This window comes from Massilia sp. FBCC-B171, assembly GCF_059134155.1.
Window position 1 is genome coordinate 1,367,699 of the sequence record NZ_CP101443.1, and the last position, 56,174, is coordinate 1,423,872.

The 56,174-nt window shown below is 65.7% G+C and carries 52 protein-coding genes and 1 pseudogene (2 of these 53 running past the window's edge); 29 read left to right on the forward strand and 24 right to left on the reverse strand.

Features of this window, described 5'->3' with window-relative positions; genetic code table 11:
• On the forward strand, positions 1-1,148 hold the 3' portion of the coding sequence (locus NMB41_RS06200) for a methyl-accepting chemotaxis protein (protein WP_494381601.1). 475 nt of this gene lie to the left of the window's left edge; only the last 1,148 of its 1,623 coding nucleotides appear in the window; the start codon falls outside the window, past its left edge; the stop codon is at positions 1,146-1,148.
• Positions 1,149-1,181: 33 nt separating this feature from the next.
• Here the strand turns inward: NMB41_RS06200 and NMB41_RS06205 are convergent, their stop codons facing one another.
• The 4 genes from NMB41_RS06205 to NMB41_RS06220 form a co-directional block, all read right to left on the reverse strand.
• Entirely contained in the window at positions 1,182-1,922 is a 741-nt protein-coding gene (locus tag NMB41_RS06205; RefSeq protein ID WP_494381602.1) for an oxygen-binding di-iron domain-containing protein, read from the reverse strand.
• Between the two features lie 88 nt (positions 1,923-2,010).
• On the reverse strand, positions 2,011-2,145 hold the full coding sequence (locus tag NMB41_RS06210; RefSeq protein WP_494381603.1) for a hypothetical protein: 135 nt from the start codon (positions 2,143-2,145) through the stop codon (positions 2,011-2,013).
• Entirely contained in the window at positions 2,145-2,531 is a 387-nt protein-coding gene (locus tag NMB41_RS06215) for an ASCH domain-containing protein (RefSeq protein WP_494381604.1), read from the reverse strand. Before NMB41_RS06215 ends, NMB41_RS06210 begins: the two co-directional genes overlap by 1 nt.
• Positions 2,528-4,663 (reverse strand): hybrid sensor histidine kinase/response regulator, encoded by a 2,136-nt coding sequence (locus NMB41_RS06220; RefSeq protein WP_494381605.1) that lies wholly within the window; start codon positions 4,661-4,663, stop codon positions 2,528-2,530. Before NMB41_RS06220 ends, NMB41_RS06215 begins: the two co-directional genes overlap by 4 nt.
• Before the next feature lie 145 nt (positions 4,664-4,808).
• Here NMB41_RS06220 and NMB41_RS06225 point away from each other — a divergent pair, with 145 nt between their 5' ends.
• Positions 4,809-5,555: an SDR family oxidoreductase gene (locus tag NMB41_RS06225; RefSeq protein WP_494381606.1), complete on the forward strand. Its 747-nt coding sequence runs from the start codon at positions 4,809-4,811 to the stop codon at positions 5,553-5,555.
• Positions 5,556-5,665: 110 nt separating this feature from the next.
• Here the strand turns inward: NMB41_RS06225 and NMB41_RS06230 are convergent, their stop codons facing one another.
• The 4 genes from NMB41_RS06230 to pgi form a co-directional block, all read right to left on the reverse strand.
• A complete protein-coding gene (locus NMB41_RS06230) occupies positions 5,666-6,520 on the reverse strand; it encodes an SIS domain-containing protein (protein ID WP_494381607.1) in 855 nt (284 codons plus the stop codon).
• Between the two features lie 4 nt (positions 6,521-6,524).
• Complete coding sequence (gene zwf, locus NMB41_RS06235; RefSeq protein WP_494381608.1) at positions 6,525-8,000, reverse strand: glucose-6-phosphate dehydrogenase; 1,476 nt, start codon at positions 7,998-8,000, stop codon at positions 6,525-6,527.
• Positions 8,001-8,347: 347 nt separating this feature from the next.
• Positions 8,348-9,244, reverse strand: a complete 897-nt coding sequence (locus tag NMB41_RS06240; protein ID WP_494381609.1) for an SMP-30/gluconolactonase/LRE family protein — start codon at positions 9,242-9,244, stop codon at positions 8,348-8,350.
• Positions 9,245-9,264: 20 nt separating this feature from the next.
• Positions 9,265-10,905 (reverse strand): glucose-6-phosphate isomerase, encoded by a 1,641-nt coding sequence (gene pgi, locus NMB41_RS06245; protein WP_494381610.1) that lies wholly within the window; start codon positions 10,903-10,905, stop codon positions 9,265-9,267.
• Between the two features lie 326 nt (positions 10,906-11,231).
• Here pgi and edd point away from each other — a divergent pair, with 326 nt between their 5' ends.
• The 4 genes from edd to NMB41_RS06265 all read left to right on the forward strand — a co-directional run bounded on the left by edd (position 11,232) and on the right by NMB41_RS06265 (position 15,162).
• Complete coding sequence (gene edd, locus NMB41_RS06250) at positions 11,232-13,151, forward strand: phosphogluconate dehydratase (protein ID WP_494381611.1); 1,920 nt, start codon at positions 11,232-11,234, stop codon at positions 13,149-13,151.
• 8 nt (positions 13,152-13,159) lie between these two features.
• Complete coding sequence (gene eda, locus NMB41_RS06255; RefSeq protein ID WP_494381612.1) at positions 13,160-13,786, forward strand: bifunctional 4-hydroxy-2-oxoglutarate aldolase/2-dehydro-3-deoxy-phosphogluconate aldolase; 627 nt, start codon at positions 13,160-13,162, stop codon at positions 13,784-13,786.
• A 38-nt stretch (positions 13,787-13,824) separates the two neighbouring features.
• Positions 13,825-14,499 carry a YceI family protein gene (locus tag NMB41_RS06260; protein WP_494381613.1) on the forward strand — a complete coding sequence of 225 codons (675 nt, stop codon included), beginning with the start codon at positions 13,825-13,827 and terminating at the stop codon, positions 14,497-14,499.
• Positions 14,500-14,580: 81 nt separating this feature from the next.
• Complete coding sequence (locus NMB41_RS06265; protein WP_494381614.1) at positions 14,581-15,162, forward strand: SRPBCC family protein; 582 nt, start codon at positions 14,581-14,583, stop codon at positions 15,160-15,162.
• 14 nt (positions 15,163-15,176) lie between these two features.
• On the opposite strand, the gene NMB41_RS06270 is transcribed toward NMB41_RS06265, so the two are convergent.
• Positions 15,177-15,413, reverse strand: coding sequence for a hypothetical protein (locus NMB41_RS06270; protein ID WP_494381615.1), 237 nt, complete (start codon positions 15,411-15,413; stop codon positions 15,177-15,179).
• Between the two features lie 126 nt (positions 15,414-15,539).
• On the opposite strand from NMB41_RS06270, the gene NMB41_RS06275 reads away from it, so the two are divergent.
• From NMB41_RS06275 to NMB41_RS06315, 9 genes are all read left to right on the forward strand, one after another.
• Positions 15,540-16,988, forward strand: coding sequence for an aminotransferase-like domain-containing protein (locus NMB41_RS06275; RefSeq protein WP_494381616.1), 1,449 nt, complete (start codon positions 15,540-15,542; stop codon positions 16,986-16,988).
• Between the two features lie 365 nt (positions 16,989-17,353).
• Positions 17,354-17,731, forward strand: a complete 378-nt coding sequence (locus tag NMB41_RS06280) for a response regulator (RefSeq protein WP_494381617.1) — start codon at positions 17,354-17,356, stop codon at positions 17,729-17,731.
• A gap of 158 nt (positions 17,732-17,889) precedes the next feature.
• Positions 17,890-18,123: a hypothetical protein gene (locus NMB41_RS06285; protein ID WP_494381618.1), complete on the forward strand. Its 234-nt coding sequence runs from the start codon at positions 17,890-17,892 to the stop codon at positions 18,121-18,123.
• 339 nt (positions 18,124-18,462) lie between these two features.
• The gene (locus NMB41_RS06290; RefSeq protein ID WP_494381619.1) at positions 18,463-19,944 is read left to right on the forward strand and encodes a SulP family inorganic anion transporter; all 1,482 of its coding nucleotides are present in this window, start codon (positions 18,463-18,465) and stop codon (positions 19,942-19,944) included.
• Between the two features lie 234 nt (positions 19,945-20,178).
• Positions 20,179-20,697 carry a Rhs element Vgr protein gene (locus NMB41_RS06295; protein WP_494381620.1) on the forward strand — a complete coding sequence of 173 codons (519 nt, stop codon included), beginning with the start codon at positions 20,179-20,181 and terminating at the stop codon, positions 20,695-20,697.
• Positions 20,698-20,845: 148 nt separating this feature from the next.
• Entirely contained in the window at positions 20,846-21,334 is a 489-nt protein-coding gene (locus NMB41_RS06300) for a hypothetical protein (RefSeq protein ID WP_494381621.1), read from the forward strand.
• A gap of 67 nt (positions 21,335-21,401) precedes the next feature.
• Positions 21,402-21,776 carry a BlaI/MecI/CopY family transcriptional regulator gene (locus tag NMB41_RS06305; protein WP_494381622.1) on the forward strand — a complete coding sequence of 125 codons (375 nt, stop codon included), beginning with the start codon at positions 21,402-21,404 and terminating at the stop codon, positions 21,774-21,776.
• A gap of 2 nt (positions 21,777-21,778) precedes the next feature.
• Positions 21,779-23,266 (forward strand): peptidoglycan DD-metalloendopeptidase family protein, encoded by a 1,488-nt coding sequence (locus NMB41_RS06310; RefSeq protein ID WP_494381623.1) that lies wholly within the window; start codon positions 21,779-21,781, stop codon positions 23,264-23,266.
• 42 nt (positions 23,267-23,308) lie between these two features.
• On the forward strand, positions 23,309-25,447 hold the full coding sequence (locus tag NMB41_RS06315) for a TonB-dependent receptor plug domain-containing protein (protein ID WP_494381624.1): 2,139 nt from the start codon (positions 23,309-23,311) through the stop codon (positions 25,445-25,447).
• 16 nt (positions 25,448-25,463) lie between these two features.
• Here NMB41_RS06315 and NMB41_RS06320 read toward each other — a convergent pair whose 3' ends face one another.
• The 5 genes from NMB41_RS06320 to NMB41_RS06340 are packed head-to-tail and all read right to left on the reverse strand — an operon-like array spanning position 25,464 to position 29,694.
• Entirely contained in the window at positions 25,464-26,366 is a 903-nt protein-coding gene (locus NMB41_RS06320) for an alpha/beta fold hydrolase (protein WP_494381625.1), read from the reverse strand.
• A 20-nt stretch (positions 26,367-26,386) separates the two neighbouring features.
• Positions 26,387-26,509 carry a hypothetical protein gene (locus NMB41_RS06325; protein WP_494381626.1) on the reverse strand — a complete coding sequence of 41 codons (123 nt, stop codon included), beginning with the start codon at positions 26,507-26,509 and terminating at the stop codon, positions 26,387-26,389.
• Positions 26,502-27,725: an ABC transporter permease gene (locus NMB41_RS06330; RefSeq protein WP_494381627.1), complete on the reverse strand. Its 1,224-nt coding sequence runs from the start codon at positions 27,723-27,725 to the stop codon at positions 26,502-26,504. The genes NMB41_RS06325 and NMB41_RS06330 overlap by 8 nt, the downstream gene beginning before the upstream one ends.
• On the reverse strand, positions 27,722-28,483 hold the full coding sequence (locus NMB41_RS06335) for an ABC transporter ATP-binding protein (protein ID WP_494381628.1): 762 nt from the start codon (positions 28,481-28,483) through the stop codon (positions 27,722-27,724). Before NMB41_RS06335 ends, NMB41_RS06330 begins: the two co-directional genes overlap by 4 nt.
• A complete protein-coding gene (locus tag NMB41_RS06340; RefSeq protein WP_494381629.1) occupies positions 28,483-29,694 on the reverse strand; it encodes an efflux RND transporter periplasmic adaptor subunit in 1,212 nt (403 codons plus the stop codon). Before NMB41_RS06340 ends, NMB41_RS06335 begins: the two co-directional genes overlap by 1 nt.
• A 197-nt stretch (positions 29,695-29,891) precedes the next feature.
• Between NMB41_RS06340 and rpiA the strand changes: the two genes are divergently transcribed.
• Together rpiA and NMB41_RS06350 are read left to right on the forward strand one after the other, a co-directional pair.
• Entirely contained in the window at positions 29,892-30,569 is a 678-nt protein-coding gene (gene rpiA / locus NMB41_RS06345) for a ribose-5-phosphate isomerase RpiA (protein WP_494381630.1), read from the forward strand.
• Between the two features lie 13 nt (positions 30,570-30,582).
• The gene (locus NMB41_RS06350) at positions 30,583-30,915 is read left to right on the forward strand and encodes a hypothetical protein (protein WP_494381631.1); all 333 of its coding nucleotides are present in this window, start codon (positions 30,583-30,585) and stop codon (positions 30,913-30,915) included.
• A 34-nt stretch (positions 30,916-30,949) separates the two neighbouring features.
• On the opposite strand, the gene NMB41_RS06355 is transcribed toward NMB41_RS06350, so the two are convergent.
• Entirely contained in the window at positions 30,950-31,465 is a 516-nt protein-coding gene (locus tag NMB41_RS06355; protein WP_494381632.1) for a DUF2325 domain-containing protein, read from the reverse strand.
• On the opposite strand from NMB41_RS06355, the gene NMB41_RS06360 reads away from it, so the two are divergent.
• Positions 31,413-32,192 carry a hypothetical protein gene (locus NMB41_RS06360; protein WP_494381633.1) on the forward strand — a complete coding sequence of 260 codons (780 nt, stop codon included), beginning with the start codon at positions 31,413-31,415 and terminating at the stop codon, positions 32,190-32,192. The genes NMB41_RS06355 and NMB41_RS06360 overlap by 53 nt on opposite strands.
• A 184-nt stretch (positions 32,193-32,376) precedes the next feature.
• Positions 32,377-32,898 (forward strand): hypothetical protein, encoded by a 522-nt coding sequence (locus tag NMB41_RS06365; protein WP_494381634.1) that lies wholly within the window; start codon positions 32,377-32,379, stop codon positions 32,896-32,898.
• Here NMB41_RS06365 and arfB read toward each other — a convergent pair.
• On the reverse strand, positions 32,888-33,286 hold the full coding sequence (gene arfB, locus NMB41_RS06370) for an alternative ribosome rescue aminoacyl-tRNA hydrolase ArfB (RefSeq protein ID WP_494381635.1): 399 nt from the start codon (positions 33,284-33,286) through the stop codon (positions 32,888-32,890). The two genes, NMB41_RS06365 and arfB, sit on opposite strands and share 11 nt — an antisense overlap.
• Before the next feature lie 130 nt (positions 33,287-33,416).
• Between arfB and NMB41_RS06375 the strand changes: the two genes are divergently transcribed.
• Positions 33,417-33,824, forward strand: a complete 408-nt coding sequence (locus tag NMB41_RS06375) for a hypothetical protein (RefSeq protein ID WP_494381636.1) — start codon at positions 33,417-33,419, stop codon at positions 33,822-33,824.
• Positions 33,825-34,019: 195 nt separating this feature from the next.
• Here the strand turns inward: NMB41_RS06375 and NMB41_RS06380 are convergent, their stop codons facing one another.
• On the reverse strand, positions 34,020-34,835 hold the full coding sequence (locus NMB41_RS06380; protein WP_494382798.1) for a DUF817 domain-containing protein: 816 nt from the start codon (positions 34,833-34,835) through the stop codon (positions 34,020-34,022).
• Between the two features lie 242 nt (positions 34,836-35,077).
• Between NMB41_RS06380 and NMB41_RS06385 the strand changes: the two genes are divergently transcribed.
• Together NMB41_RS06385 and NMB41_RS06390 are read left to right on the forward strand one after the other, a co-directional pair.
• Positions 35,078-36,379, forward strand: coding sequence for an RNA-guided endonuclease InsQ/TnpB family protein (locus NMB41_RS06385; RefSeq protein ID WP_494381637.1), 1,302 nt, complete (start codon positions 35,078-35,080; stop codon positions 36,377-36,379).
• 144 nt (positions 36,380-36,523) lie between these two features.
• Positions 36,524-37,569 (forward strand): annotated as a pseudogene (locus NMB41_RS06390) (IS110 family RNA-guided transposase).
• A 356-nt stretch (positions 37,570-37,925) separates the two neighbouring features.
• On the opposite strand, the gene NMB41_RS06395 reads toward NMB41_RS06390, so the two are convergent.
• Together NMB41_RS06395 and argA are read right to left on the reverse strand one after the other, a co-directional pair.
• Positions 37,926-38,198 carry an oxidative damage protection protein gene (locus tag NMB41_RS06395; RefSeq protein ID WP_494381638.1) on the reverse strand — a complete coding sequence of 91 codons (273 nt, stop codon included), beginning with the start codon at positions 38,196-38,198 and terminating at the stop codon, positions 37,926-37,928.
• 35 nt (positions 38,199-38,233) lie between these two features.
• A complete protein-coding gene (argA, locus tag NMB41_RS06400) occupies positions 38,234-39,547 on the reverse strand; it encodes an amino-acid N-acetyltransferase (RefSeq protein ID WP_494381639.1) in 1,314 nt (437 codons plus the stop codon).
• Between the two features lie 55 nt (positions 39,548-39,602).
• Between argA and hrpA the strand changes: the two genes are divergently transcribed.
• A complete protein-coding gene (gene hrpA, locus NMB41_RS06405; protein ID WP_494381640.1) occupies positions 39,603-43,712 on the forward strand; it encodes an ATP-dependent RNA helicase HrpA in 4,110 nt (1,369 codons plus the stop codon).
• 16 nt (positions 43,713-43,728) lie between these two features.
• Here hrpA and NMB41_RS06410 read toward each other — a convergent pair whose 3' ends face one another.
• Positions 43,729-44,280, reverse strand: coding sequence for a TetR/AcrR family transcriptional regulator (locus NMB41_RS06410; RefSeq protein WP_494381641.1), 552 nt, complete (start codon positions 44,278-44,280; stop codon positions 43,729-43,731).
• Positions 44,281-44,385: 105 nt separating this feature from the next.
• Here NMB41_RS06410 and NMB41_RS06415 point away from each other — a divergent pair, with 105 nt between their 5' ends.
• Both NMB41_RS06415 and NMB41_RS06420 read left to right on the forward strand, forming a co-directional pair.
• Positions 44,386-45,387 (forward strand): NADP-dependent oxidoreductase, encoded by a 1,002-nt coding sequence (locus tag NMB41_RS06415; protein ID WP_494381642.1) that lies wholly within the window; start codon positions 44,386-44,388, stop codon positions 45,385-45,387.
• A gap of 43 nt (positions 45,388-45,430) precedes the next feature.
• Positions 45,431-45,952, forward strand: coding sequence for a PaaI family thioesterase (locus tag NMB41_RS06420; protein ID WP_494381643.1), 522 nt, complete (start codon positions 45,431-45,433; stop codon positions 45,950-45,952).
• A 66-nt stretch (positions 45,953-46,018) separates the two neighbouring features.
• Here NMB41_RS06420 and NMB41_RS06425 read toward each other — a convergent pair whose 3' ends face one another.
• Complete coding sequence (locus tag NMB41_RS06425) at positions 46,019-46,510, reverse strand: PRC-barrel domain-containing protein (RefSeq protein ID WP_494381644.1); 492 nt, start codon at positions 46,508-46,510, stop codon at positions 46,019-46,021.
• 480 nt (positions 46,511-46,990) lie between these two features.
• On the opposite strand from NMB41_RS06425, the gene NMB41_RS06430 reads away from it, so the two are divergent.
• The gene (locus NMB41_RS06430) at positions 46,991-49,129 is read left to right on the forward strand and encodes a gluconolaconase (protein WP_494381645.1); all 2,139 of its coding nucleotides are present in this window, start codon (positions 46,991-46,993) and stop codon (positions 49,127-49,129) included.
• Between the two features lie 211 nt (positions 49,130-49,340).
• On the opposite strand, the gene NMB41_RS06435 is transcribed toward NMB41_RS06430, so the two are convergent.
• Positions 49,341-50,090 carry a hypothetical protein gene (locus NMB41_RS06435; RefSeq protein ID WP_494381646.1) on the reverse strand — a complete coding sequence of 250 codons (750 nt, stop codon included), beginning with the start codon at positions 50,088-50,090 and terminating at the stop codon, positions 49,341-49,343.
• Positions 50,091-50,234: 144 nt separating this feature from the next.
• On the opposite strand from NMB41_RS06435, the gene NMB41_RS06440 reads away from it, so the two are divergent.
• The 3 genes from NMB41_RS06440 to NMB41_RS06450 are packed head-to-tail and all read left to right on the forward strand — an operon-like array spanning position 50,235 to position 52,845.
• A complete protein-coding gene (locus NMB41_RS06440; RefSeq protein ID WP_494381647.1) occupies positions 50,235-51,503 on the forward strand; it encodes a sensor histidine kinase in 1,269 nt (422 codons plus the stop codon).
• Positions 51,500-52,132: a response regulator gene (locus NMB41_RS06445; RefSeq protein ID WP_494381648.1), complete on the forward strand. Its 633-nt coding sequence runs from the start codon at positions 51,500-51,502 to the stop codon at positions 52,130-52,132. Before NMB41_RS06440 ends, NMB41_RS06445 begins: the two co-directional genes overlap by 4 nt.
• Positions 52,132-52,845, forward strand: a complete 714-nt coding sequence (locus NMB41_RS06450) for a MipA/OmpV family protein (protein WP_494381649.1) — start codon at positions 52,132-52,134, stop codon at positions 52,843-52,845. The genes NMB41_RS06445 and NMB41_RS06450 overlap by 1 nt, the downstream gene beginning before the upstream one ends.
• Here NMB41_RS06450 and NMB41_RS06455 read toward each other — a convergent pair whose 3' ends face one another.
• Together NMB41_RS06455 and NMB41_RS06460 are read right to left on the reverse strand one after the other, a co-directional pair.
• Entirely contained in the window at positions 52,846-53,409 is a 564-nt protein-coding gene (locus NMB41_RS06455) for an outer membrane beta-barrel protein (RefSeq protein WP_494381650.1), read from the reverse strand. It abuts the gene before it with no gap.
• A 93-nt stretch (positions 53,410-53,502) separates the two neighbouring features.
• Positions 53,503-56,174, reverse strand: the 3' portion of a protein-coding gene (locus NMB41_RS06460) for an Hsp70 family protein (RefSeq protein WP_494381651.1). 175 nt of this gene lie beyond the right edge of the window; the window shows 2,672 of its 2,847 coding nt (coding positions 176-2,847); the start codon falls outside the window, past its right edge — the gene reads right to left on this strand; it ends in the stop codon at positions 53,503-53,505.

Here is a 56,174-nt window from a genome sequence, read left to right on the forward strand (position 1 = left end):
ATCTTGCGACCATCGACAGTGTCGTCGCATTCCAGGACGAATTGTTCAAGGCCGCCAATACCCGCATCGACGAGGTGTACGCCGATTCGCGCACCTTCCTGGTCGCCCTGGGCGTGTTTGCGCTGGCCTGCGGCGTCGGCCTGGGCGTGGTCCTCACCAGGAGCATCACGCGCCCGCTGGCGCATGCGGTAACGCTGGCACAGCAGGTCGCGTCCGGCGACCTGACCGCCGACATCCAGGTGTCGTCGAAGGATGAAGTCGGCGTGCTGCTCTCGGCACTGAAGGACATGAACGAAAGCTTGCTGAACACCGTCTCCCAAGTGCGCTCCGGCACTGAGACCATCGTCACGGCCTCCCAGCAAATCGCCGCCGGCAACCTTGACCTCTCGTCGCGCACGGAACAGCAGGCAAGTTCGCTCGAGGAAACCGCTTCGTCGATGGAAGAGCTGACCAGTACCGTACGCCAGAATGCGGACAACGCACGCCAGGCCAACACGCTGGCGCTGGACGCCTCGGGCATTGCATCGCGCGGCGGCGAAGTTGTCTCGCGGGTCGTCGAGACGATGGCCTCGATTAACGAATCGTCGAAGAAGATTGCCGACATCATTGCCGTCATCGACGGGATCGCCTTCCAGACCAATATCCTCGCGCTGAACGCCGCGGTGGAGGCAGCACGCGCCGGCGAGCAGGGCCGCGGTTTCGCCGTCGTCGCCTCGGAAGTACGCAACCTGGCGCAACGATCGGCAGCGGCCGCCAAGGAAATCCGCGGCCTGATTACCGATTCGGTCGGCAAGGTCGAAACCGGCGGGCAGCTCGTCGAGCAGGCCGGCGCCACCATGCAGGAGATCGTGCAGGGCATTTCCCGCGTGACCGACATCATGGCCGGGATCGCCAGCGCAAGTGCCGAACAGACGCTGGGCATCGAGCAGGTCAATGCGGCGATCACGCAGATGGACGACGTCACCCAGCAGAACGCGGCCCTGGTCGAAGAGGCGGCCGCCGCCGCGACTTCGCTCGAGGATCAGGCGGCCTCGCTGGCACGCCTGGTCAGCACCTTCAAGCTGGAAGGCAGCGCCGTCCGCCATGACGCGGCACCGCGCGCGCTCGGCCGCAGTGGTGCGGCGTCAGGCCAGCTGGCGCTGCGCTGACCGTTCTGCAGCACACCCGGGCAGCGTGCAACATCACTGCTGCGCCGGGTCATTGACGAGTCTTTCTCCCAGCGCACGCAGCAGGCGTGCGCCATCTCCACTCCAGGCGCTTCCATGCATGCAGGCCAGGGTTGCGGGTGATTCCGCTGCCAGGTGTTCGATCAACTGCCTGGTGTTCGTGGAGTGCGAAAAGTAGTCCATCGGTTTGCGGAAGGCCTCGCTGTTTTCCAGGATGTCTTCCCGGGTCAGGGCAGCAGCGCCCACGCCGCCCTGGGTGAAGAGATCGCCGCAAAACAGCGTCCTGGTGCGGGTATCCATCAGGAAGCCCGTCTCCCAGCCATGCGGCAAATGCGGCGCATCGAGCCATTTCACCGCGCGTTTTCCCAGCACGGGTTCGGCGCCGTCGGCCATGGCATGGGCTGGCCTGTCCGCGAAATCGTTGATCGACACCATCGCTGCGACGCGGCTGCACAAGGGGACCGACTGCGGAGCGACGGCCAGCCACTCGTTGATGGAACCGCATTCGTCGGCTTCGAAATGGGACAGGGCGATGAAGCGCAGTTCGCTGGCCGGGATGACGCTGTCGACGGCCTCCCGCACCAGCGGAAACATCTTGCGCGGTCCCGTATGGAACAGCAGCGGCTGGTCATCGACGATCAGATACTGGTTGAACGAAAAGCCGCCCGGCACCAGGTCCACGGGCGTATTGATGCGATAGACGCCCTCGGCGATTTCCTGGACGTTGGTACCGGTGGATGCACTGGTGATGGCCATGGCAACCTCCACGAAGGCAGCTCATCGAGCTTGGTCAGGCAAATTTCATTATTGGGTGATGGGTAATCCAATGTCAAGAAAGTGGCGGTCACCCGCGATCGTCGCGGTCATCCGCGAGGTCTTCCTCGAGTTCTTTTTCGAAGGACTTGCGGTCCCTCGCATTGGTGAACAGGACCCAGCCCACGAGCACCACTGCGAGGAAAGAACACATCAGGATGATCATTATGCGACCTCGACCAGTTCGAAATGCAGCGTCACGAACTCGAAGTCATCGTGCAACTCCAGGTGCGACAGGCAGAGGATGTGCACATCGCGAAATTCCTGCGCACTCGAAAACGTCTCGCCGCGCCAGACGTCTTCAGGGATGTCGCCGAATTTGATCACCCGCACTTCAAGCGCGCGGATGGTGCAGCGCGCGCGTCCCTTGCGGTCGTACACGTCGATCAGGTCGCCCGTCTCGTAGCCGCCATCGCCCAGTTCGCCGTAGCCCTCGTAATAGGCCTCGATCGTGTCGGCGGTGACGGTCTTGTGGCCGGCGATCACTTCGCGCACCAGGCTGTCGTCGTTCTCGTCGACGCCGTAGAAGGTCAGCTTTTTTCGCTTTGTCATGAGGTCACTCCCACATCGCCCGACACCGCCCGTTCCAGGTCCTCGAGCGAGGCCGGTTTGGTGAGGTGCAAATCAAACCCCGCCTGCGTCGCCCGGTCCACATCCGATTTCTGCCCGTAGCCGGTGAGCGCCACCAGCCGCGGCGCGGCGCCGCTGCCGCGGATCGCAGCGGCCAGCGCGTAGCCGTCCATGTCGGGCAGGCCGATGTCGAGGATCGCGATATCCGGCGCGCTGCGCCGCACGGCCTCGAGCGCCTCGGCGGCGCTGTGGGCGACGCGCACTTCATGGCCGAACTGTTCCAGCACCAGCGCCGTCGTCATGGCGGCATCGATGTTGTCGTCGACAACGAGCACCTGGCGCGCGCTGGCAGGCGGGCTTGCGCTTGGCGCCGGCTGCGGTGCCTGCGCGGCAGCGAGCGGCAGTTCGACGACGAAGCGGCTGCCGGTGCCCGGTCCGTCGCTGTGGGCCGACACGCGTCCGCCATGCAGTTCGACGATCCTGCGCACGATCGCCAGTCCCAGGCCCAGGCCGCCGGTACTGCGCGCGACCGTCTGGGGCGCCTGGTAGAAGGGTTCGAAGATGCGGGCCAGCAGCTCGGGATCCATGCCGATGCCGCCGTCGCTGACCTCGAGCCGCGCCGTGTCCGCGCTGCCCGACAGGGTCACCCGGGGCGCGCCCATGCCGAAGCGCTCGGCGTTCGATAGCAGGTTGTTGAGTACCTGGGCCAGGCGGCTTTCGTCGCCTTCGACCCAGACCGCGCCGGGCGCCGTCACGGCGACCGGCGTGCCTGGCCGGCCGGCCACGGCGTGGCGCACCACCTCGGCCAGGTTCAGCGGCCGCAGCTCGAACTGCATCTTGCCCGAGGTGATGCGTGACACGTCGAGCAGGTCGTCCACCAGGCGTTTTAAATGATTCACCTGGCGCCGCATGATGGTGCGCTCGCGCAGGCTGGCGCCGTCGGCGCGCAGGTCCATCAGGTCGAGCGAGGCGACGATCGGGCTCAGGGGATTGCGCAGCTCGTGGCCCAGCACGGCCAGGAACTCGTCCTTCACCAGGCTGGCGTCGCGGCTCGCGGCCAGCGCCTCTTCCAGCGAAGCGAGCAGGCGCGAACGTTCCTGCTCGTGCTTTGCGTGCTGGTTCGCCGCCGCTTCAAGCGCCCGGCCGATCTGCGCGAGTTCGCGGATGCGCGAGGGCGGGACGTCGACGCTCTTGCCCGCACCCAGCGCCGTGGCGCCGTGCTGCAGGTTGGCGAAGCTGCGCACGATGCGGCTCGACAGCAGCGAGGCCAGGCCGATACAGGCCAGCAGCGACGCGCCCAGGCCCCAGGCGTAGAGCGTGATGCCTTTCAGCGAAGCGGCGCCGATGGCCGGCTTCGGCACGCCAATGACGACCGTCCAGCCAAAACGCGAGACGCGCGTGTAGGCGCTGGTCAGGTTGTCGCCTTCGAGATTGACGGTGCCGCCCACGCCTTCCGGCGCCGGGCCGCGCAGCAGCTGCGCCAGCGAGGGACCGGGTGGCCCGGCCACGCGCTTGTCGTGGTCCTTCGAGCGGGCCACGATCGAACCAAAGGCATCGATAATCGAAATGACCGAATCTGCCGGTACGCGCTGGCGCTTGACGACAGCCCGGATGCGGTCCGGCTTGATGACGGCGGTCAGCGCATACAGGCGCCCGGCCTCATCGCGGATCGGTACGCGCACCGGAAACGCCACCTTGCCGCCCTGTCCGCGCGCCACGTGGCCGACCAGCGGCCTTTGCACCGCCAGCAGCTTGCGCAGGCTGTCCGGATCGGTGACGTGCCCGGCCGGCTTGTCGAATGGAGAGGTGGTGCGAAACAGGACCTTGCCGCCGGCGTCGGAGAGGATGATGGCCAGCCATTCCGGCTGGGCCGCGACCTGTTCGCGCGCGATGTCGTAGAAGGCGCGCAGGTCGCCCGACCCCATCGCCGGCGAGCGCGCCAGGCTGGCCAAAGTGGCGATCGCCCCATCGAGTTCGGCATCGACGGCGCTCGACAGCGCGCGCGCCTGGTCGAGCATGGCGCGGTCCTGTTCGCGCTGCTGGTACTGGCTCGCCGTATGCAGCGACCACAGCCCCAGCAAGGCGAGGGGCAGCAGGCCGATTGCGCTGAGCAAAATGAGCAGCCGGCGCAAGGACAGAGTAAAACCAGTAGACGACCGCATAGCATGGCTTTTTGGTAAAAAGGCATTATATGTTGAAATGTCGGGCAATCGGACACGCCCGGCGCCGTGCCGCTGTCTACCGAAGCGAAAGGACACCATGAAAAAAACCATCCTCATTACCGGCGGCGGGCGCGGCATCGGCGCCGCCTGCGCGCGCCTGGCTGCCGCACAGGCTTACCGGGTCTGCATCAACTACCGCAGCGACGACGCGGCCGCCGCAAGCATCGTGCGCGCCATCGAGGACGCCGGAGGCGAAGCCGTGGCGCTGCGTGCCGATGTCGCCCAGGAGGCGGAGGCCGAATCCCTGTTCGCGCAAGTCGATGCGCGCTTCGGCCGGCTCGACGCCTTCGTCAACAATGCCGGCGTGCTGGCGCAGCAGATGCGCGTCGACCAGATGGACGGGGCGCGCATCGAACGCATCCTGATGACGAATGTCGTGGGCAGTTTTCTCTGTGCGCGCGAAGCGGTGCGGCGCATGTCGACGAAACATGGCGGCAGCGGCGGCGCCATCGTCAACGTCTCCTCACGCGCGGCCGTCCTCGGCTCGCCCGGCGAATACGTCGACTACGCAGCCTCGAAAGCGGCGCTCGATGCGCTGACGATCGGGCTGTCGAAGGAAGTGGCGGGCGAGGGCATCCGCGTGAACGGCGTGCGTCCGGGCCTGATCCACACCACGATGCATGCCGATGGCGGCGAACCGGGGCGGGTGGAACGATTGCAATCGTCGGTACCGATGGGGCGCGGCGGCGAGCCGGAGGAGGTGGCGCGCGCCGTCCTGTGGCTGCTGTCGGATGCGGCCTCGTACACCTCGGGCAGCTTTATCGAGGTGTCGGGCGGGCGTTAAAGACTGGGGTCAGGTCTGACATTTGGACACGGCCTCTGCAGTAAGGCCTGACTGATGTAGGGGGATGGCTGAGCTCGTGTCCGAATGTCAGACCTGACCCCAGCTGTTAATTAGCCGATGAACGAATCGAACTGCATGTCGAATTCCTGCAGCGCCTTCTGCGCGTTCTGCATTTTCTTGCGGAACTCCGGCCCGCGCTGCAGTGCCAGGCCGACGGCCAGCACGTCGATCACGACCAGGTAGGCCAGGCGCGCCGAGATGGGCGTGTAGGGGTCGATATTGAAAACCAGGTCGATCGGGATCAGGACGCTGGCCATGTCGGCCAGCGGGGTGCCGGAGGGCGCCAGCACGATCACGTCGGCGCCGCCGCGGCGCGCCAGTTTGGCCGAGCGCACCAGCGTCGGGTTGTTGCCGCGCTGGGAGATCGCCACCACCGCGTCGCCTTCGCGCAGCAGGGCGGCCGAAATCGAGTGGATGGCCGGGTCGGCATAGGCCACCGTCGGCACGCCGGAACGGAAGAATTTGTGCTGGGCGTCGGCGGCGACGATGCCCGACGTGCCCTGGCCGTAGAACTCAATCTTGTTTGCGCGCGACAGGATGTCGAGCGCCTTCTGGACCGACTCGGCATTGAGGTTGTTGCGCAGGTCGAGCAGGGTGTTGATCGAGCGGCTGCAGATTTTATTCACCAGGTCCGCCGCCAGGTCGTCCTGGGCCGGCTGCTCGTTCGCGCTCGGCAGGGCCAGCGCCAGGCCCTGGGCGAGTTTGAGCTTGAACTCGTGCCAGCCGTCGTAGCCGAGCGTGCGGCAAAAGCGCACCACGGTCGGCTCCGACACCTGCGCGTTTTTGGCGAGCGCCGTGATGTTCTGGCTGACCGTCGCGCCCGGGGCTTCGAGCACGGCGAGGGCCACCTTGCGCTCGGATTTCGAGAGCGAGTCGAGCTGGGTGCGGATCGAGTCGAGCAGCATGGCGTCAGTCTTCCGGCAAGGCTTCTTCGCGCCACTGCAAGCCGTCGCGCCCGATCAGGGCCGAGGACGAGGCCGGACCCCAGGTGCCCGACGCGTAGGGCACGGGCGCCGTGTCGTCCTGTTCCCAGTGGTTCAGGATCGGCTCGACCCATTCCCAGGCCGCTTCCAGTTCGTCGCCGCGCATGAACAGGGTAAGCTGGCCGCGCAGCACGTCCAGCAGCAGGCGTTCGTAGGCTTCCATGCGCGGCGCCTTGAACTGCTCGCGGAAATCGAGTTCGAGTTCGGCCTGTTTCAGGCGCATCGAGTCGCCCGGCGTCTTGGCCATCAGGTTCAGCGACAGGCCTTCATCGGGCTGCAGGCGGATTACCAGGCTGTTGGGCTGGAAGCTCGACGTCGGCTGGTTGAAAATCGAATGCGGGATCTGCTTGAAGCGCACGACGATTTCGGCCAGGCGGTCGGACATGCGTTTTCCCGTGCGCAGGTAGAAGGGCACGCCGGCCCAGCGCCAGGTGTCGATCTCGGCCTTCAGGGCGACAAAGGTTTCGGTCTTCGACTGCTTCGGCGCGTCCGGTTCATCGCGGTAGCTCGGCACGGCCTGGCCGTCCACGTGGCCGGCGCGATACTGGCCGCGCACGATGTTTTGCGACAGCGTGGTCGGCGTGAAACGCTTCAGCGAGCGCAGCACCTGGAGCTTGGCGTCGCGCACGGCGTCGGGCGCGATCGAGGTCGGCGGCTCCATCGCCACGATGCACAGCAGTTGCAGCAGGTGGTTCTGCAGCATGTCGCGCAGCGCGCCCGAGTTGTCGTAGTAGCCGAGGCGGTTGCCCACGCCGATCTTCTCGGCGATGGTGATCTGCACGTCGGAGATCCATTCGCGCCGCCAGAGCGGCTCGAACAGCACGTTACCGAAGCGCAGGGCCAGCAGGTTCTGCACGGTCTCCTTGCCGAGGTAATGGTCGATCCGGTAGATCTGCGATTCGGCGAACACCTTGCCGACGTCGGCATTGATCTGCTTGGCCGAGGCGAGGTCGCGTCCGAGCGGCTTTTCCAGCACCACGCGCGAGGCAGGCGTGGCCAGGCCGGTGGCCTTGAGGTTGTCGCAGATGCGGGCGAACAGGTGCGGCGGCGTGGCCAGGTAGTAGACGCGGGTGATCGCTTCGTCCTGGCGCAACACCTCGACCAGCGGGCCGAAGCTGGCGACGTCGGTCGCGTCCAGCGCGACATAGGTAATGCGCTCGAGGAAGCGCTGCCATTTGCCTTCGTCGACGCTGTCCTGGTCCTTGATGTGCTGCTTCGAATGCGTGTCGACGAAGTTCAGGAAGTCGTCCTGCGTGCTCGGGTCGCGGCCGACGCAGATAATGCGGGCAGTCTGCGGCAGGTCGCTGCAGACGTCGCGTGCGTACATCGCAGGCAGGAGCTTGCGCATCGCAAGGTCGCCGCTGCCGCCAAAGAGAACGAGGTCGAAATCGGAAAGTGCCATAAGGTCGGGTCGCAAAGAGGAAAGGTGACTATCCATGTAAATTTACTACATGAATATGGTCTTGGCAAGAAACTCTACTACGAAAGCGTGAGCGAAGATGGTGCCATAGGCAGGGATGATGGGTCGCGCCGCTTCCGGGAGGGACGTAGGGTGGGCGGCTATACCCGGAACTCTGCAATCAGGCTGCGTGAACGCCGCCCACGCGTTCAACGCACCTATGAACCGTCGCGATGTGCACGCGATCGTTGAACGCGTGGGCGGCATCAGGAGTCCCGTGACATCAAGCACCGGGATATGGCCGCCCACCCTACGTCCCTTGCGATCAGCGTACCGTGAACGCCCCGAAATCAGCGGCGATACTCCGGCTGCACCAGCCCCGCCACATCGACCTTCATGCACAGCACCTTGCCCGTCAGCGGATACTGCGCCATCTCGGCGGCCGAGCGCCCGTGGCTGGCGCTGGTGACATACAGGGTGCGCAGGTCGCTGCCGCCGAAAGCGACGGCCGTCGGGCAGCGCAGCGGCAGCTGGACTTCGCGCAGCAGTTCGCCGGTCGGCGAGAGTTTGAGCAGGCGGCCGCCTTCGAACATCGCCACCCAGTAGTTGCCGTCGGCGTCGACCGCGGCGCCGTCCGGACGCCCGCCGTAGTCGGCCGCGCTTTTGTCGGTCGAGAAAACCACCAGGTTGCGCCCGTTGGCCACGGTGCCGGCCGCCACATCGAAGTCGTAGCAGTCGATGCGGTGGCTGGTGGTATCGGCGTGGAACATGGTGCCGCCCCCCAAGCCCCAGGCCAGGCCGTTCGAGTTCGTCATGCCGCCCGACCAGGCCAGGCGCAGCTTGTCGCGTTCGAGCACGTACATCTCGGCGGCCGGCTTGTCGCGCGGCTCGTACATGGTGCCGACCCAGAAGCGTCCGGCCGGGTCGACCCGGCCGTCGTTGAAGCGATTGACCGCCGGGTCGTAAGGGGCAGGGCAGATGTCGGTGATCTCGCCGCTGGTCGTGTTCAGGCGTATGAAGCCTTTGCGCGTGGCCACGACCAGGTTGTTGTCGCCGTCGGCAGCGATCGCCGACGGTTCCGAGCCCATCTTCCAGGAAGTGAACTTGCCGCTGGCCGGGTGTACCCGGTTCACGGTCAGGCCGTTGATGTCGACCCAGTACAGGGCCGATTCCACGTCGTGCCAGAGCGGGCATTCGCCCACCTGCATCGGTTCGTTGTGGAGGACGTCGATTTTCAGAGTCTTCATGCTGTCCGCGCTGTGGTTCATTAGACGGCGGCCTTCGCGCGCGCGATCAGGCCATTGGTGGAACTGTCGTGCTGCGCAGGCTGCGTGTCGCCGGCCAGCTCGGCCTCGATCTTCTTGGCCAGCACCTTGCCCAGCTCGACGCCCCACTGGTCGAAACTGTTCAGGTTCCAGAGCACGCCCTGCACAAAGGTCTTGTGCTCGTACAGTGCGATCAGGGCGCCCAGCGTGGCCGGGTTCAGGTATTCCATCAGGATCGTGTTGCTCGGGCGGTTGCCGGGGAAAGTCTTGTGCGGCGCCAGGCGTTCGATCTCGGCCAGCGCCAGGCCCTGCTCCTGCAGGTCCTTGCGTACTTCGTCGATCGTCTTGCCCTTCATGAAGGCTTCCGACTGGGCGAAGCAGTTCGCCAGCAGGGCCGTGTGGTGGTGCTGCAGCTCGTGCGCCGGGCGCAGCGCCGCGATGAAGTCGATCGGCGTCACGTCGCTGCCCTGGTGCAGCAGCTGGAAGTAGGCGTGCTGGCCGTTGGTGCCGGGCTCGCCCCAGATGGCAGGGCAGGTCGGGGTGTCGACCGGGGCGCCTTCCTTGGTCACGCGCTTGCCGTTGCTCTCCATGTCGAGCTGCTGCAGGTAGGCCGGGAAGCGGTTCAGGTCCTGGTGGTAGGGTGCGATCGAGACCGAGGTGCAGCCGAGGAACTGGCGGTTCCAGAAGCCGACCAAGGCCAGCAGCATCGGCATGTTCTCTTCCACTGGCGCGGTCCGGAAGTGCTGGTCCATGGCGTGGGCGCCGGCCAGGAAGTCCGAGAAATAGCCGAAGCCGACGGCCAGGGCCACCGGCAGGCCGATCGCCGACCACACCGAATAACGGCCGCCGACCCAGTCCCAGAAGGGGAACATGTTGGCCGGGTCGATGCCGAAGGTCTTGATCGCTTCGACGTTGGTCGAGACGGCCACGAAATGCTTGGCCAGTGCGTTTTCCTGCGCCTGGGCCAGGAACCAGCGGCGCGCGGTCTGCGCATTCATCATGGTCTCGGCCGTCGTGAACGTTTTCGAGGCAATGATGAAGAGGGTGGTTTCCGGATCCACCTTCTCGAGTACGGCGTCCATGTCGTGGCCGTCGACGTTCGAGACGAAGTGCAGGGTCAGGCTGGGGTGGCTGTACGGGCGCAGCGCCAGGCAGACCATCTTCGGGCCGAGGTCGGAGCCGCCGATGCCGATGTTGACGATGGTGCTGATCGGCTTGCCGGTGTGGCCGCGCCAGTCGCCGCTGCGCACGGCATCGGTGAAGGTTTTTACACGGGCCAGGACGGCGTGCACGTCGGTGGTGACGTCCTGGCCGTCGACGACCAGCTGAGCGTCGCGCGGGGCGCGCAGGGCGGTGTGCAGGACGGCGCGGTTTTCGGTGTTGTTGATCTTCTCGCCCGCGAACATGGCGTCGCGCTGGCTTTCCACGCCGCGCTCGCGTGCAAGCGCGGCCAGCAGTTCAAGCGTGCGCCCGTCAAGACGGTTTTTTGAATAGTCTAGGAACAGGCCGGCGGCCTCGATCGACATGCGATCGAAGCGCTGCGGATCAGCCGCGAACAGCTGGCGCATCTCCCAGTCTTCGGCCTCGACGGCGTGGGTTTCGAGTGCCTGGAAGGCGGCGGTGCTGGTGAGGGAAGTGGTCATGAGAGCAGGCGCGATGTTGTTTTGAACAGGTTATCGAATCATACAGGAATGGCGCGTAAATTCACTACATGATGGTAAGAGATGCGTGCCCGGGCTTACTGTTGACGTAGCGGTTGAATAACGGTCCGACCGCGTGGGCACGAGTGTCCACCCTACGGTACGCGACCGTCCACGACAGGGTTTAGCTTCCCGGTAAGCTGCACATCGTAGGGTGGGCATTTGTGCCTACGCGGTACAGCGCTTCCGATGCTGCAAACTTGAAGCACGCCACGCACCCATTCCCACTTTGTAGTAAAATTTCAGAAAACAATTTCGAAGGAACGATTATGGCGCTGCACCCCGTAGTTGAACAGGTAACGAACCGGATCATCGAGCGCAGCCGCGCCTCGCGCGCTGCCTACCTCGCGCACCTCGAGGCGGCGCGCATCCAGGGCGTGCAGCGCGGCGCGCTGTCGTGCACCAACCTGGCCCACGGTTTCGCCGCCTTTCCCGCCAACGACAAGCTGAAACTGCGCGAGACGAAGAAGCCGTCGGTCGCCATCGTCTCGTCCTATAACGACATGCTGTCGGCGCACCAGCCGTTCGAATATTTTCCACAACTGATCAAGGATGCGGTGCGCGACATCGGCGCCGTGGCCCAGTTCGCAGGCGGCGTGCCGGCCATGTGCGACGGCGTCACCCAAGGCCAGCCGGGCATGGAGCTCTCCTTGTTCTCGCGCGACACCATCGCCATGTCGACCGCGGTGGCGCTCTCGCACAACATGTTCGACGCCGCCCTCTACCTGGGCATCTGCGACAAGATCGTGCCGGGCCTCCTGATCGGCGCGCTCCACTTCGGCCATATCCCGGCCGTGTTCGTGCCGGGCGGCCCGATGACCACCGGCCTGTCGAATAAAGAGAAGGCGCGCGTGCGCCAGCTCTACGCGCAGGGCAAGGCCACGCGCGAGGAACTGCTCGAATGCGAATCGGCCTCCTACCACGGCGCCGGCACCTGCACCTTCTACGGCACCGCCAACAGCAACCAGATGCTGATGGAGATGATGGGCCTGCACCTGCCGGGCGCCGCCTTCATCACGCCGGGCACGCCACTGCGCGACGCCCTGACCCGCGCCTCCTCGCACCAGGCGGTCGCGATCTCCCAGCAGGGCGGCAACTACATGCCGGTCGGGCACATCGTGGACGAGAAAAGCATCGTCAACGCCATCGCCGCACTGCACGCCACCGGCGGCTCGACCAACCACACCCTGCACCTGGTGGCCATCGCACGCGCGGCCGGCATCGTCATCGACTGGAACGACTTCGACGAACTGTCGAAAGTCGTGCCGCTGCTGACGCGCATCTACCCGAACGGCGACGCCGACATCAACCACTTCCAGGCCGCCGGCGGCCCGGGCTTCGTCATCCGCGAGCTGCTCGATGCCGGTCTCGCCCACGACGACGTCAACACCATCCTCGGCCACGGCCTGCGCAAGCACTGCAAGGAGGCGTTCCTGGACGAGAACGGGAATGCCGTGTTCAAGGACGTGCCTGCGCAAAGCGGCGACGAATCGGTGCTGCGCCCGCATGCCAACCCGTTCAGCAGCAATGGCGGCATGGTGCTCGTCAAGGGCAACCTGGGCCGCGCCGTGATGAAGGTCTCGGCCGTGAAGATCGAACACCAGACCGTGGAAGCGCCTGCGCTGACCTTCAATTCGCAGGAAGACTTCATGCACGCCTACAAAGCGGGCCACCTGAACCGCGACTTCGTGGCCGTGATCCGCTTCCAGGGTCCGCGCGCCAACGGCATGCCGGAACTGCATGCGTTGACGCCGGCGCTGTCGAACCTGCAGGACGCCGGCCACCGCGTGGCGATGGTGACCGACGGCCGCATGTCGGGCGCCTCCGGCAAAGTGCCGGCGGCGATCCACGTGTCGCCCGAGATCCTGGCCGGCGGCCCGCTGGGACGCGTGCGCGACGGCGACATCATCCGCGTCTGCGCCGCCACCGGCACCCTCGAGGCGCTGGTCCCAGCCGAAGTATGGGACGCGCGCAAGCAGGTTACCGCCGACATCTCGTCGAGCCACATCGGCATGGGCCGCGAGCTGTTCTCGATGTTCCGCAATTCCAGCAGTGCGGCGGAAGAGGGCGCGGCGACGTTCCCGCTGCCGTCGCCGAAGCACACCACCGTGCCTTTGCATGAAGGCGCCGACAGCGGCGAAATCATGCCCGGCTCCGACGAAGATTTCCTGTTCAAGACTCCGAAGTGACTACCACCATGACCATGACCGTACTTGACATCATGCGCTCGGCGAGCGTGATTCCCGTAATCGCCATCGACGACCCGGCGCACGCCGTGCCACTGGCGAAAGCCCTGGTTGCCGGCGGCATCCGCGTGCTCGAAGTGACCCTGCGTACCGCGCACGGCCTGCAGGCGATTCGCGACATGGCCCAGGTCGAAGGCGCCATCGTCGGCGTCGGCACCCTGACCCAGGGTGAAGAATTCGCCGCCGCGCGCGATGCGGGCGCCGTCTTCGGCGTCTCGCCTGGCCTGACGCCCGCACTGATCGAAGCGGCGCGAAAGAGCGGCCTGCCGCTGCTGCCGGGCGTGATGACGCCGTCGGAAGTGATGATGGCGCGCGAAGCGGGCTTCAAGCAACTGAAGCTGTTCCCGGCCGTGCCGGCGGGCGGCGTCGGCATGCTCAACGCCATTGCCGGCCCGCTGCCGGACGTGACCTTCTGCCCGACCGGCGGCATCTCGATCGATACCGCGCCCGCTTTCCTGGCCTGCAAGAACGTCGCCTGCGTGGGTGGCTCCTGGCTCACGCCGAAGGACGCGATCATGGCCGGCGACTGGGGCCGCATCACGGAGTTGGCGCGGGCTGCGTCGGCGCTGCGCAAGTAAGCTTCATGGCCCGGCCATGGCAGTCCGCGCTAGTCCCCATGAAGCGCGTTCTTCCGTTGCTGTTGCTGCTGACCGCCTGCGGGCGGCAGCTGGCGCCACCAGTGCCGGTCCTGGGCGACGGTCCAGGCGCGTATCGTGCACGAGCGGCTTCCGGTGTCGCCGTCTACGCGGTTGACCCGAATGCCTCGCTCATCGCCGTGACCGTGCGCCGTGCTGGCCTGATGGCGCGGCTCGGGCATGACCACGTGGTAGCCAGCCGCACGCTGGCGGGCTATGTCGCGCCTGGCGCGGGCAGGGCCGACCTTTCTTTCCGTGTCGACCAGATGACGGTCGACGAGCCGGAGCTGCTGCGCGACGCGGGCATCGACAAACAACCGTCACCGCAAGCGGTCGAGGGTACGCGCACGAACATGCTTGGGCCCGTACTCGAGGCGCAGCGCTATCCGATGGCGACGCTGCATGCGCAGCAGCAGGCCGACGGCCGGCTAAGCGTCGCGGTCACGCTGCACGGCGCGACGCGCTCGCTGGCGCTACCGGCCACGGTCCGCATCGACGCGGCACAGGTGGTCGCGAGCGGAACGGCGCGCCTGAAACAGACGGATTTCGGCATCACGCCGTTTTCAGTCGGGGGCGGCCTGCTTTCAGTACAGGATGAGCTGGAGGTGCGCTATCACATCGTCGCGCGGCGCTGGAGCCCGTCGGTTGGCCCATAGGCCGATGACGGCGCGCTGCAATCGTGTGACGCACGCTTATTCGCATGTTACGCTCCGTGCATGCCACGTCGCATCTCAAACATGCTGTTGCTCAGCTGCGCTTTGTCGGCTTGGGGCCCCACCCTGGCGGCAGCGCAGCCTGGCGCGCCAAAATTCGAATTGACCGTTGAGCGCGTCGATGGGGCCGAGGGAGACCCGGCCTATCAGATCACCTCAAGCGGCGCAGTCGCGGCCACGCCGGCGGTTGTCTGGCGTATTCTCACCGATTACAACCATCTGGCCGACTACCTGCCAAACCTGACAAGCACGCGCGTGGTGTCCCGCAATGGCGACAGGGTCATCGTCGAACAACTTGGCACTGCCCGCTTTCTATTTTTCAGCCAGGCGATTCGCCTGGTGGTGCAGGTGCAGGAACGCTCGCCCGATCGCATCGACATCAGCCTGATCGACGGCGACATGAAAGTCTACCGCGCCACGTGGGAGCTCAGGCCATTGGCCGGCGCTACCGGAACCAGGGTGGTGTACAACGCGACCATCGTACCGAAGTTCGGGGTGCCAGGGATCGTGGGAACAAACGTGGTTCGAAAGGACATTGCCAGGATGATGGCGGCAGTGTTGTTGCGATTGGATCGCCAAGAGCCGCAGACGCAATCACCGCCTTAGCCCGGCAGATTGAATTATGGGAAGGTCAAGTCCAGACCGAGTTTCCTGGCAAGGAAGAAGGTGACGAACACCAGGCCCAGGAGAGCGAGCACGAAGACTGCGGCGACCTTGCCGGCTGAGCGTAGCACCGCGCGCTTGTCCTTCACCTTGCCCTTCTTCCCCTGATCGTAATGCCACTTGACGGCGAAGAACATGCCCGTGCCTAAGGCGAGAACCTTGAACGTACCTGCGACTATTGGGAACCAATCCATGATTTTCAGTATTTCCAGGCTATGACTTGCGAGAGGAGAAAACGTCAGCGACTTTTATGCAGGGATGGCCTTGCTGCACGTTCTGAGGCATTCTACTTAAAAGCAATATCCATACATTGAGACAAAATGTCCCAGTTGAAAGCCATACAAGATGAAGATTTGCCAATCTGGTTGCCGCGATTGGCGGGGAACAAAGGGCCGCGTTTTTTGCAGATCGCGGATGCCTTGCAGGCGGCATTGGCGGATGGATCACTGAAACCGGGCGACCGCCTGCCTCCGCAGCGTCAGCTGGCGGCACAGCTGGACGTCGACCTGACGACGATCACGCGCGCCTACGACGAAGCCAGGCGCCGCAACTTGTGTGAGGGCCGCGGCGCGCGGGGCACGTATGTCGCGGCGCCGAAAGTCGAATTGACGTCGATTCTCGACCTCAGCATGAACACCCCACCGCCGCCGGATGGCGTGGACTTCGACGACATGCTGAAACAAGGTTTGTCTCAAGTGCTGATGAGGGCAGATAGTGAGTTGCTGATGACTTACCACTTGGGCGGGGGAAGCGACTCCGACCGCAAGGCTGGAGCCACATGGCTCGAGCCGATGTTTGGACATCTGGATTCCGGGCAGCTCGTTGTCTGTCCGGGTGCGCAAGCGGCGATCGCCGCATCGATCCTCGCGCTGACGCAGCCTGGCGATGTCATCCTCGCAGAGCCAGCGACGTATCCCGGCTTGCGTGCGGCAGCGAGCCAATTCGGCCGGCGCATCATTGCGGTGGAAACGGACAAGCACGGGATGGTGCCTGAGCTGCTGGAGGAGGCGTGCCGCCAGCACAAGCCTGGGCTGGTCTACCTCAATCCGACATTACAGAACCCGACCGCCATCACCATGCCGGAACGCCGGCGCAAGGAGCTCGCCGGCATTGCGAAGCGCTGCAATGTACGCATCGTCGAGGACGATCCCTACTGGCTCCTTGCCGAGTCCCCGCCACCACCTGTTGCCACGTTCGCCCCGGAACAGGTGGTCTACATTTCGACCCTGTCGAAATGCCTGACGCCCGGCTTGCGTGTCGCTTTCGTGCTCATACGCGATCCGCAAGAACGCGAACGTTTTCTGGCCGCGCTACGATCATTTGCGCTGATGGTCGCCCCTCTGACGGCCGCACTGGCCACGCAGTGGATCCTCGACGGTTCGGCCGGCGTGTTGATGGAAGGCGTACGCAAGGAGGCGCGCGTGCGCCATCGGATGGCGCGCGATATCCTGGCGGGGCGGTACAGCGGCTTTGGTGACGGCCTGCATGTATGGCTCGAGTTGCCGGCGTATTGGAACTCATCGCAGCTTGCGCGTGCTGCCGACAGCGAGGGCATCGCCGTTACGCCGGCGGAGGCATTCGCAACAGGCAGCGTATCCGCGAATGCAATTCGAATCTCTTTGGGTAGCATCAAGGACCGTGGACGCTTGCAGGCGGGTCTTCAACGCCTGTCGCACCTGCTTGCGCGGCAGCCCGAGCCGTACCCCCGTGGCAGTCTGCACACCGAATCTCAGGTCCTTGCGACCGAAACGAACAGGCGCTGCGGCTAGCAACACTTCTTGCTTGTCATTTGAGTAACAGCGCCATACACTGAGCGCCGGTAAAGTCAAAGCATGGTCATGCGTGAAACGGCTGGACAAGGCAACGGAGTTTGCCAGCCGGGTTTTCATAAGAGTAACCAGCGCGACGTCGTCCACAACATTCCGACTTAATCCGATCAACCTGTGCGAATCGCTCCTGCGCCGCCGATATATCGAGCCCTGCCAATGACCGACTCCCCTGACCAGTCGCATTTCCGCGGGAGCGCCGGCCCGGACGCCGGCAGCCTGTTCCGCATCTGGCTGCCGCGTGCGGACACGCCGGAGCGGTCGAGGCTGCGCCGCCTTCGCGTCCGGGTGCGAACGAACGATGCAGAGTGTTGGTCGTCGACTATAACCGCGACGCGGCCGAGACCATGGCCATGGTGCTGGAAATGAGCGGCCACGCGGTACTCCTCGCGCACGACGGGCAGGCAGCGGTAGAGATGGTGAAGCGGCATGACCCTGCGGTCGTGTTCCTCGACATCGGCATGCCGGGCATGAATGGCTACGAGACTGCATCTCTGTTGCGGGCCTTGCCGGGCGCGCAGGCCCGCGTGTTGGTGGCGCTCACCGGCTGGGGCAGCGAGGCCGATCAGGCGCGCAGCCTTGAGGCAGGTTTCGACCTGCACCTGACCAAGCCGGTCGACATCGACAAAGTCCAGCGCGTGCTGTCGGCGCGTTTCAGCCACGAGGATTGCGGGTCGGCGCCGTGAGGCGGTAGCGTGTCCAGGAAGCTGTTCAAAACGGTATCCGCGCAATCTGAGTTAAGCTTGCCAAGCCTCTCGACTTTGCAAAAGTAACCGATGGATGCCGCCCCTCTTCGCCGCCCGCGTGCGCAACGCTGGCGCCCCTCACCGCCGGCGAAATCGCCATGGCCTCGCTGCTGTTTCGCGATGCCATCGACTACACCCGCGTACGCGTGTTCAACCGGCGCTACATGCCGTTCCAGCCGCAGAACTGCGCGATGACCCCGAACGGCAGCATCTATTTTCACGCTTCCTGCTTCCTCGACGATTACGCCGAGGCCAACCTCACCGGCCAGCACTGGTTCATGCACGAGATGGTCGTCTTGTGGCAGTCTGCACACCCACGTGTTGGGGCATAGTTCGCCGCGTTCCTTGACGATGTCTATGTTGCGGTGCAAAATGGTGGGCTATGACCGTCCCGTTCCCTGCATCCGACACGACATCTCGCGCGAAATCCGCCGCTGAGTGCGCTCGTTCGTGTCTTCATCGGGACGAGCCTTCCTATCCAGGCGTAGGTTTGCCGCGCGGTTATTTTTCCTCCGTTACTCCCCCATAAGACTGCTTCTCATCGGCAGATAACGCGACGTCGTTCGCTCTGACATCGCGCCTGCAATGCTCACTTCCGATTCGCTGCGGGTATCTTCGCGCAGGGTGTTCACTCATCTGTACTCGGCAATTCTCGCCTGAGAAGGTAATTCATGTCTTTACAAACTATTCGCCAGGACTGGTTTTCCAACGTCCGTAACGACCTCCTTGCAGGTCTCGTGGTCGCACTTGCACTTATTCCAGAGGCGATCGCTTTTTCCATCATTGCTGGCGTCGATCCGAAAGTCGGCTTGTACGCTTCATTCTCCATCGCTACCCTGATCGCCTTCTTCGGTGGCCGTCCCGGGATGATCTCGGCGGCAACCGGGGCGATGGCTCTCGTCATCGTTACACTGGTAAAAACCCATGGCCTGGACTACCTGCTCGCCGCCACCATCCTGGCAGGAGCACTTCAAATCGCTGCGGGATGGATAAAGCTTGGCCGGCTGATGCGCTTCGTCTCGCGCTCGGTCGTGACCGGGTTCGTGAATGCCTTGGCCATCCTGATCTTCCTGGCGCAGTTGCCCGAGATGACGAACGTTACCTGGCACGTGTACGCCGTTACGGCTGCTGGTTTGGCTATCATCTACGGCCTGCCTTATGTGACGCGCGCCGTCCCATCCCCGCTGATAGCGATTGTCGTGCTCACGGGTGTGTCTATCGCACTGGGCCTGGACATCCGCACCGTCGGCGACATGGGCCAGCTTCCGGACAGCCTGCCTTCCTTTCTGATCCCGAACGTGCCGTTCAACCTGGAGACTTTCCAGATCATTCTTCCTTACTCGGCAACGTTAATGGTCGTTGGCCTGCTCGAGTCGCTGATGACTGCCACCATCGTCGATGACCTCACTGACACCAAGAGCGACAAGAACCGCGAATGCGTGGGCCAAGGCGTCGCCAACATTGCGACCGGCTTCATTGGCGGTATGGCTGGTTGTGCAATGATCGGCCAGTCCGTCATCAACGTAAAATCCGGCGGGCGCGGTCGGCTCTCGACCTTGACCGCAGGCATGGTGCTCCTCATTCTGGTTGTTTTTTTGGGTGAGTGGGTCAAGCAGATCCCGATGGCAGCACTCGTCGCGGTGATGATCATGGTGTCCATTGGCACCTTTAACTGGAACTCGATCAGGCATTTACGCGAGCACCCACCTAGCTCGAGCATCGTCATGGTGGCAACGGTCATCGTCACTGTGGCCACCCATGACCTGGCGAAAGGCGTGCTGACTGGAGTATTGCTGTCGGGTATCTTCTTCGCTCAGAAGGTCAGCCGTCTGCTGGCTGTCAGCTCGGAGGCTGAACATGCTGGCCGCAGTCGCCGATACCGGGTATCGGGCCAGGTCTTTTTCGCTTCCTCGGATCATCTCGTCCACTCGTTTGACTACACCGAGACCTTGGAGCGCGTGCATATTGATCTGACTGGCGCACATTTCTGGGACATCACTGCAATCGACGCTCTGGATAAGGTCGTTTTCAAGTTCCGCAGGATCGGAGCGCAAGTCGAAGTGCAGGGCCTGAACGAGGCCAGCGCCACGTTGGTGGATAAGTTTGGCGTTCACGACAAACATGACGGCCATGATGTTCTAGTCGGTCATTAGCCTTGACAGCCGCCCAGGACGGGCAGCTTGGGTCGACAGGAGGCGGCCCGGATGCTCTGAATCGAGGGGCTGTGAAGCGATGGTACCGTCAAGGAGCTGTTAGATGCGGTGTCCGAGCAATCTGAAGTAAGATTGCCATGCCTCTCACTCTCGCAAAAGTAACCGATGCATGCCGCACCTGTTCGCCGCCTGCATGCGCAGCGCAGGCGCCCCCTCACCGCGGGCGAAATAGCCATGGCCTCGCTGCTGTTTCGCGATGCCATCGATTATGAGCGCGTGCGCATCCACGGCCGCCGCTACATGCCCTTCCAGCCGAAGAACTGCGCCATGACGCCCAACGGCAGCATTTACTTCCACGCCTCTTGTTTCCTCGACGACTATTCGCAGACGAACCTCACCGGCCAGCACTGGTTCATGCACGAGATGGTCCACGTCTGGCAGCACCAGCTGGGCTACCCGGTGCGCCTGCGCGGCGCCGTGCGCATTGGCTTGCCCTACCACTACGACCTGCACGAAGATGCGACGCTTGCCGACTACAACATGGAAGCGCAAGGCGACTTGCTGGCCGATTACTTCGTGTTGAAGTTCTTGAAGAAGCCCGAGGCGATGCGGCAGCGCCGCTACCAGAACGACCTGGCCTTGTACGAGCAGGTGCTGGCGCCATTCCTGGCCGATCCCGCCAGCCGCGACAACCTGCACCGGGGTTTTGCGCGCAAGCTCGCGCGCTCGCCGCTCAGTCGCTGGGCTCGCTAGGCTGATGATGTGCGGTGAGCGTTTGCTCACCGAAAAGCCGCCGCTATTTCGTCACATCCCCTCCCCGGAATTGACATTCCTCAATGCTGCTGCACAGCAACATATTAGGCTTATTCCTCCTTTCCCCTTCCTGTTTTCCGAACCCGTCATGAAGCTGCTTCTCATCCTGTGCCTTGCCAGCCTGATTACTCTCCCGGTCCTGGCAGCCCGGCGCGTGGGCGAGGCGCAGGTCCGCCCCGGCAAGAATGACCTGCCTTGCTTCACGATTGCCGAGCGTGAAGAGAAGCGCGGCGGCAATCCCGATTTCCAGTCGGTGACGGTCATGGCCAACCAGCGCATCCTGTGGCGCATGAGCATGCCGCGCGAGCGCACCTTCCCGCTTGCCTTCAACATGTGCATTCCCTACGGGGGCAGGGGGCCGGCGCTGCCGCAGACGCCGGCGGCGGCGCTGGAAAACGGAACCGTCTACACCGTGCATCTCGACACCCGGCCCGACAAGGGTTCCACGGCGCCGCTGCGCTATGCCGCGCGCTTCTGCCTGGCGCGCCAGGCCGACGGCAAGACGGCCGTCCACCAGCTGGGCGCGATCGAGCGGCCGACGCGCGGCCTGCCTGACTGCCGGGACAAAGACAACTAAAGAGCGCTTGCCCCCGTGTGACAACTGTCGTATGCTTGCGTCATCAGTCACGCGACGCGAGCCCATCATGTCCATTCCTTCCGTAACCGAGCTGACGCTGCTGAAGTCTTTGTGGCGCCAGCACCCCTTGTCGGCGCGCGAACTCCACGAGCAGGTCGCGGCCGAACTGCACTGGTCCTATTCGTCCACCCGCAAGACGCTCGAGCGCATGGTGGAAAAGAACATGGTCACGCTGCAGGCCGTGCATGGCGTGAACGTGTACACGGCGGCGCTCGACAAGATCGAAACCCTGGCCGGCTTCGCCCGCGATTTCGGCCGGCGCGTGATGGAGATGGACGAACCGCTGCCGGTCAACATGTTCACCGGATCGAAGCTCGTGAACCATGCCGAACTGGCCGAGCTGGAACAGCTGCTGCACGACTGGCCAGGCGACAAGGACTAGGCATGGTGTTCCATCATTTTTCGTTCCTGTTCCTGCAGGCGAGCGTCAGCGCTTTCGTCACCGCCAGCGTAGCCTGGGCGCTCCTGCACCTGGCGCGCCGGCGCTGGCCCAGCCTGGATGCGCGGCGCTCGCCCTGGCTGCTGGCACAAGGCATCGGGCTCGCGTCGCTGGTCCTGGCGCTGCTGCCGGCGGCGTCGCGTTGGAGCCTGTTCGCAAGCGTCCCGGTTGGCCAGGCGGGAGGCGAATGGCAGGTGCTCGGCACCGATGCCACGGTCGTTCTCCAGGGGACGGCCGGCGCCCTGGCCGCTCCGGATTTGCTGCCGGCGCTTGCATGGTCCTGGGCCGCGGTCTATCTCGCCGGCGCCGCGTGGCATGCGCTGCGCTTGCGGCGCGCGGGACGCGGGCTGCGTACGCTGCTGTTCGTCGCCGAGCGCCTGGACGATGCGGCCATGGCCGCGCACCCCGCATTTGCCCGCCAGCGTGGCGCCTTGCCGCCCGTGCTGGAAGTCGATGCGCCGATCTCTCCGATGCTGGCCGGCCTGTTTGCGCCGGTCCTGCTGCTGCCGCGCCACATGCGCGATTTGCCGCCGCTGCAGCAGCAACTGATCGTCGCCCACGAGCTGACCCACCTGCGCCGCCGCGACCCCTTGTCGCAGCATGCCGCCACCCTGGCAGCCATCCTCCTGTGGTTCATACCGGCAGTGCACAGCTTCCGCGGCCGCCTGCAATGGGCACTGGAGCTCGGCTGCGACCGCGCCGTGCTGGCGGGCCGCTCGCAGGATGAACGGCGCAGCTACGCCGCCGCCTTGCTGGCGCAACTGGCCATGCAGGTGCGCGCAGGCAGCGGCAGTACGCCCGACATGGCGCCTGCCTCGCTGGCCTTCGGTGCGCGCGGCGCGCAGGCGGTGGCCGAGCGCATTCACCTGATCCGCGACGCGCAACCCGCCGCCCACGGCCGGGTCGCCTGCATGGCCGCCTTGCTGCTGTTGCCGGTCCTGTGCGGCGCCAGCGTGCTGTTGCAGCCGCAGTTCGCCTGGCACGATGCCGGCGAGGCCGCGCCGGCTGAACTTCCAGGCGCCGGCAACGCCGCACTGGCCTTGCAAGCCCCGCTGGCACAGCTGCGCGTCACCGGCAGCTACGGTTCCATCAACCACCCCGGCGGCCGGCCGCACCGCGGCACGGACTTCGGCGCCGCGCGCGGGACCGCCGTGCTGGCGCCGGCCGACGGCAAGGTCGCGATCTCGACCGACCGCTACGAAGGCGGCGCGCGCTACGGGAAGGTGCTCGTCATCGAGCATGCAGGCGGTACCCGTACCTTGTATGCCCACCTCGACCAGCGCCTGGTGCGGGCGGGCGAACGCGTGCGGGCCGGCCAGCACATCGCCCTGTCGGGCGCGACCGGCAAGGTCACCGGCCCCCATCTGCACTTCGAGGTCTCGCAGCAGGGAGCGCATGTCGATCCGCAAGCGCTGTTGAAGGGCGCCCGATGACGCACGCCATACCAAACAACTTTATCACCCACCCATAAGACCATGCGAACCATCCGAACCGGCGGCGCCAGCGCGCTGCTGCTGGCGGCGCACGCCTGTGCCTGCGCCCAGTCCACCGAGCCGCCCATGCAGCAAGTCGTCGTCAAGAGCGGCGTGCACGAGGCCCGTGCGCAGTCGACGACAACGGCCATCGTCGTCGGGCGCGACGAGCTCCTGCGCCAGGGCGACACCAGCCTGGCCGAAGTACTGAAACGCCAGCCCGGCATCACGCTCGACGCCAGCCCCGGCAAGGCGCCGACGATCCGCATGCGCGGCATGGGCGGCGGCTATGTCGCGATCCTGCTCAACGGCCTGCCGGCGCCGAGCGGCTTTTCGCTCGAATCGATCAGCCCCGATCTGATCGAACGCATCGAAATCGGACGCGCCGCCACCGCCGAGACCAGCAGCCAGGCCGTGGCCGGCACCATCAACGTGATCCTGCGCCGCGCAGGGCCGGGAAAGGATGGCGCCGCGAACGAGGTTAAAGGCGGCAGCGCCTTCGTTGCCGGCCGCGCCGCGCCGCAGCTGGTGGCCCAGCACAGCGGCCGCGCCGGCGCCCTGGCCTATACCGTCACCGCCACGCTCAAGCGCAACGACAACCCGATCGAGGCCATCACCACGGAAGAGGGCGCGCAGCCGGCACTGCTGCGGCGCACCGCATGGCTTGACCACCAGGTCGAGGATCTGCTGGAACTGGCGCCGCGCCTGTCGTGGCAACCGAACGCGGACGACAGCATCACGTCGCAAAGCTATCTGCGCAAGCGCCACGTCGACAATGCCAAGCGCGAGGATGAAACCACAGAGATCGGCCGCCCGACCGCCTTCCCGCACGCCCGGCACACTTACGAAACGCGTCCCGTCCATGCCTATGCCGACCTGGCCTGGACGCGCAAGCTCGGCGCCGGCGCGCGGCTTGCCGCCAAGCTGTCCGGCTTTTATGTGCGGCGCGAGGCCGCGTTCGAATACCGCGGCATGGACCTGCAGGACCAGTTGCTGGAGTCCCACCTGGTCGCGTCAGGCCCGGTCGAGCGCGAATGGACCTTCAACGGCAGCTGGCGCCGCCCGCTGTGGGGGAGCCACGCCCTGGCGGCCGGCTGGGAGTTCGGGCGCAAGGGGCGCAGCGAATACCGGCGCGAACGGCAGTTTGACGCCGGCGGCAGCCTGCTGCTGGCCAGCGACGAGCATTACCGCGCCAAGGTCTCGCGCAGCGCCTTCTTCATCCAGGACGAATGGGACATCGACGCCGCCTGGTCGGCTTACCTCGGCCTGCGCCGCGAAGTCCTGCACACGACCGGGGAGGGCAATGCCGACGCGCCGGTCGACGTCGACGCCGGCGCCTGGAGCCCGATCTTCCAGACGCTGTTCAAGCCGCAGGCCTCGAAGGAAGGCGGGGCGCGCGACCAGTTCCGCCTGGCCGTCGGCCGCACCTACAAGGCGCCGAACATCGTCCAGCTCATGCCGCGCCGCTACACGGTCGACAACAACAACAGCGCCACCAACCCCGACCAGCAAGGCAATCCGCAGCTGCGTCCTGAGCTTGCGCTGGGCGTCGACCTGGCCTGGGAGCGTTACCTCAACAAGACCGACATGGTCAGCCTCAGCGCCTTCCACAAGCGCATCCGCGACATCACGCTGGTGCGCGTCGTCCAGGACAAGGGCGTGTGGATCGCCATGCCGGACAATGCGGGCGAGGCGACCGTGCAAGGCATCGAATTCGAGGGGCGCAGCACTGTCGGGCCGCTGACGGCGCGCATCAACCTGGCGCGCAACTGGTCGCAGGTGGACAGCGTGCCGGGGCCGGACAACCGCATCGACGGCCAGGCCGCGCGCAGCGGCAACCTCGGGCTTGATTACGCAGCGCCATCCGGCCGGGCCGACCTGGGCGGCACCTTCACCTGGCGCGCTCCGCTGGCCAACCGCACCAGCGCGGTGCTGTTCAGCGACGCCGGCGCCAAACGCCAGCTCGACCTGTATGCGGTGTGGAAGCGCGACGCGAGCTCGCGCCTGCGGCTGTCGGTGTCCGACCTGCTGCACCCGGATTACCGCGAGCGGCTTGTGTATCAGGGCGCCAGTCCGCTCTCGCGCACGACGGTCTACCGGGGGCAGCCGGTGTGGCGGCTGATGTGGGAGCAAACCCTATAAAAGGGTGCCCGCGCTTTTACTTCGCCGACAAAAATGCGGCCGCTTCGGTCCGGAACCGTTGCGGCTGGTCCCACATGATGAAGTGGGCGCTGTCTGGAATGCGCTTGAGGGTCAGCTGCTTGACCGGCGCGTAGGCGCTCTTGTAGACGCCGTCGAACTGTTCGGCCGCCAGCGGCACGCTTTTCGGCTGGACGTACAGCACCGTGACCGGCACCGTGATCTTCGGCAGTTCCGGAATCAGGTTCGTGACGATCAGTTCGCGGTAGGCGCGAATGCCCACGTCCGGGTCGCTGGCCATCGAGTCCTTGATGGCCACCGGGCGCATCGCCTCGGTGTCGACCATGCCGGCGATGGTGTCGTTGGCGCGTTTCGAACGCTGCTCGGGCGGCGTGGCGCGCATGCCGGCCGCGATCTGGTCGGCGACCGCTTCGACGCGGGCCGGCGCGGCGCCGGGGCCGGCGAAGAAGCTACCCAGGAAGGGGAACATGTCGACCACCATCAGGCGCGAGAGCGTGTCGGGGTGGCGGCTTGCCAGCATCATGCCGATGGTGCCGCCCATCGAGTGGCCGATGACGGCCGGCTGCTTCAGGTTCGACTCCTTGATGTAGCGCGCGATTTCTTCGGCCACGGGCGCTGCTACCGCGCCTTCCTTGTTGGCCCCGGTGGGCTGGCCAGCAAAGCCGGAGATCTGCACGAGGTGGTAGCGGTAGCCCGGCAGCGCATCCACGGTCGAGGACCAGGTACGCGGCGAGGAGTTCAGGCCGGGGATCAATACCACGTCCGGTCCCGTGCCCTCGGTGCGCACCGTAATGCGCTCCGACGAGAAGGGGGCGGCCAGGGCGCTGCTCAAGGGGAGGGCTGCAAGTACCGCTACCACGCCGGCCGCAAATGCACGGCGCGAGAACATCGTTTTGCTCATTCTGATCCTTGTCGAGATAATTAGTCGTTGATGCGGATGCCGGCAATGCCGAAGTGCCGCGCCCGACCTGCAGCACTTGCGCGCACACCAAGCTTACTGCAGAACGTGATCGGCGGCGCATCTTCCGGCCGGGTATCACTCATGCCGTAAACAATCCACCGGCAGCAGGCGCGAGGCCCGCCGCGCCGGATAGAAGCCGAAGAACACGCCGACGGCGCTGGCAAAGGCGCAGGCCACGATCACCGCGCTCAGGCCGACCCGGACGTCGAATTCGGCCGCCGCCGAAATGGCCGCTGCGCCGCCAGCTGCGATCGCGATCCCCACCGCCGCCCCGGCCAGGCAGATCATGACCGCCTCGGTCAGGAACTGCAGCAGGATGTCGCGCGGCTTGGCGCCGATGGCCATGCGGATGCCGATCTCGCGCGTGCGCTCGGTCACCGAGACCAGCATGATGTTCATGATGCCGATGCCGCCGACAATGAGCGAGATCCCGCCAATCACGCCCAGCAGGGCCGCAATGCCCGCGCTGATCTTGCCGGCGGTGGCGGCAAAGGTCGCCATGTTCTGCATCCTGAAGTCGTCGGGTTCCTCGAACTTGATGCGGTGGCGGTCGCGCAGGGTTTCCTTCATGTCTACAATTGCGTCGTCCAGCACGCCTTCGCTCTTGCCCTGCGCGGCGATGTAGTGGACGTTGTCGGGGAAGGAGCCGCGCACCATGTAGGCGCGCGCAGCGGTGATCGGGACCAGCACCATCTCGGCCAGGTCGTCGCCGTCGAGCTGGCGGCCTTCGCCCTGCAGAACGCCGATCACCTGGAAGGCGACGTTCTCGATGCGCAGGTAGCGTCCGAGCGGGTCCTGACGGTAGAAGAACTGGTCGGCCTTTTTCTGGCCGATCACCACCATGCGCGAGGCGGCGCGCACGTCCTCGTCGGTGAACATGCTGCCCTGGTCGATCTTCCAGTTGCGAATCTTGAACATGGCCGGCGTCACGCCATGCACCATGCTCACGGCGGTCTCGTTGCCGGCAGCGAGCTTGAAGCTGCCCTGCAGGGCGGGGGCGGCGCCGGCCAGGGTTGGCAGGCGGTTCAGGGCTTCGGCATCGGCCAGGGTGAGCGAGGGCACGGCGCCGCTGCGGCTGCGCTGCTCCTGGGTGCGGTCGCCGCCGGGCATCACGTAGACCATGTTCGTGCCGAGCATCTGCATCTCTTTCTTGATGAAGCGCTGCATGGTGTCGCCCAGGGCCAGCATCAGCACCACCGAGGCGATGCCGATCACGATGCCGAGCATGGTCAGCGCCGTGCGCAGCCGGTTCGCGGCCATCGAGCGCAGCGCTTCCACGACCACCTGCCAGGCCTTCATGCTTCGCTCCCGGCGATTGAATGCTCATGGCTGGCCGCGAGCTGGCGCAGGCCTTCAAGCGCAGGGCCGTCGTAGACCACGCGCCCGTCCTTCAGGCGCACCAGGCGCCGGCTCCAGGCGGCGATGTCCGGTTCGTGCGTGACCAGCACGATGGTGATGCCGCGCTCGCGGTTCAGGGTCTGCAGGCCGCGCATGATGTCGTCGCTGGTTTGCGTGTCGAGGTTCCCGGTCGGCTCGTCGGCCAGGATCAGCGGCGGGTCGCCCACCAGGGCGCGTGCGATGGCCACGCGCTGCTGCTGGCCGCCGGAGAGCTGGTTCGGCGTGCGCTTGCCGAATTCTCCCAGGCCGACGCGTTCGAGTTCCTGCATCGCCTTGGCCAGCGCGCGCGTGCGCGGCACGCCCGCATAGATCAGGGGCAGGGCCACGTTCTCGAGCACGCTCATGCGCTTGATGAGGTTGAAACTCTGGAACACGAAGCCGATGGTGCGGTTGCGGATCTCGGCCAATTGTGCGCGTGTCAGGGCGCGCGTGTCGGCGCCGTTCAGAAAATAGTCGCCGCCGCTGGCCTGGTCGAGGCAGCCGAGGATGTTCATCAGGGTCGACTTGCCGGAGCCCGACTGGCCCATGACGGCGATGAAGTCGCCGCGCTCGACCCGCAAGTCGACGCCGAACAGCACCGGCGTTTCGACGCTGCCCGAAATATAGCTTTTTTCGACAGCGCGAATGTCGATCAATGCGTCGATCAGTGCCGCCGTCATCACATGTCCTGGGCTGGGGTCAGCGCACGGGTGACCACGCGCTCGCCGGCTTTCAGGTCGCCGCCGACGACTTCGGTGTAGCGGAAGTTCGACAGGCCGATGCGGATGTCGACCGGCTTCGGCTCGTTCTTCGCGTCGAGTTTGTACACCTTGAACATGCGCGCGGTCTCGCCCGCGCTGCGGAAGGCGAGATCGTCCTCAAGCGGCGGCAGGGAGGCGTTATGCGCCGGATCCTTCGCAGCCTTCTCGGCCAGCGCCTTGCGTTCCTTCTCTTGCTCTTCTTCCGACAGCCGGAAGCGCAAGGCGGCGGTCGGGATGCGCAAGGCCTTTGGCCGGGTGTCGACCACCAGCCGCACCTGGGCCGTCATGCCGGGTTTCAGGAGTTCGTCCTTGTTGTCGACGTTGAGGACCACGTTGTAGGTGACGACGTTCTGCACCACGTTCGGCGCCAGGCGGAACTGGCGCATGGTCGCGTTGAACTCGCGGCTCGGGTAGGCGTCGACGACAAAACGCGCCGGCAAGCCGTCCTTCAAGGCGCCGACGTCCGCTTCCGAGACGCTGGTATCGATCTGCATCTTGGTCAGGTCCTGCGCGATCTGGAACAGGTTCGGCGTATTGAACGAGGCCGCGACCGTCTGCCCCAGGTCGATCGTGCGCTTGATGATGACGCCGTCGATCGGGCTGCGGATCACGCTGTTGTTCAGGTCCGCCAGGGCCCGTTCGAGCTGGGCGCCGGCCAGCTGCTGGTTGGCGCGCGCCACGTCGAGCTCGCGGCGCGACTGGTCGAGCGCCAGGCTCGAGACGAAGTTCTGGGCCACCAGCTGCTGGTTGCGCTCGAAGCTCGCCTGCGCCAGGCGGCTCGAGGCCTGCGCCGAGGCGACGCTGGCGCGGGCTTGCCCGACCTGGGCGTTGAAGATGGTCGGGTCGAGTTTCAGCAGCACCTGCCCCTTTTTCACGCGGTCGTTGAAGTCGGCCTTGAGCTCGACCACGGTGCCCGAGACCTGCGAGCCGACGTTCACCAGCGCCACCGGATTGATGGTGCCGGTCGCGGTGACCGTGTGCGTGATGGCGCCGGTGTCGACCACGCTGGCGCGGAATTTCAGCGGCGGCGTCTTCGGCTCGCTGCCGAGCTTGGCCCAGGCCACGGCGCCGGCGCCGGCAATCAGGAGGGCGCCTGCCACCAGCACGCGTTTTTTGGTAAAAATCTTCATCGTGTCGCCTGTCCGAGGTGGATGATGCCAATTTGCAATTAACCAAGTGTCTGTGATTTTTCTCCCCTCCGCAATTTAAAACGGATACATATCCGCAGGATTCGGATATGCATGTGGCCGTTTCGACGCAGGGATAATCGGGGTGGAAGTGGCGATCCGCTAAAATGGCGGCATTCCTCTTTTCCATTGCAAAGATCATGACTCAGGACGAACTCAAGCAAGCCGTGGCACGCGCCGCCATCGATTACGTGGTCGACGGCGAAATCATCGGCGTGGGCACCGGCTCGACGGCCAATTTCTTCATCGACGAGCTGGCGAAAATCAAGGACCGCATCAAGGGCACCGTCGCTTCGTCGGAAGCCACCGCGGCGCGCCTGCGCGGCCACGGCATTCCCGTGTTTGACCTGAACGAGGTCGAGTCGATCGCCGTCTACATCGACGGCGCCGACGAGATCACCGAGCAGGGCGCGATGATCAAGGGCGGCGGCGCGGCGCTGACGCGCGAGAAGATCGTCGCTTCGGTGTCGAAGAGTTTTGTGTGCATCGCGGACGGCTCGAAGCTGGTGCCGGCGCTCGGCAAATTCCCGCTGCCGGTCGAAGTGATTCCGATGGCGCGTGCGGCCGTGATGCGCAAGCTGGCAGCTCTTGGCGGCCAGCCGCGCCTGCGCACGAAGGCCGGCAGCGACCAGCCCTTCATCACCGACAACGGCGGCGAGATCATCGACGTGGCCGGCATGCAGATCGCCGACCCGGTGGCGCTGGAAACCGAGATCAACAGCATTGTTGGCGTGATCGCGGTCGGCCTGTTTGCGCGCAGCGGCGCCAACGTCTGCCTGCTCGGCATGGCCGACGGCGTCAAGAAACTGACCTTCTGATCGGGGACCGTCAATGAAAGCACTGCTGGCGCTGGTAATGGTAGCCGCTGCTGCAAGCGGCTGCACGATGTTCAAGTCGAAGCGGCCCGCCGCGCAACAGGCGGCGGTGCCGGCGAAAGCGGCGCCCCAGCTGGTCGACGCCAACGGCGTGGCGATCGAACGCGTGCCTTACCGGGTCGGCGTGTCGTCCAGCACGGTCGAGCAGCTGGCGCGCCAGCATGCCTGCAGCGGGCAGGGCGCCGGCCTCATTACCGAGCCCGGGCCGGTCGAGGTCTACCGCCTGCAGTGCAGCGACGGCAAGGTGTTCATGGCGCGCTGCGAGCTGCGCCAGTGCCGCAAAATGTAATCGATACGGTCTGTCTCACTTCCCGAACGGCGCCTCACGGCGCCGTTTCCACTTCCTGCAGCGTGCGCACCAGGTTCGAGGCGCTCGGGTTGTCGACGAAGACGCAGCGTGTTCCGGTGCGCTTGCAATAATCCTTCACGCGCCAATAGGCGCCATGGCTGATGCAGCCGGTCTGGCAGATGACCAGGTCGGCGGCGGCGAGGTTTGCATCGAGCATGCCGCTGCTGTCTTCCAGGCCGCCGTCGTGGTGCGCGAACTGGGCGCCGGCGCGTTCGACGATGCTGCGGTAGATCGGCACGCTGCCGCTGCGCCCGCCCACGCACAGGATGCTCCGGTTCATGAAGCGCACCGGCTGGCCAGGCGGCTCGGCCGGCGCGGCCGGCTCCGGCAGGGCAGGCGCAGGCGCGGGTGCGGCTTGCGCTTGCGTTAACGCGGCCAGTTGCGCACGCAGCGATCCTTCGCGCGCCTCCACCAGCGCCAGGCGGTTGGCGAGACGCTTGCGCGTGTCCAGGTCCGGCACCGATGCACGCAGCGCCGCCCAGTTCGGCACGCGCCTGGCCGATGTCGGTGTCCTTCCCGATCGCCAGCGCGCGCAGCTGCAACAGCGCCGCGTCGTGTTCGCGCGCGGCCTCGGCCTTGTCTTGCGTGAGGCCGTTGCAGCGCTCCTGCAGCTTGAGCAGCGCGCGCCCCAGCCTGGCGTTTTCGGCCAGCAGGGCCCAGTACTTGCCCATGTCGACGCGGGCGCAGGCGCCGGCCTGGTGCTGCACCATGTGGATGTCGCGCGTCATCTGCTCTTCCAGTGCCGGGGTGCAGCGCGCGTGCGTCAGGCCGGCCCAGAAGGCGCCGGCGACGTTGCCGGCGGCGACCGCCTCGTTCCACAAGCCATGGACTTCAGCCGTGGTGCGGGCCTTCTGGAAGCGCCCGAGCTCCAGCGCGTAACGCTGCTCGAACTCTTTCTGCAAGGCTTCGGACAGCGCCTTGCGCGTCATGCATTCGTTGACGACGCCGACGTGCAGCTCGTAATCGTCGTGCTCCGCGGTGTCGCCGATGATTTTTTCGGCCAGCTTGCGCAGGCCCTGCATCGAAACCCCGACCCCGATCAGCGGGCAGTGGCAGGTATGGGAGAGCTCCCACAAGCGCCGGCGGCGCGAAGCTTGCGGCGCGGCGCCAAGGGCCGCGGACGCGCTGTGTTTATCGCACATACATGTCCTCAAGGGTTAGAGTTGGGCATCAATGAGAATGATTCTCATTACCATTCTATCCGAGGTGTGATTTGATGCAAGCGAAATTCGTCATTTGAAAGCATCCTCAACTAACTGACCATTCATCGGTAATTGCAGAATGACCGATCCGATCCCACTTCCGGCTTCACGACGGCTTGCCTGGTGCTTATGGCTGGCTTTCCTTGCCTGCTATCCACTGTCGCAGCGCATGCCGCCGGCATGGGCCTGGGAAAACGGCATGCTCGAGAATATTCAGGTGGCCTTGCTGCTGGCCGGCGCGCTGTGGGCGCTGCTGGCATGGCGCCGCCTGCGTCCCGGTCCTGCCGCGGTACTGGCCGCCTGCGCGGTGCCGGTCTGGCTCCTGCTGGCGGGGCGCGAGTGCAGCTGGGGCGCGGTATTCCTGCCGGCAATCGGCTTCGACAAGGATGGCCCGGTCTACGCCTCGCGCATCCTGTGGTACCGGCCGCTGGTGGGGCCGTTTGCCGGCGCGGTGCTGGGGGGCCTGCTGATGCTGGCCTGGCGCCATCGGCTCGGCCGCCTCATCAAGGACCTGATCGTGCGCCGCCGTTTCCCCTGGGGCATCCTGGTCTTGGTGGTTGTCGTCGGCTACGCGTCCACGTTCGCCGAAGGGCATCTGCGTCCGGTCACAGGATTCATATTCGACCAGGCCGACGCCTATGAAGAACTTGCCGAGCTGGTCGGCTATCTCGCGCTGTTGGCCATGCAGGGCAGCGTGTTGCGGGAACTGGCTATTCGCTGACCCGCCCGCGCAGCGCCTTGATCTGGCCGCTGCGCGTCTTTTCGTCGAGCCGGCGCCGCTGCGAGCCGCGTGTCGGCTTCGTGGCGCGGCGCACGACCTGCACCTCGGCCACCTGCGCGATCAAGGCCTGCAAGCGCTGCAGGGCGTCGTCCTTGTTCTGCTCCAGGCTGCGCGATTGCTGCGCTTTCAGCACCAGCACGCCGTCGCGCGTGATGCGGGTGTCGCGCATCTCGAGCATGCGCTCCTTGACGTATTCCGGCAGCGACGAGGCCTTGATGTCGAAACGCGCGTGCACGGCGCACGAGACCTTGTTGACGTTCTGGCCGCCGGGGCCCTGGGCGCGGATGGCGATGAATTCGACTTCGGAGGGATTGATCTGGGGTGTCACTTCTGTTTCCAGCTGCTTCAGGGCCTCCATCATGCCGGAAAAAGGCGTGTATTTGTAACAACTGTAACGTGTGCGCTGTATTGATGGAAAGGTGTATTCTTGTAATAACAAATTGATAAGGAGCCCCCTCATGAACAAGACCACCATTTCCGCACTGATGCTCGCCGTTGCCGTCCTCGCCACCGGTTGCAAAAAAGCCGACAACGATCCATCGACCGGCCCTGCGCAGGAAGCCGGCAAGGCCATCGACAACACCGCTGCAAACGCAGCCCAGGAAACGCGTGAAGCCGGCGCCGCTGTCGGCGCTGCGACCGAGCGCGCTGCCGAGAACGTCGAAGCGGGCGCCGAGCGTGCCGCTGCCAACGTCGATGCCGCCACCGACCGCGCTGCCGCGAACATGAAGGAAGCCGGCGCCGAAGTGCGCCAGGAATCGCGCGAAGCCGCAGCTGAAGTCAAGCAGGGCGCCGCCAATGTCACCGACAAGGCCGGCAAGGGCCTGGAGCGCGCTGGCGAAAAGATGCAGGACGCCTCGAAGTAATGCAAGTCGAGGCCGGGCCTGCGTAGTCAGGCCCGGCCAGCAGTTCCCGACAACCCGCCCACCTTCATGGTGCGCGGGTTGTCGTTGTTTATTGCAGGAAGAAGCGGATGATGCGCGTGACCACGAATAAGGTGGCCAGCACAATCAACACCCATTTTGCGACGGTGAATGCCTTGCTGCGTGGTCTGGTCATGGTCATGCCTCGGCGATGTGGATCTTGCTTTTGATGTGTTTGAGGCTGGCGACAATGGTAAACGTCATGATGACCAGCAGCGACCACGAGCTCCATTTGCTGATGTGGACGATCGACCAGGCGCCGAGCTGGTTCGGATAGCGCCACACGCCCCAGAAGGTGCTCATGTTTTCGGCCAGCCAGATGAAAAAGCCGATCAGGACAAAACCCAGCATCAGCGGCATCTGGCGGTCGCGGTCGAGCGGCCGGTAGATGACGACCGTGCGCGAATACAGGCCCAGCGCGCAGGCCGCCAGGTACCAGCGGTAGTCGCCGATATAGTGGTGGGTGAAGAAGTTGGCGTAGATGAGGGCCGCGATCAGCGCCGCCATCCAGTAGGGCGGATGGTGGCGGATGCGCAGGTCGAACATGCGCCAGGCCTGCACGATATAGCTGCCCACCGAGGCGTACATGAAGCCGGCGAACAGCGGCACGCCGAAGACCTTGGTATAAGCGAAGTCCGGGTAGCTCCAGGACTGGATGCTGCCGGAGACCTTGAAGGCCTCGAGCGCAAAGCCGACCATGTGGAACAGGCAGACGGCCTTGAGTTCGTCCCAGGTTTCCAGCTTCGCATACACCATCCAGCACTGGATGCCGAGGGCGACGATCAGCAGCACGTCGTAGCGTGGGATGCCGAGGATCCCGGCGCGCGGCATCACAAGCACGGTGGCCATGAAGGTGAAGACGAACAGGCAGGAGCGCGCGTTCTTGAAGCCGAAATACAGGAATTCGATCAGGCCGCGCCGCAGGCGGCCAAGCTCGCGCGGGCGGCCGTCCATCAGCAGGTTGTCGAAGGCGGCTAGCATGTTCATGTTCTTTTCCAGGCCGGGTAGTGGGCGCGTCCATTTTACGACGAGCTCCGCGGCGCCGGCCGAAACCGGACAGGGAGCTAGACTCTGGTCGCCAAGGACGTGCTCAAAGGTGCTCGAAAGTGGTTTGAAGGTACACAAACTATTCCAGCTGCGGTCGAACCGTCTGCGCCCGCGGTAGTCGAACATCGATTCACCGACGCCACCCCGACATGCTCCTGTCCCATCGCATCCGCCTCGCTGCCACTTTGGAACAGTGCGAATACTTCGCACGCGCGGCAGGGACCGCACGCCGGGTCTGGAACTGGGCCCTGGCCGAGTGGCAACGGCAGATTGCCGCTAACCTGCGGCCCAACGCGATGGCATTGAAAAAGCAGTTCAATGCAATCAAGTATGCTCACCCCGACTGGCTCGATAGCGAGGGCCAGCCCTGGCTACGCACGATTCACCGCGACGCCCACTCGCAACCGTTCGCGCACCTGGCCAATGCATGGACCCGCTTTTTCGCCGCGCGCAAGGCTGGCCAACCGGCGCACCCGCCTCGCTTCAAGAAGAAAGGCCGCTCCCGCGACAGCTTCTACATTGCCAATGACAAGCTCCGCGTTGAGGGCAAGAGCGCTGTCCTGCCGAAGGTCGGGCGGGTGGCGCTGGCCGAGGTGCTGCGCTTTCCGGGAAAGATCATGGGCGCCACCGTCTCGCACGAGGCCGGCCGCTGGTTTCTCGCGGTCCAGGTCGAGGTGCCCGATGGGGTCGCGCTACGGCGAAGAACTGGCCACGACATGGTCGGCATCGACCTGGGCGTAGCCGTCGCAGCCACGCTGAGCACGGGCGAGAAGATCGCTGCGCCACGCCTCCTGCGCTCGGCACTGCGCCGCCTGCGCATTCGTTCGCGCCGCCAGTCGCGGAAAATGAAAGCGGCCAAGGCCGCTGCAGGGTTCGTCGGCGCCATTCCGAAGGGAACACGCCTGTCGAGATCCATCAACCAGACCAAAGGCGCGCGTAGTCTCGCACGCCTGCATGCTCGCATCGCCCGGGTGCGCGCGGATTTTATTCACAAGCTCACCACACGGCTCTGCCGCGAAAACCAGGCAGTGGCGATCGAGGATCTGCACGTCAAGGGGATGCTGGCCAATGCGCGCCTGGCGCGCAGCATTGCCGATGTCGGCTTTCATGAGATCCGGCGCCAGTTGCAGTACAAGGCCCGACGCTACGGCACGGTGATCGTGCTGGCCGACCGCTGGTATCCGTCCAGCAAGCTGTGCTGCGCCTGCGGTCGGAAGAATGGTTTGCTGGCCTTAGCCGAACGCGCGTGGACCTGCAGTTGCGGCGTACGGCACGACCGTGATGTGAACGCGGCCATCAATCTACAACGGCTCGCAACCGGCGCCCTTGCGGCGCGCACTGCGCTACCCGTGGCGAGTCCGGCGGCAACGCCGGGCACTGCTGCCGGAATGGTTCCGGCAGCAGGCGGGAAAGTCACGCCTGTCAGGCACGAACACGGTCAGCAGGAATGAAATGGACGCCCCCACCTCTACCGCATAGGCGAAGTCCGCGAGTCGGTAGGTTTGGCTGACGGGTGAACCACCGGCAGCCGGTGGTATCTGAAGCTGTTCCAGGGGAAGCATTCCGCTATGCCGTTGAGCCGGAGGGGCCAGATCATGAAAGCGACGGACAAGCAGGTGGTCGGTGTCGACATCGCCAAGAACGTGTTCCAGGTGTACACGGTAGACAAGGGGACCGGGGAGGTGTTCAACAAGCAGATCAAGCGCGCAAAGTTCCTGGAGTGGTTCGCCAACCGCGCGCCCTGCCTGATCGGGATGGAAGCATGCGGCGGGTCCCAGCATTGGGCGCGCCAGCTCCAGTAGATGGGACACGAAGTGAAGCTGATGGGCGGCAAAATGGTCAAGGCGTTCGTCTGCGGGAACAAGAACGACGCGGCCGACGTTTATGCAATCTACCTGGCCGTGCAGCAGCCGGGCATAAAAGCTGTGGCGGTCAAGACCGAAGGCCAACAGGCGATCCTGGCACTGCACCGCATCCGCGAAGGCCTGGTGAAGGCGCGTACGGCGACGATCAACGCGTTGCGCGGCCTGCTGGCGGAATACGGCGAAGTGTTCGGGAAGGGACGAAAATCGTTCGACGAGGGCATAAAAGAGGCGCTCGAACGGCTGGCGGAACGGCTGCCGGCGCCGCTGATCGATGCGCTGCGCGACCAGTGGAACGAAGTGGCCCGGCTGGACGAGCGGATGGCCAATATCGAGCGATCGTTGCAGGGATGGATGCGCCAGGACTCCGCCGCGAAGGCCATCGCCGACATCCCAGGTGTCGGCTTGATCACCGCTACCGCGGCGGTGGCCACCATGGGCGACGCCAAGGCGTTCCGGTCTGGCCGTGAGTTTGCGGCCTATGTCGGCCTGATACCTGGCCAGACCGGGAGCGGGGCAAGGTGAAGTTGCTGGGCATGAGCAAGCGTGGCGACACCTACCTGCGCAGGATGATCATAAACGGCGCGCGGTCGGTGGTCGAGCACAGCAAAACACCGAGTCCGTGGCTGCAGCAGATCAGCGCGCGACGGCCATACAACGTGGTCGTCGTGGCCGTGGCCAACAAGATCGCGCGCACGATCTGGGCGATGCTGGCCCACGGGCGCAAGTACGACAAGGAATATGTCAGCTCGATGCCGCAGGCAGCGGCAACGACGTGAGACGAATCGATTTTTTGAAAGGATGGCACGTCACCAGTTGCGACAGGTGTAGACAGCGATGACAGACAGGTTAGACCGGGACCCATCAAGCCTGACGAACCGTCTGGGCTAACAGCCCGCAGCAGGAATGAGGCGTGGGTCAGCGGATTTCATCGGGGCCAGCGGCGTCCGCCGTGCAAGGCCGGATATAGAACTGCGACTTTCCTCGTCTGAACAAAGCTGAAAATACCTTGCAAAAGGGGGGGCGTCCATATAGACGGTTCGGGGCAGGAAGAGAGCGGTGCGTACTTTTGCGCACGTTTTTGATAGCAGTGCTGCTGAAGGGCGGGTGGGCACGGGGCGCCCACCCGACATTTTTACTGCGCCGGCGGCACGTAACCCATTGCCTGGTCGGCGCCGTCGCCGAAGAAATGCTTCTCCAGCTGGGTCGCCAGGTATTTGCGCGCGCGGTCGTCCGCCAGGTTCAGGCGGTTTTCGTTGATCAGCATGGTCTGGTGCTTGAGCCATGCCTGCCAGGCTTCTTTCGAGACCGACAGGTAGAGCTTCTTGCCCATTTCGCCCGGGACGGGTGGGAAATCCAGGCCTTCGGCTTCCTTGTTCAGTTTGATGCAGTGGATGGTGCGGGCCATGAGTGCTCCTGATTCGGTATGAGGTAAAACCAAGATTATAAAGTCTTGATGAAGATCTGTGATTTGCGCTGCCAGTTATACATGTGCTGGCGGTCCTTCGGCAGGTCGTCCACGGTCGCTGGCCGGAAGCCGCGCTTCTTGAACCAGTGCGCGGTGCGCGTGGTCAGCACGAACAGTTTGGTCAATCCGGCGGCGCGCGCGCGGTTTTCCATGTGTTTGAGAATCCGCTCGCCGTCGCCCTGGGCCTGCACGTCCGGGTTCACCGTCAGGCAGGCCATCTCGCCCATTTTCTCGTCCGGGAAGGGGTACAGCGCGGCGCACCCAAAAATCACGCCATCGTGTTCGATGACCGAGAACAGCTCGATTTCGCGCTCGATCAGCTCGCGCCCACGGTAAACCAGGGTGCCGTCCGCTTCCAGAGGTTCGATCAGCTTGATAATTCCGCCGACGTCCTCAATTGTGGCGATACGCAGGCTTTCCAGGTTCTCGTGGCTGATCATCGTGCCCACGCCATCGTGGGTGAACAGCTCCAACAGGGCCGAGCCGTCCATCTCGAAGGGCACGATGTGGGCGCGGTCGACGCCGCTGTTGCAGGCCTTGATCGCGTGGCGCAGATAAAAAGCGGCGTCCGGCGGCAGGAAGTTCGCCTGCAGCACGGCCTCGGCCTGGTGCGAGGACAGTTCGCGGATCTCCTCGCCGGCGGCGTCCGACATCATCGGCGTTTCGGTGATGTAGATAAGCTTGTCGGCGTGCAGGGCGATCGCGGCGGCGGCGGCCACGTCTTCCATCGTCAGGTTGAATACTTCGCCGGTCGGCGAGAAGCCCAGCGGCGAGAGCAGCACCAGGTTGTCTTCGAAGGCCAGCATCGGGGCGATCTTCTCGGCCGAGATCTTACGGGTGACGCCCGTGAGTTCGAAATCGACGCCGTCGATCACGCCGAGCGGGCGGGCGACGACGAAGTTACCCGAGACGATGCTGATCTGCGCGTGCGACATCGGCGTGTTCGGCAAACCCTGGCTGAAGGCCGCTTCGATATCGAGGCGCAGTTCGCCGGCCGCTTCCTTGGCGCACTCCATCGCAGCCGGGTCGGTGATGCGAACGCCGTTGTGGAAGCGTCCCTCGACGTTACGCAGCTCAAGCTGTTCGGCCACCTGCGGACGCGAGCCGTGCACCAGCACGATGCGGATGCCGAGTGCGACCAGCAGGGACAAGTCTTGCGCCAGGACCGGCAAGGCGCCGGCGGCGACCAGTTCGCCGGGGAAGGCAACGACAAACGTCTTGCCGCCAAAGGCATGAATATACGGCGCGACAGAGCGCAGCCACTGGACGAATTGGGTAGGGTTTTCCATTTGCCGCATTATAATTCGCTGCGCGACTTGCGCACCAAATACCTCGTAAAAATCAATGTCTGAACAGAGTAACAAGCCTAAGCCGGACGCGGCGCGCGCAGTAGTCCCTGATAGCAATACCAAGCAGCCGCGCGCAGCGCGTCCGCAGGGCGAGCGTGCGCAGGGTGAGCGTGTACCTCAAGGCGAGGGTGCGCAGCGCGCGTCACGCGAACGCAAGCCTCAGGGTGAACCGAGAGCGCCGCGTGCACCGCGCGTGCAGACGCCGCTGCCCCCGATCACCTATCCGGAAGACTTGCCGGTCTCGGGCCGGCGCGAGGAGATCGCCAAGGCCCTGGCCGAGAACCAGGTCATCATCGTCTCGGGCGAAACCGGTTCCGGCAAGACGACCCAGCTTCCTAAAATCTGCCTGCAGCTGGGCCGCGGCGAAAAGGGCCTGATCGGCCACACCCAGCCGCGCCGCATCGCCGCGTCCTCGACGGCCAAACGCATCGCGCAGGAGATCGGCACGCCGCTGGGTGAACACGTGGGTTACAAGGTGCGCTTCAACGACACGCTGCAGCCGGGCGCCTCGATCAAGCTGATGACCGACGGTATCCTGCTGGCCGAAACCCAGACCGATCCGCTCCTGAAAGCCTACGACACGATCATCATCGACGAGGCCCACGAACGCAGCCTGAACATCGACTTCCTGCTCGGCTACCTGAAGCAGCTGCTGCCGCGCCGCCCGGACCTCAAAATCATCATCACCTCCGCGACGATCGACGCCGAACGCTTCGCGCGCCATTTCGCCGCGCAGAACGGCAAGCCGGCGCCGGTCATCGAGGTCTTGGGCCGCCTGTACAAGGTGGAGGTGCGCTATCGCCCGGTCGACCGCGATCCGGTCGCCGTCGGCGGTGGCGTCGACAGCAAACCGGCACCGAAGGCGCAGCAGGCGCGCGAGAAGCGCGACCTGATGGACGCGGTGTTGGAGGGCGTCGATGAACTCTGCCGCCTCGGCCAGGGCGACGTGCTGGTCTTCCTGCCCGGCGAGCGCGAAATTCGCGACTGCGCCGAAGCGCTGAGGAAGCACCATCCGCCGCACGTCGAAATCCTGCCGCTGTTCGCGCGCCTCTCGGTCGAGGAGCAGGACAAGGTCTTCCGCACCACCAACGCGCGCCGCATCGTGCTGGCCACCAACGTGGCCGAGACTTCGCTGACGGTGCCGGGCATCCGCTATGTGGTCGATGCGGGCCTGGCGCGCATCAAGCGCTACAGCTTCCGCAACAAGGTCGAGCAGCTGCAGGTCGAGCCGATCGCGCAATCGGCGGCGAACCAGCGCGCCGGCCGTTGCGGCCGCGTGGCCGATGGCGTCTGCATCCGTTTGTACGAGGAAGACGATTTCCTGCAGCGCCCGAAATTCACCGAGCCGGAAATCCTGCGTTCCTCGCTGGCGGCCGTCATCCTGCGCATGAAGTCGCTGCACCTGACGGATGTCGAGACCTTCCCCTTCATCGAGCCGCCGCAGGGCCGCGCGATCGCCGACGGTTATCAGCTGCTGCAGGAAGTGGGCGCGGTCGACGAGACGAATGAACTGACGCCGCTGGGCCGCAAGCTGGCGAGATTACCGCTCGACCCGCGCGTGGGCCGCATGATTCTGGCCTCGCTCGATAACGCTTGCTTGAGCGAGATGCTGATCATCGCCGCGGCCCTGTCGGTCCAGGACCCGCGCGACCGGCCGATGGAATACCAGCAGCAGGCCGACGAGAAGCACAAGAAATTCGCCGACGAGAAATCCGAATTCCTCAGCTACCTCAAAATCTGGGCCTGGTTCGAAGACGCGATCGCGCACAAGAAGACCAACCGCCTGCTGCAGGAGAACTGCCGCGCCAACTTCCTGTCGCAGGTGCGCCTGCGCGAGTGGCGCGACGTGCATTCGCAGCTGCTCACCATCGTGCGCGAGCAGGGCTGGCGCCTGAACGAGGCGCCGGCGACCTATGAACAGCTGCACATGGCGCTGCTGACGGGTCTGCTCGGGAACATCGGTTTCAAGGCCGAGGACGAGCCGGGTGCGGGCTACCTGGGCGCGCGCGGCATCAAGTTTCACATCTGGCCGGGATCTTCCCTGACCAAAAAGCCGGGCAAATGGATCATGGCGGCCGAACTGGTCGAAACCACGCGCCTGTACGCGCGCTGCGTGGCGCAGATCCAGCCTGAATGGGTGGAGAAGGTCGGGGCGCACCTCTTGAAAAAATCCTGGGGCGAGCCGCGCTGGGAAAAGAAGCCGGCGCAGGTGTCCTCGCTGGAACGCGCGACCCTGTACGGCATCGTGGTCTACAGCGGCCGCCGCATCAACCATGCGCTCTACAACCCCTTCGAGGCGCGCGAGATTTTCATTCGCGATGCGCTGGTGGCCGGCGACTACGAAACGCGCTCGGCCTTCTATGCGCACAACCACAAGCTGGTGAAGGAGATCGAGAACCTCGAACATAAGTCGCGCCGCCAGGACGTGCTGGTCGACGACCAGCTGATCGCCGCCTTTTACGACGCCGAGATCCCGAAGGACGTCGTCAACGGCGCCGGCTTCGAGAAGTGGTACAAGGACGCGGCGCGCGAGAACCCCAAGCTCTTGTTCCTGAACCGCGAAGAGCTGATGCGCCACGAGGCCGCGGGCGTCACGACGGAACTGTTCCCGAAGACGATGAACGTCACCGGCATCGAGATGGGGCTGTCTTACCACTTCGAGCCGGGCAGCCTGCGCGATGGCGTGACCTTGTCCGTGCCGCTGTTCGCGCTGAACCAGATTCCGCAAGAGCGCGCGGCCTGGCTGGTACCGGGCATGCTCAAGGAACGCGTTCACCTGATGCTCAAATCGCTGCCGCAAAAGCTGCGGCGCCACTGCGTGCCATTGCCGGACTACGCGGCGCGCTTCGTCGAGCGCATCCATGCGGCCAATGCCTTCGGTCGCGGCGACCTGATCGACGTACTGATCGGCGATGTGCGCGCCCAGACTGGCGTGAACGTGCTGACGGGCGACTTCAAGCTCGAGACGCTGCCGACCCATTTGTTCATGAATTTCAAGATCGTCGACGAACACGGGCGCCAGCTCGAGATGGGCCGCAATTTGGCGAGCCTGCAGGCGGAGCTGGGCAGCCAGGCACGCGAGAGCTTCCAGAAGATGGCGGAATCGACGCCGGCCGCGGTGGGATCGATACGCGCCAATGTAGCGACGCCTGCTGCCTGGGGCGGCGGAAGAAGCTCAGCGCCCATCGCGGTGCCTGTGCCGCAGGGCAAAGGGAAGGGCGCTCAAGCGGCTGCGCCGGCCGCCGCTCCGGCCGTCAGCCAGCACACCAATCTCACCAGCTGGACCTTCGGCGAGCTGCCCGAACTCCTCGAGATAAACCAGGGCAAGCTGACCCTGATCGGCTTCCCGGCCCTGGTCGACAAGATCACGCACTGCGACCTCGAGGTGTTCGACGATCCGAACGTGGCGGCGCGCACCCACCGCATCGGCCTGCGCCGCCTGTTCGCGCTGCAGCTGAAGGACCAGCTGAAATTCGCCGAGAAGAACATCCCCGGCCTGCAGGGAATGGGCATGCAGTTCATGGCGCTCGGCTCGCAGGAAGAGCTGCGCGACCAGATCATCCAGAAGGCGATCGACATCGCCTGCCTGCAGGACCCGCTGCCGCTGGACGCCGCCGCGTTCAACAAGCGCAAGGACGAGGGCAAGGGGCGCATTGGCCTCTTGATCAACGAGATCGCGCGCCTCGTTTCCTCGATCCTGTCCGAATTCCATGGCATGCCCAAGCGCCTGAACGGCTTGGGCGCGCCGGTTGCCGCCGACATGCAGGCGCAGCTGGCGGGCCTGGTGCACAAGCGCTTCATTGCCGACAACGAGTACAGCCAGCTGGCGCACTTCCCGCGCTATCTGAAGGCGATGAACGTGCGCCTGGAAAAGCTGCGCGGCAATCCGGCGCGCGATGCGCAGCTGATGGCGGAGTGGCAGAACGCCGCCAGCCAGTTCCAGCGCATTTCCAAACAGCCGGGCAAGCAGAATGATCCGCGCATGACGGAATACCGCTGGATGCTGGAAGAACTGCGCGTCTCGCTGTTCGCGCAGGAGCTGCGCACGCCGATGCCGGTGTCGGCCAAGCGTTTGCAGAAGGTGTGGGAGTCGATGATTCGGTGATCGGAGCGAGGATCGCTCAGGACGCTGCGGTCGGGAGCATGGCCGATCGGCAGGCCCGCAGTATTTCGTCCGCCAGCGGCGAACCCTCGGGGCACGCCCGCGACAGCACGATGGCGCCCACGAGGTGGGCCAGGGTGTCGATCGACTCGGCGCGCGTGCCTGCGCCGCCGGCGTCAAGCGCCAGCAATGCAAGCATGCGTTCGATCCCGGCTGCAAAGGCTTCCCTGACCTGTTCGCTCTGGCGTGCGGCATCGGTCCCGAGGGCGGCCATGGTACAGCCATCGCCGGGGTTGTCGCGGTGCTTGCGCGACAGGTAGTACTTCACGAAGGCGTTCCTGTCCACGCCCGCGGTTTTCGCCGCCGTTTGCGCTATGCCGCACTGCGCTGCTTGCGCCATCAAGTCGGTCTTCGACTGGAAGTGTTTGTAAAAACCGCCGTGGGTGAAGCCGGCCGCACCCATCAAATCCGCCACACCGACGCCGTCGTAGCCGCGTTCACGGAACAGCGTCGACGCGGTTTCGACGATCCGCGCCCGATTTGCCTGCGCCTGCGCCTTCGTGACCTTCATTTTTCACCCTTCATGCATGTCGACGGATTCCGTCGCCATTCTACATTGATGTCGCCCATAATCAAAAAACTTGACGTCTTTGATTATAGTCATCATCATTGGAGCATGAAAGCATTTCTCATCGATCGGTATGACCGCAAGGGTGGCGGCCGGGTAGCCGATGTTCCGGAACCGGTCGTGCGCGACGACGACGTCCTGGTTCAGGTTCACGCCGCCAGCGTCAACGTGCTCGATTCGAAAATCAGGCGCGGCGAGTTCAAGATGATCCTGCCTTATCGCATGCCGCTGATACTGGGCAACGACGTGGCCGGCACGGTACTCGAAGTCGGGCCGGGGGTGCGCCATTTCAAACCGGGTGACCAGGTGTATGCGCGGCTAGATGAGGACCGGATCGGCGGCTTTGCCGAACGCATCAGTGTCAAGGAAGCTTCGCTGGCATACAAGCCTGCGAATCTCACCATGGAGGAGGCTGCCTCCATTCCGCTGGTCGGGCTGACTGCATGGCAGGTGCTGGTCGACACTGCACAACTGCAGGCGGGGCAGAAAGTACTGATCCATGCCGGTTCCGGCGGTGTGGGCACGATTGCCATCCAGCTTGCAAAGCGTCTTGGCGCCTTCGTGGCTACGACCACCAGCACGGCCAATGTCGAGTGGGTCAGGCGGCTGGGCGCGGACCTGGTAATCGATTACCGGAAGCAGGACTTCGCGGCGCTGCTGCAGGACTATGACGTCGTGCTCAACAGTCTTGGCACGGATGTAATGGAACGATCGCTGCAGGTATTGCGGCCCGGCGGGCAGCTCATTTCCATTTCCGGGCCCCCCACGCCGCAGTTCGCAAGCGAGCAGGGTCTGGGCTGGCCGCTGAAGCAAGTCTTCCGCGCCCTGAGTTACCGTATAAGGAAGCAGGCCGCCAAACGCGGGGTCCGTTATGCGTTCGTCTTTATGCGCGCTAACGGGAGGCAACTGGGTGAGATTACGTCGATGGTTGAGGCAGGGCACATTCGCCCCGTGGTCGATCGCAGCTATCCGCTGGCATCGACGGCGGACGCACTTGCCTATGTCGAGCAGGGTCGGGCCAAAGGCAAGGTCATCGTGAACATCAGGTAGCGCCGGGCGCACTGCGGGTTAAACAATTAAACAGGAGTTGGTGATGGAGAGCGACCAGATCGTGGCACAGTGGTATCGGGAAGAACAGGCGGTCCGCGCGCGCCTGCTTGCGCCCGGCATAGCGGCGCGGGAGCAGGTCCGCGCGCTGACGGGCATGGAAATGTTCGAGGCGATCTTTGCCGGGGAGTTACCGCCGCCGCCAATGGGCGATACCCTCGACTTCGTGCCGATCCATATGGCGCCTGGTGTCGCCGTCTTCCAGGGCCGCCCGCAGCCCAGGCATTACAACCCGATGGGCACGGTGCATGGCGGCTGGTTCGCCACGCTGCTCGATTCGGCAGTGGGCTGCGCCGTGCACACGACGCTCCCGGCCGGCCAGGGCTATACCACCCTGGAGCTGAAAATAAACCTGGTGCGTGCCTTGAGCGAGGCCGTGCCATTGGTGCGCGCCGAGGGTAAGGTAATCCATGCAGGGCGCCAGGTCGCCACTGCGGAAGGGCGGATCGTCGGCCCCGATGGCAAGCTGTATGCGCACGCGACGACGACCTGCATGATTTTCAGTTGAGGCTGCAGGACGCACGCCGTGGCGGAACGGCGTTCCGCCACGGGCTGTTGATGGAGTGGGTGCCGCTTAGCCGATATTACTGCCGCGAATCCGGCTGATATCCTTGTCGCTGCCCAGGTTGCCCGGCCGCGGGTCGACGCTGGCCCCAGGCCCGTGCACCGCGGCCTCGGTATTGCCCATCCCGCCGCGCGCCACGCCGGGTCCCGCGCCGATCGTCGGGGCGCCGCCGCGGTTCGGGTCGGTGCCGTAGAAGCTGTGGATCTGGCTGGCCCAGCTGACGTCGGCCATGTCGGGCCACGCATCCTTGTTGAAGCCGGGGGCGGATTTCAGGCGTTCTTTCTCCACGTTCAGCACGAAGCGGTGGTTGACGGTGTCCAGGTGCAAGGCCTGCCAAGGCACGGCGAAGAGTTTCTCGTGCATGCCGAGGAAGCCGCCGAAGGCCAGCACGACATAGGCGACCTGGCCGGTCTGCATGTCGAGCATGATCTCCTTGATGTCGCCAAGATCTTCCTCGGCGGCATTGACGACGCCGTCGCCGATCAGCGTGTCGGCCCCCATCAGCGCCGGGCCTGGACCGGCGTGGCTCCTGTTCCTGTATATCCCGTATTTGTCACGATCTGCATAGCCCATGTCGTTCTCCCTGGTCCGATTGCATCGTTTGCAAAGCCACTCCTGGCCCCGCAACGCCATGATATGTCTCAATTCTGCACGGGTGCGCGCGCTTGTCATGCGCGCGTCATCGGCGAGTGCGACGCTATGCGAACTAACGCACAGAGCGAGCTCAGCTTTATGAATATCCTGATAATCAATGTTTCGGAGACTACAACATGACCATCACTTCGCGCTGCAACCATCCAGGCCCACTGGCCAAACTGATTCCTACCGTGTCGATCACTTCCCTGTTCGCGCGGCTGCTGCGCAAGCGCTGATACCGGATTCGCCGTTCGCGTAGCGGCTCCCCGCGCCGCGCACTGTTGGCCCCCGAGCTAACCGATGCAATCGGTTAAACTTGCGTTTTGTGCAAGAACGGGTGGCGTAGTGAATCGAACAACGAAGATCGCGTCCCTGGCGGGCGCCGGCGTATTGGCCGCTGCCGTGGCCGGTTATTTTCTTGCCGGCCAGCGCGAGCCAGGCCCGCTCGGCGCCGCAGCCGTCCTGCTGGCCGCGCCTGCGCCGACGAAAGCGTTCTGGGCCGCACGCGTCTCGCCGCTGGCGGGCAACGGCCAGGATGGCGTGCTCGACGGCGCTGCGGCGCAGAGCCGCTTCAGCGATCCTTTCGGCATCGCCATCGACGCCCACGGCAATGTGTATGTCGCCGACGGCGGCGACAGCAACCGCATCCGCCGCATCGACCGGCAGGGCAGAGTTGCCACCCTGGCCGGCGCCGGCGAAGGCTTCACCGACGGCCTCGGTTCCGCCGCCGCTTTCCATACCCCATCGGCACTTGCGATCGACCGATTCGGCAACCTCTACGTGGCCGATACCGGCAACCACGCCATCCGTAAAATCACCCCCGCCGGCAGCGTCACCACCCTGGCCGGCGACGGCCAGCCGGGCGACGCCGACGGCCAGGGACGCGCGGCGCGCTTCCACGCGCCGGTCGGGCTGGCGGTGGACGCGCGCGGCAACGTGTATGTGGCCGACACCTATAACGACCGCATCCGCCGCATCGCGCCCGACGGCGTCGTCACCACGCTGGCCGGCGGCGCGCGGCCCGGCAACGCCGACGGCCCGGCCGCCTCGGCCGCCTTCGATACGCCGAGCGCCATTGCAGTGGCCAAGGACGGCACGCTCTTCGTGGCCGACACCGGCAACAACGCGATCCGCCGCATCGGCCTTGACGGCGTGGTGAGCACGCTCGCCGCACCCTTGGAGGGCGAGCGCAAACCTTTGCTGCGCCGCCCGACGGGTCTCGCGCTGACCCACGACGGCTACCTGTACATCGCCGCCGGCGGCGGGCGCGTGCTGCAGCTGGCGCCCGGCGGCGAGATCCGCGCGCTCGACGACGCCGACCGCCCGCCCGAATCGACCTTCGGCGCCGACGGCAAGGTGCATCTGTTCGCGCCGCACGGCATCGCCGTCGAGCCGGCCGGCAGCCTGGTCGTGGCCGACGCGCTCGCACTGCGCGTACTGCGCCTGGCGCCGCCGAAGGAGGGCGAGGCGATGCCGGCCATCCCCGCGCCGGTGCAGCCTGCGCGCAGCACGCCGATGCCCTGGCCGGTCGGCCCGCAGGATGCGCCGCACGAAGTCGTGGGCCTGATGGGCGAAGTGCGCGGCAGCTACGACGGCGAAAGCCGCGACCACTTCCACGCCGGCCTCGACGTGCGCGCCGACATCGGCACGCGCGTGCTGGCGATCACCGCCACCAAGGTCAGCGACCCGTTCGCGAACTGGGGATTCGGCTCGCTCAGCGAGGGCATCGCCGTTGGTCCGATCTCCTACATCCACATGCGCGTCGGCCGCGACGGCCGCGACAAGCCCTTCGATGCGCGCTTCCAGCTGCTGAAGGACGCCAAGGGCAAGCCGGATCGGGTGCGCGTGCCGCGCGGAACGCGCTTTGCGGTGGGCGACGCGCTCGGCACCATCAACAGCATGGCCCACGTCCACCTCGATTACTACCCGGGCGGCTCGCTCGTCAATCCATTGACGCTGCCTTTCCCCGGCGTGCTCGACACCATCGCGCCGCGCCTGCAGGGCGTGGCCCTGTACGACAGCATCGGCCGCCGCCTGGGCGCGAAGAAGGGCCAGCCGGTGCGCGTCGCGCGTACGCTTGGCGCGGTGTCGATCGTGGCCGACGGCTACGACCAGATGGACGGTAACCTGGCGCGGCGCCGCCTCGGCCTGTACAAGCTCGGTTACCAGCTGCTGCGCCCGGACGGCAGCGCGCTCCCCGGTTTCGAGCAGCCCCTGATCACGCAGGTCTACGACCGCCTGCCGCGCGAGCGCGAAGCAGTGAAGCTGCTGTACGCGGAAAGCAGCGGCATCACGGTCTACGGCAGCAAGGCGACGCGCTTTGCCTATGCGGTCAACAACACGCTGCAGGGCGGGCGCGTGGCGCCGGGGACCTGGAAGGTCGATGCCTTGACGCCGGGGGATTACATCCTGCGCATTTATGCGGCGGATTACGCGGGACAGGTGGCGCTGGAAGGACGGGATCTGGCGATCAGGGTGGAGTAGGGGCGCGAGGTTTCCCTGGGCGGTTGAACGCGTGGGCGGGGTACCCGCCCACGCTACGGGTTCCATCACCTGTTGACCTCCGCAGCAGGACGTAGGGTGGGCGGCTACACCCTGGACTCGGCAAGCCCGCAGCCCACTCGCCGCCCACGCGTTCAACAGGCGTACGAACCGGCCCAAATTTTCCGACGATGGTGGAGCGGCCCGATGACCCCTAGTCGTACAGCGTGCCGATGGCAAGCGGCAGCGTCTGCGCCAGCACCGTCCCCGATAATGGCCAGTCCGCGAAGCGGTATTCCGCCACCTGGAAACCGCCCATGGTGCCGCTCTCGAAGGGCTGCCCTTCCGCCACGGCCAGCGGCCGTTCGACGCCCGCATCGTCGCGGTGCACGATGCGCGGCGTCGGATCCGTCAGCCGGTAGACGAATTTGATGCCCGCGCACTTTTTCCCGAGCAGGCGCCAGCGGTAGCCCGAAGCGCGCTGCGCGTCGAGCAGCTGCTCGCAGGCCGCGCGCAGCTCGGTCCCCGCATACACGCCGTCGACGCGCTCGCGGATCGAATAGCGCCCGCTGAACATGTAATGGCCTTTCTGGCGGTTCAGGCGCAGTACCGCGTCCTCGTTGAAGGCCTGCTTGATCATCGGGAGCGTGGCGCGGCCGAGCGCGTCGACCGCTATCTCGGCCATCGTCGTCGCGCCCGTGAGCTGGACGTGCAGGCCGTCCATCGGCAGGTCGGCCTTGAGCGGGCGTATCTGCATGTGGGCCTGGATCAGCGGCCGCGTTTCGGTATAGGCCTCGAAAAAGCGGCTTGCCTTGTAAGCGTGCCGGTAGCTGTGCCATTCGGAGTCGCGCTGCGTGCTGACGAATACCTTGGCCGGTTCCGCTTCCTGTGCGGGCAGGGGCGCCGGCGCCAGGGACGCTGCCAGCAGGGCGCCGGTGAACATCGCTTTCTTCATCGTTTTCATCGTTGCGCCAAGGGGAATGCGTGGATTCTACGGCGCGCCCAATCAGGCTACCCGTGCCAAAAGTCATGCTTGCTCGAACACAGGCCGCCGCGCACAGGTGCGCTCGCGTAGAATTGCCCACCGGATTTATCATAACAGCAAGCAATGCACCCACCAACTTTCAGCAGCAGGCCGCCCGCCCTGCGGCGCTACGCCGCCGCGGCCCTGGCCGCCGGTCTCGTGTTCGCCACGTCGGAACTTGTCACGCGCTGGCTGAGCGGCGCGCACGCCGAAAACCTGCACAATCCGGCAGGCCTGCTGGCCAAGCGGGTTGCTGCGCAGTTCACGGCGGCGCCATCGCTGGTGACGGCGGGTTCCGAACGGGCAGAACTGGCGCACCTGCTGTTCGTGGGTTTGCAAGGAATGTGCGTCGCCCTGTTTCTCCTGCTGCTGGTACGCACCGTGTTCCAGCCCCAGCGCGCACCACGCCTGATGCCGCTCCTCCTCGCAGGGCAGGTGGCGCTCGGCGTGGCGCTGGACTCGCTTGTCTTCAGCCTGCTCGCCACGGTGCAGCTGGCGGCCTTGCTGCCCCTTGCGCGCGGCATGCGCTGGCTGGGCGCGCAGTTCCTGCTCGGCGTGGCGCTCGACGTGGTCCTGGTGCTGCACCGGAGCGCGCCGGTCAGCGACGTCCGGATCCAGACCATGCTGGCCATGCTGACCTTCGAGCGCTGCCTGCTGCCGCTGGCCTTCTCGCTGGTCTGGCTGGTGCGCAAGGACCGCAATGCGCGCCTGCAGCTGGCGCAATCGCATGCCCAGCTGCAGGCCACGCAGATGCTGCTGGGGGAGACGGTGCGCGCTTCGGAACGCATGCGCATCGCGCGCGACCTGCACGATTCGATCGGCCATCACCTCACCGCCCTGAACCTGCACCTGGACCTGGCGCTGCGCCAGGCCGCCGGCGCAGCGCCCGACTCGCTGCGCACCTCGCGCCAACTGGCCCAGGGCCTGCTGGCCGAAGTGCGCGGCATCGTCGGCGCCGAACGGGGCGAGCGGCGCATCGATATCGAAGCGGCCCTGCGCCTGCTGTGCGCCGGCATTCCGTCGCCCGCGATCGCGCTCACGATCGGCGCGCGCGTTGGCGACTGTTCCCCGGCGACGGCGCATGCGCTGTTCTGCTGCGTGCAGGAGGCGGTGACGAACGCGGTGCGCCACGCGCAGGCGTCGCACCTGGCCATCGACATCGGGCACGACGGCGAGGGGATCGCGGCGTCCATCCGCGACGACGGCCGCGGCAGCGGGCAGCTTGAGGGCAACGGCCTGGCCGGCATGCGCGAGCGCGTGGCCGAACTCGGCGGCACGCTGCATGCCGACAGCGCGCCCGGGCAGGGCTTCTACCTTGCGTTTACGCTGCCCGTTGCGCTGGAGGGCGCGTGATCCGCGTCGTGCTGGTGGACGACCAGATGCTGGTACGCAGCGGCATCCGCGGCCTGCTGGAACTGACGCCCGACATCCGCGTGGTGGCAGAAGCGGCCGACGGCGCGGCGGCGGCAAGCGTCATTGCCGCGGCGCGGCCGGACGTGCTGCTGCTCGACGTGCGCATGCCGGAAGTGTCGGGCATCGAACTGCTGCGGCGCGCCGGCGCCAGCCTGCCGCCGACCATCCTGTTGACTACTTTTGATGACGACGAGGTCTTGTTTGACGGCATGCGCCTGGGCGCGCGCGGCTTCCTGCTCAAGGACATTTCGCTCGAGCGCCTGGCCGAAGGCATCCGCAGCGTCGCCGCCGGCGCCACGCTGTTCCGGCCCGCGCTGACCGAGCGCACGCGCGCTTCCTTTGAACGCAGCAGCAGCGGGACTGTGCGCGCGGCGGGACATGCCCTCACCAGCCGCGAAACCGAAATCCTGGCCCTGATGGCGGCAGGCCTGAACAACGCCGAAATCGCCGCCGCGCTCGGGCCCAGCGAAGGCACGATCAAGAACCACGTGTCGAGCATCCTGGCCAAGCTGGGCGTGCGCGACCGCGTGCGCGCGGTGCTGCGCGGCCTCGAAATGGGGTGCATCTGATGGCGCCGCGTTACCTTGCCGCCGTGCTGGCCTGCCTCGGCGCCGGCGGCGCCTGTGCCTCGCCCTTCCTGATGCCCGAGGGGACGCGCGAACTGCAGGCCGGCGTGGTGCTGGGCAATCACGCCGAGGACGAAGGCAGGCGCACGCGGACAAACTATGTGGCGCCGCATTTCGAGGCGCGCTGGAGCAATGGCGTATTCCTGCAAGGGCTGTCGCTCGGCATGCAGCTGTCGGCGACGCCGGGCCTGCGCTACGGACCCTTGCTTGCGTTGGGGCGCGAGCGCACCGCGGCGCCTGGGCGCGATACGCGGCTCATGCCCCTGTTCGGCGCATTCATGAACTACCAGCTGCTGCATAACCTGCACGTCGTGACGAACGGCTACCGCATGGCGGGCAGCCGTGGCGGCATCCAGGCGAGCCTGCTGCTGGCCACGCACTACAATGTGGCGCCGCACCATGTGCTGGTGCTGGCCGCCGGTGTGCGCCTGGCCGACCGGCGCTTCCTCCAGACGCACCTGGGCGCCGGACCGGATGCGAAGGCCGGGGTCAAGGACAGCGGCATCGAGGGACGCTGGCAGTGGGCGCTGACGCCGAAGTACACCGCCTCGGCCACTGTCGAGGCCAGGCGACTGCACGGGGACGCGGCGACCGGGGCACTGGTGACGCGGCGCACCGGCGTCGGGTACTCCCTGATGCTGGTACGCGGCTTTTGATTAAAAACTGAATTTGACGCCGGCTTCCAGCTTGCGCACCTTCAGTTGCGATTGGCTGGTACGCAGCGTCCCGTAGTCGTTCAATTCGAGCGTCAGGGCGGCAGTGCGGGTCAGGTCGTAGGTGACGCCAACGCCGAACATCGGGCGCACCCCGTGTGCGCGCCGTGTTACGCCGCCGGTGTCGAATGCCTGCGAAAGGCGCGCCGCCCCCAGCTTGCCGGCCACCGACCAGGCGTCGTTGAAGCGGTAGCTGGCGCGCGCCGCCACGTACAGCAGGTTGACCTTGAGCGTGGCGTCGAAAGGCGCGCCGGTGTCGGCTTTGGCAAAGTCGGTGTTTTCAAAGCCGGCCCAGCCGCCTTCGAGCGCAAAGCTGTCACTGAAGGCGTAACCGCCGTACAGCCTGCCGAACAGGACGTGTTCGTCGACCCTGGGTGCGTCGGGTGCGATACGGTATTGCATGGTGCCGCCGCCGGCCACGGCGGCGCCGGCGTAGGCTTGCTGGGCATGGGCGGAGGAGGCCGACATGAGGACGGCGAGGGCGGCGCAGGCGAGGAACTTGGACATGGTGCTTTCCTTGGGTTTGTTGGAGCCCAGATTCTAGGAAAACAGCGTGATGTGCGCATGTGCCATCGGTCATGCATATCCACGCGCACGCGATTAACGAATCAACTTCAACCCCGGCGGCAGCGCCTCCCCCAGCATCCTCGTCTCGCTCGCCTGATCCAGCTCCACCACCTCGCGCACCATCGCCGTCCACGCCCCCGGCGCGCCGATCGACCCAAGGCGCCGCAACACCTCGGCGCGCACCGTCTCGCTGATATCGCGTGAGCGGTCGCCGGTCATGCGCGCGATGTGGGTGGCGGCAAAGCCCGCCGGCTCGATCTTCTTCCAGTCCAGCAGCAGTAGCTTGGCCAGCCAGGCTTCGGCCGCCTGCGCGGGCGCGACTTCATGCGCGCTGGCGTGGAAGGACTGGCGCGCGCCGACCCGGCCCAGCGCCCACAGGTAGCGCGCATAGGTGGCGGCCGTTTTCGCATCGAGCTTGGCGCCGGCGCGCGGGATGGCGTCGATCTGCTCCATCATCCAGTGGCCGATCTCCGCCTTGTAGGCCGAGGGAATGCGTTCCAGCGAAGCGCCCAGGCGCAGCATGTCCTCCTCGCTGCCGTCGACCAGGGTGATGGGGCGCTTGCCGCGTTCGGACGCGTCGGCCTGCAGGTTGAAGGCGAAGTCGTCGAGCAGGCGCAGCTGCGCTTCGGTGTCGAGCCCTCCGGCCACGCGGCGCCACAGCGTCCACCATTCGGCGCGCACCTGCGTGTCCTTGTGGTATTGCACGCCGCCCTCGAACATCGCCCACAGCTGTTCGATGCGCCAGCTGTCGAGCGGGTGGCCGAAGCCCGGACGCAGGCAGAAGCCCGCCAGGTTCAGCCAGGCGCGTTCGTGCTCGCTCGACCTGCGCCGCCCCTTGGCGCGCTCCATCAGCGCATCGAACAGGCGCCGCAGGAGCGGCGTGGCCCATGCTTCGCGCCGGCCCAGCAGGTGCTCGAGGCTTGCGCGCAGCTGGCGTACTTCCTTGGTGTCGACCGCTTTCGAGCGGGTGCCGAAGACGCGTTCGAGTTTGTCGATGGCGGCATCGGTCTGCGGCGGCAGGAGGTCGGTATCGACTGCCTCGTCTTCACTGTCCGTTTCACGCAGCTGGAAGGCGAGCTGCCAGCGTCCGCTGCCGTCTTCGGCCACGCAATGCACTTCCAGCGAACCGACTTCGCTCAGCGACGCCACCAGCTGCACCGCGATCTCGCTGCGCGGCGCGGCGCCCGGTGCGGCGCGCAGGACGGTGGCAATCGGCGGCAGTCGCACGACCTCGTCCGGCGCGAGATCGACCAGTGCGCCCGGCTGCGGCGCCTGGCCCGCGTCGGCCACCGTCGAGACGATGTGGAAGCGCACCGGGCGCCCCAGGCGCAGCGCGAAGCTGCGGTCAAACAGGCGCACCTCCTGGCTGGCGGCCGTGCCGCGCGGGAGCAGGCAGACGGCGCGCAGGCCGGCGGCCGAACGTTCGCCCTCGAGCAGCAGGTAGTAGCTGCGCGCGGCGCCGCTTTCGATGCCTGGCGCCTGGCCCTGGCGCGCCAGCGAATAGGCGACGCCGCCGCGCGCCACGGCCACGTCCGGGTCGAGGTTGTGCAGGATGCGCAGCGGCTGCCCGCGCCAGCGCGCCAGCGTCTCGGCCAGGCGCTCGGCCAGTGCTTGTCCGCGGAATACGCCGCCGTTGAGGAGCAGGGTGTCCGGCACGGGCAGGGTGTCGTCGTCCTCGGCCAGGCCGAGCGCTGCGCGCGCCGCGCTTGCATGCTGGCGCAGGAAGCTGGCCAGGTGGCGCGTGACGGCCGGGTCGCTCGCATACGGCAGGCCGAATTCGACGATGCCGGCGCGCGCGCGGCGCGCCGGTTCCTGCGTCTCGTTCAGGGGGAAGAAGCCGTCCAGCACCACGCGCTCGATGTCCTCGCGCAGCAGCTCGGCCTTGCGGCTGGCGCCGATCAGGCGCGAACCGGCGCCCAGCAGCGTGACCGCCACCTGATCCGGCGCGCCAGGCGCCAGCAGCTGTTCCTTGGCCGCGCGGCAGCGTTCCGTCAGCTGGGCCAGGCGCCCCGCCGACAGGCGTGCGGGAGGCGCCGTTGCGCCATCCTGCTGCGCCATGCGCGTTTCCACCAGGTGGGCCAGCGCCAGGTCCATGTTGTCGCCGCCGAGGATCAGGTGGTTGCCCACGCCAATGCGGGTCAGCTGCGGCTCGCCTTCGGCCAGTTCGACCTTGACCAGGCTGAAGTCGGTGGTGCCGCCGCCGACGTCGGCCACCAGCACCAGGCGCGTACCGCGTAAATCCTCGGCCAGCGTGGCGCGGTGCCGATACAGCCAGTCGTAGAGCGCGGCCTGCGGTTCTTCCAGCAGGCGCAGCTGGGGCAGGCCGGCCATCCTGGCCGCTTCGAGCGTGAGCGCGCGGGCGCCTTCGTCGAAGGAGGCCGGCACGGTCAGCACGACTTGCTGCTGTTCGAGCGGATGCTGGGGGAAGCGGATGTTCCAGTTGGCGCGCAGGTGGGCCAGGTAGCTGGCGCTGGCGGCCACCGGCGAGACCTTCGGCACCTCAGGCTCGGCGCCCCAGGGCAGGATGGGCGCCATGCGGTCGACGCCGGGGTGCGACAGCCAGCTCTTGGCGCTGGCCACCAGCCGGCCCGGCGTCGCCGCGCCGAGAATGCGTGCGAGGCGGCCGACGGCCATGCGTTCGACGCCGGCAACGTCGGGCAGCTGCCAGGGCAGCTGCAATTGTCCCGGCCCGAGTTCTTCGGCAG

Excerpts from the sequence above, each read along its gene's own strand:
- NMB41_RS06230 (WP_494381607.1), bottom strand. The coding sequence starts at position 6,520 with ATGCTGCTCGACTCGATCCGCACCCAGCTCGACTCGCTCTCGAAATCC.
- NMB41_RS06415 (WP_494381642.1), top strand. The coding sequence starts at position 44,386 with ATGAAAGCATTTCTCATCGATCGGTATGACCGCAAGGGTGGCGGCCGG.
- NMB41_RS06450 (WP_494381649.1), top strand. The coding sequence starts at position 52,132 with ATGGCGCCGCGTTACCTTGCCGCCGTGCTGGCCTGCCTCGGCGCCGGC.
- NMB41_RS06420 (WP_494381643.1), top strand. The coding sequence starts at position 45,431 with ATGGAGAGCGACCAGATCGTGGCACAGTGGTATCGGGAAGAACAGGCG.
- NMB41_RS06260 (WP_494381613.1), top strand. The coding sequence starts at position 13,825 with ATGAAGCGCGTTCTTCCGTTGCTGTTGCTGCTGACCGCCTGCGGGCGG.
- NMB41_RS06410 (WP_494381641.1), bottom strand. The coding sequence starts at position 44,280 with ATGAAGGTCACGAAGGCGCAGGCGCAGGCAAATCGGGCGCGGATCGTC.
- NMB41_RS06265 (WP_494381614.1), top strand. The coding sequence starts at position 14,581 with ATGCTGTTGCTCAGCTGCGCTTTGTCGGCTTGGGGCCCCACCCTGGCG.
- NMB41_RS06275 (WP_494381616.1), top strand. The coding sequence starts at position 15,540 with ATGTCCCAGTTGAAAGCCATACAAGATGAAGATTTGCCAATCTGGTTG.
- NMB41_RS06395 (WP_494381638.1), bottom strand. The coding sequence starts at position 38,198 with ATGGCCCGCACCATCCACTGCATCAAACTGAACAAGGAAGCCGAAGGC.
- NMB41_RS06285 (WP_494381618.1), top strand. The coding sequence starts at position 17,890 with ATGGCCTCGCTGCTGTTTCGCGATGCCATCGACTACACCCGCGTACGC.
- NMB41_RS06290 (WP_494381619.1), top strand. The coding sequence starts at position 18,463 with ATGTCTTTACAAACTATTCGCCAGGACTGGTTTTCCAACGTCCGTAAC.
- NMB41_RS06435 (WP_494381646.1), bottom strand. The coding sequence starts at position 50,090 with ATGAAAACGATGAAGAAAGCGATGTTCACCGGCGCCCTGCTGGCAGCG.
- NMB41_RS06215 (WP_494381604.1), bottom strand. The coding sequence starts at position 2,531 with ATGACAAAGCGAAAAAAGCTGACCTTCTACGGCGTCGACGAGAACGAC.
- NMB41_RS06240 (WP_494381609.1), bottom strand. The coding sequence starts at position 9,244 with ATGAAGACTCTGAAAATCGACGTCCTCCACAACGAACCGATGCAGGTG.
- pgi (WP_494381610.1), bottom strand. The coding sequence starts at position 10,905 with ATGACCACTTCCCTCACCAGCACCGCCGCCTTCCAGGCACTCGAAACC.
- NMB41_RS06340 (WP_494381629.1), bottom strand. The coding sequence starts at position 29,694 with ATGAAGATTTTTACCAAAAAACGCGTGCTGGTGGCAGGCGCCCTCCTG.
- NMB41_RS06455 (WP_494381650.1), bottom strand. The coding sequence starts at position 53,409 with ATGTCCAAGTTCCTCGCCTGCGCCGCCCTCGCCGTCCTCATGTCGGCC.
- NMB41_RS06315 (WP_494381624.1), top strand. The coding sequence starts at position 23,309 with ATGCGAACCATCCGAACCGGCGGCGCCAGCGCGCTGCTGCTGGCGGCG.
- argA (WP_494381639.1), bottom strand. The coding sequence starts at position 39,547 with ATGGAAAACCCTACCCAATTCGTCCAGTGGCTGCGCTCTGTCGCGCCG.
- NMB41_RS06380 (WP_494382798.1), bottom strand. The coding sequence starts at position 34,835 with ATGGACGGCCGCCCGCGCGAGCTTGGCCGCCTGCGGCGCGGCCTGATC.
- NMB41_RS06440 (WP_494381647.1), top strand. The coding sequence starts at position 50,235 with ATGCACCCACCAACTTTCAGCAGCAGGCCGCCCGCCCTGCGGCGCTAC.
- edd (WP_494381611.1), top strand. The coding sequence starts at position 11,232 with ATGGCGCTGCACCCCGTAGTTGAACAGGTAACGAACCGGATCATCGAG.
- NMB41_RS06310 (WP_494381623.1), top strand. The coding sequence starts at position 21,779 with ATGGTGTTCCATCATTTTTCGTTCCTGTTCCTGCAGGCGAGCGTCAGC.
- NMB41_RS06305 (WP_494381622.1), top strand. The coding sequence starts at position 21,402 with ATGTCCATTCCTTCCGTAACCGAGCTGACGCTGCTGAAGTCTTTGTGG.
- NMB41_RS06365 (WP_494381634.1), top strand. The coding sequence starts at position 32,377 with ATGCTCGAGAATATTCAGGTGGCCTTGCTGCTGGCCGGCGCGCTGTGG.
- NMB41_RS06300 (WP_494381621.1), top strand. The coding sequence starts at position 20,846 with ATGAAGCTGCTTCTCATCCTGTGCCTTGCCAGCCTGATTACTCTCCCG.
- eda (WP_494381612.1), top strand. The coding sequence starts at position 13,160 with ATGACCATGACCGTACTTGACATCATGCGCTCGGCGAGCGTGATTCCC.
- NMB41_RS06375 (WP_494381636.1), top strand. The coding sequence starts at position 33,417 with ATGAACAAGACCACCATTTCCGCACTGATGCTCGCCGTTGCCGTCCTC.
- NMB41_RS06295 (WP_494381620.1), top strand. The coding sequence starts at position 20,179 with ATGGCCTCGCTGCTGTTTCGCGATGCCATCGATTATGAGCGCGTGCGC.
- NMB41_RS06225 (WP_494381606.1), top strand. The coding sequence starts at position 4,809 with ATGAAAAAAACCATCCTCATTACCGGCGGCGGGCGCGGCATCGGCGCC.
- NMB41_RS06320 (WP_494381625.1), bottom strand. The coding sequence starts at position 26,366 with ATGAGCAAAACGATGTTCTCGCGCCGTGCATTTGCGGCCGGCGTGGTA.
- NMB41_RS06335 (WP_494381628.1), bottom strand. The coding sequence starts at position 28,483 with ATGACGGCGGCACTGATCGACGCATTGATCGACATTCGCGCTGTCGAA.
- NMB41_RS06270 (WP_494381615.1), bottom strand. The coding sequence starts at position 15,413 with ATGGATTGGTTCCCAATAGTCGCAGGTACGTTCAAGGTTCTCGCCTTA.
- NMB41_RS06330 (WP_494381627.1), bottom strand. The coding sequence starts at position 27,725 with ATGAAGGCCTGGCAGGTGGTCGTGGAAGCGCTGCGCTCGATGGCCGCG.
- NMB41_RS06210 (WP_494381603.1), bottom strand. The coding sequence starts at position 2,145 with ATGATCATCCTGATGTGTTCTTTCCTCGCAGTGGTGCTCGTGGGCTGG.
- hrpA (WP_494381640.1), top strand. The coding sequence starts at position 39,603 with ATGTCTGAACAGAGTAACAAGCCTAAGCCGGACGCGGCGCGCGCAGTA.
- NMB41_RS06385 (WP_494381637.1), top strand. The coding sequence starts at position 35,078 with ATGCTCCTGTCCCATCGCATCCGCCTCGCTGCCACTTTGGAACAGTGC.
- NMB41_RS06325 (WP_494381626.1), bottom strand. The coding sequence starts at position 26,509 with ATGAGTGATACCCGGCCGGAAGATGCGCCGCCGATCACGTTCTGCAGT.
- rpiA (WP_494381630.1), top strand. The coding sequence starts at position 29,892 with ATGACTCAGGACGAACTCAAGCAAGCCGTGGCACGCGCCGCCATCGAT.
- NMB41_RS06205 (WP_494381602.1), bottom strand. The coding sequence starts at position 1,922 with ATGGCCATCACCAGTGCATCCACCGGTACCAACGTCCAGGAAATCGCC.
- zwf (WP_494381608.1), bottom strand. The coding sequence starts at position 8,000 with ATGGCACTTTCCGATTTCGACCTCGTTCTCTTTGGCGGCAGCGGCGAC.
- NMB41_RS06425 (WP_494381644.1), bottom strand. The coding sequence starts at position 46,510 with ATGGGGGCCGACACGCTGATCGGCGACGGCGTCGTCAATGCCGCCGAG.
- NMB41_RS06350 (WP_494381631.1), top strand. The coding sequence starts at position 30,583 with ATGAAAGCACTGCTGGCGCTGGTAATGGTAGCCGCTGCTGCAAGCGGC.